Origin of the sequence: Mesorhizobium hawassense (assembly GCF_003289945.1) — a bacterium.
Taxonomy (GTDB): Bacteria; Pseudomonadota; Alphaproteobacteria; order Rhizobiales; family Rhizobiaceae; genus Mesorhizobium; species Mesorhizobium hawassense.
Genome location: NZ_QMBP01000031.1, coordinates 1 through 40,375, shown reverse-complemented (window position 1 = coordinate 40,375; position 40,375 = coordinate 1). Strand labels below are relative to the sequence as shown.

The 40,375-nt window shown below is 61.4% G+C and carries 38 protein-coding genes and 1 pseudogene; 22 read left to right on the top strand and 17 right to left on the bottom strand.

All coding sequences use genetic code 11. From position 1 onward, the window contains the following. From DPM33_RS34000 to scpB, 10 genes are all read left to right on the top strand, one after another. Positions 1–297 (top strand): transposase (locus DPM33_RS34000; protein ID WP_245442633.1); only part of this gene is annotated, 297 nt, incomplete at its 5' end. 804 nt (positions 298–1,101) lie between these two features. Next, on the top strand, positions 1,102–2,064 hold the full coding sequence (locus DPM33_RS33995; RefSeq protein ID WP_112101729.1) for an ArdC family protein: 963 nt from the start codon (positions 1,102–1,104) through the stop codon (positions 2,062–2,064). Positions 2,065–2,264: 200 nt separating this feature from the next. Then, entirely contained in the window at positions 2,265–3,995 is a 1,731-nt protein-coding gene (locus tag DPM33_RS33985; RefSeq protein WP_112101728.1) for a ParB/RepB/Spo0J family partition protein, read from the top strand. A 537-nt stretch (positions 3,996–4,532) separates the two neighbouring features. After that, positions 4,533–4,856, top strand: a complete 324-nt coding sequence (locus DPM33_RS33980) for a DUF736 domain-containing protein (RefSeq protein ID WP_112101727.1) — start codon at positions 4,533–4,535, stop codon at positions 4,854–4,856. A 158-nt stretch (positions 4,857–5,014) separates the two neighbouring features. Beyond that, on the top strand, positions 5,015–5,260 hold the full coding sequence (locus tag DPM33_RS33975; RefSeq protein WP_112101726.1) for a helix-turn-helix transcriptional regulator: 246 nt from the start codon (positions 5,015–5,017) through the stop codon (positions 5,258–5,260). Then, entirely contained in the window at positions 5,260–5,805 is a 546-nt protein-coding gene (locus DPM33_RS33970) for a S26 family signal peptidase (RefSeq protein WP_245442645.1), read from the top strand. The genes DPM33_RS33975 and DPM33_RS33970 overlap by 1 nt, the downstream gene beginning before the upstream one ends. Next, positions 5,793–6,479 (top strand): lytic transglycosylase domain-containing protein, encoded by a 687-nt coding sequence (locus tag DPM33_RS33965; RefSeq protein ID WP_112101724.1) that lies wholly within the window; start codon positions 5,793–5,795, stop codon positions 6,477–6,479. Before DPM33_RS33970 ends, DPM33_RS33965 begins: the two co-directional genes overlap by 13 nt. A gap of 186 nt (positions 6,480–6,665) precedes the next feature. Beyond that, entirely contained in the window at positions 6,666–8,633 is a 1,968-nt protein-coding gene (gene rlxS / locus DPM33_RS33960; RefSeq protein ID WP_112101723.1) for a relaxase/mobilization nuclease RlxS, read from the top strand. 205 nt (positions 8,634–8,838) lie between these two features. Next, on the top strand, positions 8,839–9,795 hold the full coding sequence (locus DPM33_RS33955; RefSeq protein WP_112101722.1) for a DUF1403 family protein: 957 nt from the start codon (positions 8,839–8,841) through the stop codon (positions 9,793–9,795). Between the two features lie 2 nt (positions 9,796–9,797). Next, positions 9,798–10,481 (top strand): SMC-Scp complex subunit ScpB, encoded by a 684-nt coding sequence (scpB, locus tag DPM33_RS33950; protein ID WP_112101721.1) that lies wholly within the window; start codon positions 9,798–9,800, stop codon positions 10,479–10,481. 265 nt (positions 10,482–10,746) lie between these two features. Here scpB and DPM33_RS33945 read toward each other — a convergent pair whose 3' ends face one another. From DPM33_RS33945 to DPM33_RS33905, 9 genes are all read right to left on the bottom strand, one after another. Beyond that, positions 10,747–14,058, bottom strand: a complete 3,312-nt coding sequence (locus DPM33_RS33945; protein ID WP_112101720.1) for a DEAD/DEAH box helicase — start codon at positions 14,056–14,058, stop codon at positions 10,747–10,749. Continuing rightward, a complete protein-coding gene (locus DPM33_RS33940) occupies positions 14,051–14,848 on the bottom strand; it encodes a hypothetical protein (RefSeq protein ID WP_112101719.1) in 798 nt (265 codons plus the stop codon). Before DPM33_RS33940 ends, DPM33_RS33945 begins: the two co-directional genes overlap by 8 nt. 109 nt (positions 14,849–14,957) lie before the next feature. Then, positions 14,958–16,136, bottom strand: coding sequence for a PAN domain-containing protein (locus tag DPM33_RS33935; RefSeq protein ID WP_112101718.1), 1,179 nt, complete (start codon positions 16,134–16,136; stop codon positions 14,958–14,960). Next, a complete protein-coding gene (locus DPM33_RS33930) occupies positions 16,120–17,697 on the bottom strand; it encodes a coiled-coil domain-containing protein (protein WP_112101717.1) in 1,578 nt (525 codons plus the stop codon). Before DPM33_RS33930 ends, DPM33_RS33935 begins: the two co-directional genes overlap by 17 nt. A gap of 312 nt (positions 17,698–18,009) precedes the next feature. Continuing rightward, a complete protein-coding gene (locus DPM33_RS33925; protein WP_167449306.1) occupies positions 18,010–18,816 on the bottom strand; it encodes a thermonuclease family protein in 807 nt (268 codons plus the stop codon). Then, entirely contained in the window at positions 18,813–19,022 is a 210-nt protein-coding gene (locus DPM33_RS33920; RefSeq protein WP_112101716.1) for a hypothetical protein, read from the bottom strand. The genes DPM33_RS33925 and DPM33_RS33920 overlap by 4 nt, the downstream gene beginning before the upstream one ends. Positions 19,023–19,031: 9 nt before the next feature. Further along, a complete protein-coding gene (locus DPM33_RS33915; protein WP_112101715.1) occupies positions 19,032–19,415 on the bottom strand; it encodes an excalibur calcium-binding domain-containing protein in 384 nt (127 codons plus the stop codon). Positions 19,416–19,428: 13 nt separating this feature from the next. Beyond that, on the bottom strand, positions 19,429–19,929 hold the full coding sequence (locus DPM33_RS36020; RefSeq protein ID WP_146770376.1) for a hypothetical protein: 501 nt from the start codon (positions 19,927–19,929) through the stop codon (positions 19,429–19,431). Between the two features lie 220 nt (positions 19,930–20,149). After that, entirely contained in the window at positions 20,150–21,076 is a 927-nt protein-coding gene (locus DPM33_RS33905; protein ID WP_112101713.1) for a LysR family transcriptional regulator, read from the bottom strand. Positions 21,077–21,459: 383 nt separating this feature from the next. On the opposite strand from DPM33_RS33905, the gene DPM33_RS33900 reads away from it, so the two are divergent. The 6 genes from DPM33_RS33900 to DPM33_RS33875 all read left to right on the top strand — a co-directional run bounded on the left by DPM33_RS33900 (position 21,460) and on the right by DPM33_RS33875 (position 27,005). After that, positions 21,460–22,260 carry an amino acid ABC transporter ATP-binding protein gene (locus DPM33_RS33900; RefSeq protein WP_281004852.1) on the top strand — a complete coding sequence of 267 codons (801 nt, stop codon included), beginning with the start codon at positions 21,460–21,462 and terminating at the stop codon, positions 22,258–22,260. A gap of 13 nt (positions 22,261–22,273) precedes the next feature. Then, entirely contained in the window at positions 22,274–22,933 is a 660-nt protein-coding gene (locus tag DPM33_RS33895) for an ABC transporter permease (protein ID WP_112101712.1), read from the top strand. 11 nt (positions 22,934–22,944) lie between these two features. Next, positions 22,945–23,673 carry an ABC transporter permease gene (locus tag DPM33_RS33890; RefSeq protein WP_112101711.1) on the top strand — a complete coding sequence of 243 codons (729 nt, stop codon included), beginning with the start codon at positions 22,945–22,947 and terminating at the stop codon, positions 23,671–23,673. Then, positions 23,666–24,829, top strand: a complete 1,164-nt coding sequence (alr, locus tag DPM33_RS33885; protein WP_167449305.1) for an alanine racemase — start codon at positions 23,666–23,668, stop codon at positions 24,827–24,829. The genes DPM33_RS33890 and alr overlap by 8 nt, the downstream gene beginning before the upstream one ends. A gap of 1 nt (position 24,830) precedes the next feature. After that, entirely contained in the window at positions 24,831–25,676 is an 846-nt protein-coding gene (locus DPM33_RS33880) for a transporter substrate-binding domain-containing protein (RefSeq protein WP_112101709.1), read from the top strand. Positions 25,677–25,745: 69 nt separating this feature from the next. Continuing rightward, positions 25,746–27,005 carry a CapA family protein gene (locus DPM33_RS33875; protein ID WP_112101708.1) on the top strand — a complete coding sequence of 420 codons (1,260 nt, stop codon included), beginning with the start codon at positions 25,746–25,748 and terminating at the stop codon, positions 27,003–27,005. A 153-nt stretch (positions 27,006–27,158) separates the two neighbouring features. Here the strand turns inward: DPM33_RS33875 and DPM33_RS33870 are convergent, their stop codons facing one another. Continuing rightward, complete coding sequence (locus DPM33_RS33870; protein ID WP_112101707.1) at positions 27,159–28,070, bottom strand: ImmA/IrrE family metallo-endopeptidase; 912 nt, start codon at positions 28,068–28,070, stop codon at positions 27,159–27,161. Further along, entirely contained in the window at positions 28,070–28,396 is a 327-nt protein-coding gene (locus tag DPM33_RS33865; protein WP_112101706.1) for a helix-turn-helix domain-containing protein, read from the bottom strand. Before DPM33_RS33865 ends, DPM33_RS33870 begins: the two co-directional genes overlap by 1 nt. Positions 28,397–28,533: 137 nt before the next feature. Here DPM33_RS33865 and DPM33_RS33860 point away from each other — a divergent pair, with 137 nt between their 5' ends. From DPM33_RS33860 to DPM33_RS33845, 4 genes are read left to right on the top strand one after another with little or no spacing between them, the layout of a single operon-like run. Next, entirely contained in the window at positions 28,534–28,776 is a 243-nt protein-coding gene (locus DPM33_RS33860; protein ID WP_112101705.1) for a DUF2188 domain-containing protein, read from the top strand. A 4-nt stretch (positions 28,777–28,780) separates the two neighbouring features. Further along, complete coding sequence (locus DPM33_RS33855) at positions 28,781–30,331, top strand: nucleotidyltransferase (RefSeq protein WP_208648484.1); 1,551 nt, start codon at positions 28,781–28,783, stop codon at positions 30,329–30,331. A gap of 10 nt (positions 30,332–30,341) precedes the next feature. Beyond that, positions 30,342–31,433 (top strand): SAVED domain-containing protein, encoded by a 1,092-nt coding sequence (locus tag DPM33_RS33850; protein ID WP_112101704.1) that lies wholly within the window; start codon positions 30,342–30,344, stop codon positions 31,431–31,433. Positions 31,434–31,475: 42 nt separating this feature from the next. Further along, a complete protein-coding gene (locus DPM33_RS33845; protein ID WP_112101703.1) occupies positions 31,476–32,462 on the top strand; it encodes a hypothetical protein in 987 nt (328 codons plus the stop codon). Positions 32,463–32,517: 55 nt separating this feature from the next. On the opposite strand, the gene DPM33_RS33840 is transcribed toward DPM33_RS33845, so the two are convergent. The 6 genes from DPM33_RS33840 to DPM33_RS33815 form a co-directional block, all read right to left on the bottom strand. Then, entirely contained in the window at positions 32,518–33,501 is a 984-nt protein-coding gene (locus DPM33_RS33840) for a hypothetical protein (RefSeq protein WP_112101702.1), read from the bottom strand. Positions 33,502–34,566: 1,065 nt separating this feature from the next. Continuing rightward, entirely contained in the window at positions 34,567–35,448 is an 882-nt protein-coding gene (locus tag DPM33_RS33835) for an NAD(P)/FAD-dependent oxidoreductase (RefSeq protein ID WP_112101701.1), read from the bottom strand. A gap of 203 nt (positions 35,449–35,651) precedes the next feature. Then, positions 35,652–35,924, bottom strand: a complete 273-nt coding sequence (locus DPM33_RS33830; RefSeq protein ID WP_112101700.1) for a nitrate reductase — start codon at positions 35,922–35,924, stop codon at positions 35,652–35,654. A 67-nt stretch (positions 35,925–35,991) separates the two neighbouring features. Continuing rightward, on the bottom strand, positions 35,992–36,996 hold the full coding sequence (locus DPM33_RS33825) for a CobW family GTP-binding protein (protein WP_112101699.1): 1,005 nt from the start codon (positions 36,994–36,996) through the stop codon (positions 35,992–35,994). A 25-nt stretch (positions 36,997–37,021) separates the two neighbouring features. Beyond that, complete coding sequence (locus DPM33_RS33820) at positions 37,022–38,176, bottom strand: CobW family GTP-binding protein (RefSeq protein WP_245442643.1); 1,155 nt, start codon at positions 38,174–38,176, stop codon at positions 37,022–37,024. Between the two features lie 13 nt (positions 38,177–38,189). Further along, entirely contained in the window at positions 38,190–38,618 is a 429-nt protein-coding gene (locus tag DPM33_RS33815) for a Fur family transcriptional regulator (RefSeq protein ID WP_112101697.1), read from the bottom strand. Between the two features lie 94 nt (positions 38,619–38,712). On the opposite strand from DPM33_RS33815, the gene aztA reads away from it, so the two are divergent. Both aztA and DPM33_RS33805 read left to right on the top strand, forming a co-directional pair. Next, a complete protein-coding gene (gene aztA / locus DPM33_RS33810; RefSeq protein ID WP_112101696.1) occupies positions 38,713–39,549 on the top strand; it encodes a zinc ABC transporter ATP-binding protein AztA in 837 nt (278 codons plus the stop codon). Next, positions 39,533–39,787 (top strand): annotated as a pseudogene (locus DPM33_RS33805) (metal ABC transporter permease); the annotation flags it as partial. The gene aztA and the pseudogene DPM33_RS33805, both read left to right, overlap by 17 nt. Positions 39,788–40,375 lie beyond the last annotated feature (588 nt).

Here is a 40,375-nt window from a genome sequence, read left to right as displayed (position 1 = left end):
GCCCCTGTGCGGCCCGGTCGAAAAATATACTCCGAGCAGGAGCGTGCCCAAAAGCTCGCTCAAATTGAAAAGTCGGTCAACGGCGGGGCCACCCTCAAGAGCGCCGTAAAGCAGGCCGGCACCTCCGAACAGACCTATTATCAATGGAAGAAGAAGGCACGGCTGCCTGCCACAGCAGGTGACGATCTCAAGGACCTGGTTGCGCTCGAAGAAGAAAACAAGCGCCTGAAGAACATGCTTGCGGAACGTCTACGCAAGGAGAACGCGGAATTGAAGAAAAGACTCGGACTGCAATAGCGCAGTCCCCGCTGAACCGAGATGTAGTGCCAGCCGCTGCCGATCATCGCTAGGACATAAAGCCCTAGCACCGCCCCAGAAAACCGCTGCCGGCCCGACAAACATGCGATTTGCCGGGAGTGTCAGACGGGCAACGATCAAGCTAATGTTGCCGAACACGGCGCCTAACACCACGCCGGCCATCGTTCGGATCGTTTCGGAGAGCTTGGTCGCCTCGTCGGATACTGTCTTGCTAAGGTCGCCAAGAGCCTTGCATCCCTGCCTTGCTGGGTCACCCCGAAGTTATAGCCAATCCGAGCTCCCTCTAGCTCGGGGCCAAGGACCCCTGCGAGGGCCGAGTCACCGAAGAAGCGTTTCGTTTTCACAAATGACACCGGCGCAGGCTTTCGCCGCCGAACCGTAGCAGTCTCCATTCATCGAGAAAGACCGCCCTGCGGAAGGTGAGGGGATGAAGCTCTGAACTACCCCTCGGGAAATCGACAAGGTGGTGTCTGCGCTGCTAGGGCTCAAGCAAACCGAGGCGTGGCGTAAGAAAGGTCGATGCGCTCGGCTCAAATGGTCGCCGCCCTTTGGGCGGCGCTGTCTTTTTAGGTTGGCCTTCCCGGCGGCGCGGTGTGGGCGGCTCTCCCTTCTAGGCCCGCCGCGGCGGCCCGCAACCCTTCGCGTTCTGCTCAGGGTCCTCCACTTGCGTTGCGGTCCTACGGATGCCGGCCGCCTCTGACGGCGGGCCTTTCCGGTCGTTCTCGCCGCCCACCCCGCTTCCGGGGAAGGGCGCAGCGAGATTGGCGAGCGGAGATTTTTGTCATGCGCAAGACCGGCAAACGCGGTGCCCGTGGAGACGTTGGTGGGAAGAGGGGCGAGCCGCTTAAGCGCAGCCTCTATTCCGAAATCACCGATCGGATCATTGCCGATCTGGAGCGGGGTTCGGTGCCTTGGGTCAAGCCATGGGGCGGGGCGAAGGCCAGCCTTGGCCTGCCAAAGAACGCCGCCACTGGGCGCAGCTATTCCGGCATCAATATCCTGATCCTGTGGGGCGCGGTGATCGAGCGGGGCTACCCGGGCCAGAACTGGCTCACCTTCCGGCAGGCGCTTTCGCTTGGCGGCAATGTCAGGAAAGGCGAGCACGGCACGACAATTGTGCATGCCGACCGTTTTGTCCCGAAGGACGAGAAGGAACGCGCCAGACAACAAGACGCCGAGCCGCAGGCGGTGCCCTTCCTGAAGCGCTTTACCGTCTTCAATGTCGCGCAGTGCGAAGGCCTGCCCGAGCATCTTTACAGCAGCGCGGAGCCGCTGCCCGAACGTCAGATCATCCCGCAGGCCCAGGCGCTGATGCGCGCCTGTGGCGCCGATATCCGCATCGGCGGCGACCGTGCTTTCTACATGCCGGGTGCGGATTTCGTGCAACTGCCGCCGCAGCCCGCCTTCTTCGAGCCGGTCAATTATTACCGCACGGTTCTGCACGAACTAGGCCACTGGACGGGGCACCCGACCCGGCTTGCTCGCGACTTCTCCGGCTCGTTTGGCAGCCAGGCCTATGCGCGGGAAGAACTGGTGGCTGAGCTCACCGCAGCGTTTACCTGCTCGCGCCTCGGCATCGAGCCGACCGTGCGCCATGCCGACTATATCGCCTCGTGGCTCGAGGTGTTGCGCGAGGACAACCGCGCCATTTTCCGTGCCGCCAGCCTTGCCTCGAAAGCCGCCGATTTCCTGCTCGCCTTCAACCCCAATGCCGAAAGCGAGGCACAAACCGAGATCGCGGCATGAGCGCGCTCGATCCTTTTCGCGCCCCACATCAACGAGGCCGAGCGGCTTCTGCGGCATGCCGCCGCCGCTCTTTCGATTTCCTTTCCCGAGCTTCCGCCCGACTGGGCGGAACCATGCGTCACTAGGCGCAAACCCACCCGCCGCTCGGCCTCCGGCCTCGCGGATTGGGAAACTCCAACCAGAGCTACAGGAGAAAGACCATGCAGCTTGCCCATGTTTCAATAGACCAGTTGAGCGTTTCCGCCATCAACATGCGCCATTCCAAACGCGCGCCCGACATTGCTGACATCCTGCCTTCCGTACGGGCCCGCGGTGTGCTCGTGCCGCTTCTGGTGCGGCCGAACGGATCTCCGGACAGTTTCGAGATCGTCGCCGGACGGCGCCGCTATTTCGCGGCCAAAATCGTAGCCGACGAGCGCGGCGAGGCCGAACCGCTGCCCTGCGCCATCATGGAGGATGGTGACGATGCCGATGCGTTGGAGGCCTCGCTGATCGAGAACATCGCCCGTCTTGACCCCGACGAGGTCTCGCAATGGGAGACTTTTACCCGCCTCATCAAGGAGGGCCGCACCGTCTCAGATATCGCCGCCACCTTCGGCCTCACCGAGCATCGGGTGAAACGCATTCTGGCGCTCGGCGAACTTTTGCCGAAGATACGCGAGGCCTATCGCCGCGAGGAGATCGACAACGAGACGGTGCGCCATTTGACCATGGCGTCCAAGGCGCAACAGAAGGACTGGCTGGCGCTTTATGCCGACCCCGAGCAACATACCCCGCGCGGCTGGCAATTGAAGCAATGGCTGTTCGGTGGCCAGTCAATATCGACCAAGGTGGCGCTGTTTGCCATCGAGGATTATCCCGGCCTCATCGTCTCCGATCTGTTCGGTGAGGACAGCTATTTCGCCGATGCGGACCTTTTCTGGCAAAAGCAGAACGAGGCCATCGCGGCGAAGCGGGACACCTATCTGGAGGCCGGTTGGTTCTCCGTCGAAGTGTTGGAACCCGGCCTGTATTTTCATTCATGGGACTACGAAAAGACGCCGAGGAAGAATGGCGGCAAGATCGTCATCACCGTCTCCCAGCGCGGCGAGGTCGAGTGTCATGAAGGCTATTTGTCGCGCAAGGAGGCCCGCCGCGCCTGCTCGAACGGCGAGGCGTCGGAAGAGGCCGAACAGCCCGCAAAACCGTCACGCCCCGAGCTTAGCGGAACGATGCAGAACTATGTCGACCTGCACCGTCACGCCGCCGTGCGCGTCAGTCTGCTGGATCATCCGGGTGTCGCGCTGCGCCTGATGGTGGCCCATACCATTGCCGGTTCGAGCCTGTGGCAGGTGCGTCCCGATCCGCAACGCGCCGCCAACGAGACGGTCGCCGCAAGCGTTGCGGCTAGCAAGGCCGAAGCGGCCTTTGCCGAAAAGCGGCGCGCGGTTTTGACGCTGCTTGGGCAACCCGACGAGAACGCTCCGGTCGCCGGCGGCAAGGGCGATGGTTTCGCGCTGGCGAACGTCCTTGCCCGCCTGCTGGCGCTTTCGGACGACGATGTCTCGCGCGTTCTGGCGCTCGTGATGGCCGAGACGTTGGCGGCCGGCAGCGCCATTGTCGAAGCGCTTGGCAATCACCTTGAGCTCGATATGCGCAGCCATTGGCAGCCGGACGAAGCTTTTTTTGAGCTGCTGCGCGACAGGCAAATCACCAACCAAATGCTCGCCGAAGTTGGCGGTAACGACGTGGCCGAGGGCAAATCCCCGGAGAAGGTGAAGACGCAAAAAAAGATCATCCGCGACTTCCTGTCGGGCGAGAACGGCAGGCGCAAGATGGACAGCTGGTTGCCGCGCTGGATGGTGTTCCCGGTGTCGAGCTACACCGAACGCGGCGGTTTCCGCACCGCCGACCAGTGGGCGAAAATCCAGACGCTGTTTATGTCTGAGTGATCCTTGGCAATGCAGGCGGCGACGCTTCTGGCGTCGCCGCCTGTTCGTACTGAGGGCACATCGAGCGTGCGGCAAAGTGCCTTGCCGGACCGCGCAGCGCCGCTCCGGTTTTACTTTACGGCCGGCGACTGACCTCCGACAAACACCCGATCAGGCAGCGGCAATCTTGCGCTTGCTGCCTGCGCATGATCGCGTTGGAGCGGTGCCGAAGCGTTCGCATTCCCGCATTGCCGTGGCCTTTGACTGGCTGCCGCGACCGCGTCTTCTGACGTGTCTCCAATGCTCGCCGGGGACCATTCCCCTGCGGCTGGCTTGTCGACCTATGGGCGGATCCGCCCCGTCCGAAACCCTCGGCTGACAGTTTTTTTCCCCGCCGCCTGCAGCGGCTCCTCGCGCCGCTTCGCTTCAAAAAAGCCGTCCGCTCGGGTCCTCCGCTGACGCTTCGGCCTTTTCAGGTTCGGGCGGGCCGGACGCGCCCATCACGGTCCGCCATCGCAGGGGAATGGTCCCCGGCGAAGCACAAAAGGAAACTTCGAAATGACCGCGATCGGATACGTCACCAAGCAGGAAAACGGCAGCTACAAGGGCCAGCTCAAGACGCTCAGCGTCCGCGCCGACATCGCCATCGTCCCCAACCAGTCAAAGAGCGCCGACGCCCATCCGGACTTTAGGGTGCTGACCCAAGGCGTCGAGGTCGGCGCCGGCTGGATCAGGACCGGTGAGGCCTCCGGCAAGGACTATGTGAGCCTGTCGATCGCCGCCCCCGAGTTCGGTCCACGAAAACTCTACGCCAATCTCGGCCGCGCCGCCGGCCAGGATGACGACGAGACCTATGCCATCATCTGGAACCCGGCCGACTGAGCGGACGGGCCCCCGCGCCACAGGCGCGGGGGCCCCTTTCAAGCCGTCCAGCCTTCCAAGGGGCGGCGAAAACTCCAGGCCGACTCTTCGCCCGTCCCGCAAGCGCTCTCGTTCGCTGATCCTCGCCGCAGTCTCCAATCAGCGAAACGAGGACCACCATGGACGACGAAAACGAGCGCGCCGCCCGCGCCAAGAAGGGCAGCCCGTTTCTCAACACCGCGCAGGCCGCCTTCTATGTTGGGCTCTCCCAGCGCACTCTGGAAAAGATGCGGCTCACGGGCAACGGCCCGCAATTTCGCAAGCATGGCCGCTTCGTCCGCTACCACATCGACGAGCTCGACGCCTGGTCGAAAGGCCGGCCGCCAACCTCCGACTCCGGTGAAAATCGCGGAGGCCGGGCATGATGGCGCGGCCTTCCCTCTACCTGACCGGCAGCGGCTTGCGGCGCGTTCGCGCGCGCAAGACGCTTGCCGCCGCAAGCATCGGCTTGGTCCTGATCTTCATCACTGCAGTCGCCAAACCGGCCCCGATACTGATCTGGAATGCCTCGGCTAGCGCGCCGGTTGGACTCTATGGCCTTGGCCTGGGCGCGGCTCGCACGGGCGATTTCGTGCTTGTCCGCATGCCGAATATGGTCGGTCAGCTCGCCGATCAGCGCGGCTATCTGCCCCGCAGCGTGCCCCTGGTGAAGCGCGTCGCGGCACTCCCCGGCGAGCATGTCTGCGCCTTCAATGACGCAATCATCATCGGCGGCAAGATCGCCGCGCGCCGCCTGAAAACCGACAGTAAGGGCCGCCCGTTGTCGTGGTGGAACGAATGTCGGCCGCTCGCCAGCGACGAGGTTTTCCTGATCGGCGGCGACGCTCCCGGCTCTTTCGACAGCCGGTATTTCGGGCCGGTGCCGGCCGCAAACATCGTCGGGAGGCTCGTGCCGCTATGGGCCGGGTGATCCTGCTGATGCTGGGCATGGCGTCCTTCGCGCCATGCGCCTGTTCCGCCGCCACCGGCGCGCCGCCGGCCGTCATCTCCCAAGGTCCGCAACTGGCACGATGGCAGCGGTTCGTATCCGAGGCAAGCGGCCGCTTCGGCATTCCGCAGTCATGGATTTATGCCGTCATGGACGCAGAAAGCCGTGGGCAAACCATGCTCGACGGGCGGCCGATCACATCGCGCGCCGGCGCAATCGGTTTGATGCAGGTCATGCCCGGCACCTATGAGGAGCTGCGCGTCGAGCATGGTCTCGGGGCCGATCCGGCCGATCCGCGCGACAACATTCTGGCCGGGACCGCCTATCTTAGCGCCATGTTCGATCGCTTCGGTTTTCCCGGTCTGTTCGCGGCCTACAATGCCGGACCGGAGCGCTATGAGGCGCATTTGCAGCGTGGAAAATCGCTGCCGAGGGAGACGGTTTTGTATCTCGAACAGCTCGAGGCCGCAGGCGTTTCGGCAGACGATATGCAGGCGTTCAAGGACAAATCCCGGCCCCCGAAGGTGCCGAAAATCTCCTCCGGGCGCGAGCTGTTTTTCTTGAAGAAGGGCGTTTCCGCGACCAATCCGAGCGGCGAGCTTCTGGTGCCGCTCGGGCCTCGGCCGGCGGAATCATCGCGGCCCGACGGTCGGTGAGGGCAGGCGTTCGTGTGGAGCCGGCCTAGGGCAGAAGGCTGGGTGGCGAAGGCAAGATAAAGGCACCGCCTCCGAGAGGCGGCTAAGTCTTTGTCTGCACATCGTTTCTCCCGGAGGCTCCCTCCAGCGCCTGGAGGGTAACGTACGCAAGTCTCTGATTTTGCTGCAGATTGGTAGGAGGCTGCGATGCAGGATGATGAATTCAGGCCGAGGCTCGGCAAAATCGGATCGCGGGGCTCGAAGGCCGGCAAACGCTATGCTGGTCAGCTCCGCGCCGCGATCAACCGCGCCGGCGGCAAGGCCCCGCGTGGTGGCCGCTTCACCGGAAGCCGCATGGGGCGCGGCGGCGCGGCTGCCGCGGTCCTCAGATCGCGCGATCGCCATGCGGCTTTTCGGCAGCGGCGTGTCGTCGTTAAGGCGCGCCTCGTAAAGCTGGCCGGCAAGGGTGTCGACGGAGCGCGTGCGCATCTGCGATACCTCCAGCGCGATGGCGTCACCCGGCAAGGCGAGCCCGGCACGCTCTACGGTGACGACAGCGACCGCGTCGATGGCAAGGCGTTCATCGATCGTGCGGACGGTGACAGGCACCAGTTCCGCTTCATCGTCGCGGCCGAAGACGGCATCGAGTACGAGGATCTCAAACCGCTGACCCGGCGCTTGATGGCGCAGATGGAAGAGGACCTCGGCACCAGGCTCGACTGGGTTGCCGTCGATCATTTCAACACCGGCCATCCGCATACGCACATCATCGTTCGCGGCAAGGACGACCGCGGCGAGAATCTCGTGATCGCGCGCGACTACATCTCCTCTGGTTTGCGAGAGCGCGCGGCCGAACTGGTGAGCCTGGACCTCGGTCCGCGCACCGATCGCGAGATCGAGCAGCGCCTGCGCCAGGACATGGAGCAGGAACGCTTCACCAGCATCGACCGGCAGCTGCTGCGCATGCGCGACGACGATTGGTTTGTCTCGGCAGATACCCGCGACGCGTTTCGGCAGACGCTGCAACAGGGCCGCCTGCGCAAGCTCGAGCGGATGGGGTTGGCAGAGGAAGCCGGCCCGGGCCGCTGGCGGCTCGACGATGAACTCGAAGCAACGCTGGGTCGGATAGGCGAGCGCGGAGACATCATCAAGATGATGCATCGTGAACTGACTAGCAAGGGACTTGCGCGCAGTGCCGCCGACGTGCTCGTCCACGACGCAGGACAGAATGCCGAGCCTGTCGTCGGCCGCGTGGTCGCGCGCGGGTTGACAGACGAAATCCAAGACCGGCACTATCTCATCGTCGACGCCTTGGACGGCAAAAGCCACTACATAGACATCGGCAAACGCGAGGCGACGGAGCCCACCCCGGAGGGCTGCATCGTTCGTGTCACGCCGCGGAGCACGGAGCCCAGGCAGATCGACCGCACTGTCGCTGACATCGCGGCGGCGAATGACGGGCGCTACAATGTCGATATTCATCTGAGGCAGGACCCTTCCGCGACCGAACGCTTTGCGGAGATGCATCTCCGGCGGCTGGAGGCGATCCGCCGCGCAACGGGCGGCGTCGAGCGGGAGCCCGACGGCACCTGGATCATCGCGCCAGACCATCTCGATCGCGTTGCGCACTACCAGCGTCGGCGGGCGAGGGCCGAGCCCGTTGTCCTCGACAAGCTGTCGCCAATGCCGCTGGAGAAGCAGGTCGATTTCGATGGCGCCACCTGGCTGGACCGAGAGTTGGTTTCCAATGAACCGGCGGCCTTGCGCGACTCCGGCTTTGGCCGCGAGGTGCGGGAAGCGCAAACCCGACGGCAGCAGTGGCTCATTGCTCAAGGACTCGCGCACAAAGAGCAGGACCGGATCGTCTATCGCGCAGATATGATTTCGATCCTGCGCCAGCGGGAGTTGAACCGGATTGCCGGCCAGCTCTCGGAGGAGCTCGGGCTCTCCTATTTTGAAGCAAAGCGTGGGGATCGGCTGGAAGGAAAGATTGTCCGGTCGGTCGAACTCGCCAGCGGGAAATATGCAGTCATTGAGAAATCGCGTGAGTTCACTCTCGTGCCGTGGCGGCCGGTGCTGGATCGCCACATTGGAAAGGAGGTCTCCGGAGTCGTGGGTGGGGAGGGGACTTCTTGGACCATCGGGCTGAAAAGGAGCGGCCCGAGTGTTTCGTGACCTATTGCACGAGCCGCCCGCTGCGTTTGACCAACAGGGTGCAGTCAGCGGATGAGTTAGCCGACTAATCTGGTTAGACCGGACCTTTGCCGAGGTAAACGACTGATAAGGCAACATTATCATTCGTTTTAGCTCTCCGACAAGCTGTGCGTTTTGGAGTGAAAATCGTAGCACAAAGCGCACGGCCGCTTTACCCTCCAAACACATGATTCGTCTCGATCCCGCGACCGCCGCTCCGTCCGTGCCGCCGGCGATCCCGGCTTGGGCGCTCGGCGTCGGCATCGCGTCCAGCGATGCCGACGCCGCCTTCCAGGCCGGCGCCGCCCTGGGCGCGCTTGACACGCTTGCCCGCACGCAAGCCAGCTGGGCCGGCGCCTGGCGCCAGCGGCTGGCGCTCAAATCTGCCGCCGCCAGCATGCGGCTCGCCGGCCGCGCCGAGGACGAAGCCGCCCTGCGCGACGCCTGGCAGCTTTGCCCGGCCGGCGCCGACCCCGGTCCCGCCGGCGCGGTGTTTGGCGCCTCGCGCCAGCTGGCGCTGCAGCCGCCGGCGGTCAGCGCCGATCGGCTGACAAAAGGGGCCGAGCTGCTAGGGCTCGCCTGGGACGACGCGGCGCTCGCCGACCTGTGCACGCATATCGAGGACGTGGCGGGCTCGCAGCGGCCGGCGCCATTTGCCGCCGCGGCAATCGCCGCCCATGTCGTCGCCGCTCGACCCGACGCCGAGCTGTTGGCCTGGTGGCTCGCCGACCTGGTGCTAGCGCAAAACCTGCGCTGGCCGCTGCCGCTGCCCCTGCTGATGGCTCAGGCTTTTGGCCCGGCTTTCCGCATCGAGGGCGGCGGCGGCAAGCGGATCCGACCGGGCGAAAGAGGTTTCGAGCGGGAGGTCTGCCTGGCGCTGGTGCAAGCGGGGGCCGATGGCTGCCGGCTGGCCACTGAGCTGTCGCGCCGTGCTGAAAAACTCCTGGCGGTGGCGCCAAAACTGCGCGCCAAAGGCGCCGGCGACGTGATTTTTTTGCTGCTGAATGAAGATGCCGTCGCCGGATCGCTGACGACGAAAAACCTGTCGCGCTTCGCGGCGCGGCGCCTGTTCGAGCGGCTGCAGCAACTTGAGGCCGTGCGCGAGCTTTCGGGCCGCCCGACCTTCCGGTTGTTTGGGCTGTAGCGATGAGCCAAGCCTCCGTTCGCCGCAAGCCAGACGAGCAGCCAGCGCTGCTGGACACCGAGCTCGAGCACCTGCCGCCGGAACTGCGCTGGCGCGAGTGGATGGGCCGCGTCGAAGCGGTGATCTTCGCGGCCAGCGAGCCTGTGGCGCGCGAGATGCTGGCGCGGGTGGTGGGGAAAAACTGCAATCTCGACCTGGTCATCGACGACATCCGCGCCGAGCTCGCCGGCCGCCCCTACGAGCTGGTCGCGGTCGCCGGCGGCTGGCAGCACCGGACCAAAAAGGTCTTTGGCGACGTCATCCACGCTGCCTTCGGTACGCCGGCGGGGCAGGGTGCAAAAGAACTGTCGCAGTCGGAGACGCTTGTCTTGATGTGCATCGCCTATTTCCAGCCGATCACGCGTGGCGAGCTGTCTTCCTTCTTCGGCAAGGAGGTATCGCGCGATCTGATCGGCGTACTGCGCGCGCAGGACCTCATCGCCTCGGGGCCGCGCAGCCCCCAGCCGGGCGCGCCCTACACCTATGTGACGACGAAGAATTTCCTGTCGCAGTTCGGGCTCGACACTCTGCGCCAGCTGCCGGATTTCGAGGCGCTCGAGGACGCCGGGCTGCTGTCGAAGGAAAAGTTGCTTGCCGGCGACATCATGCCCGAGTTTTCAGATCGGGATGAGGATCGGGCTGGGTAAGGATAGCGCGCGAAGCGCCTTTGCGGTGGGTATCTCGACGGTCCACCGGAGATCACCTCGAGCGTCCAGCGCGACGGAGGGCTAAAAGTTCGCTGTCCACGACCGCTGCCGTGCACGTTGTCGCGGGGAGCAGCATTGCTTCCTATGCTTTCCCGCGCGCATCCTGCTAAATTCGACTCGTTGGGGAGCAATGCGATCCGAGCGATCGCACTCCTGGAGCAGCGTCACCTCTCGGTGAGCTGACGAGGGCGGGCCGAGCGACTGTTCAACCCGCCCCGTCGAGATGATCGAGATCGTCGAAGCCGGCGACGATATCGGCATTGCGGATGCGCTCCTGCGTGTCCTCAAAGCTCTCGTTGGGACTGCCCGGCTGAATGTGCTGGCGAATAGCATCGTAACGTTTGCGGGCAGCAACGCGCGACACCGAACGTGTCAAATGGAGGCGTACCGCCAAACTGTCGGGACTATCACAGCCTTCGCGTACGACCCCGCTTAATGTAGCCAAGACGGTGGAGACGGATGTCTCGTCTCCGGCGGCGCGTAACCGCGCCGCGAGCAGGCGTCCAGGAAGGCCCGCTAAAAACGCAAGATCGGGTACGAGCCGTGACGCAAACTGGCGGGCATTCTTGCACTGTTTGAGATTTGTGCTGCGTCCGAGAAATGCCTTTTCGAGCTCGCATAGTGGCGCCCCTGACATCCAAATCGGCCAAAGTTTACGCAGCAAGAACAAAGCATATTTTCCGCGCGCCTCGTCATCGGCTAGTTTTTTATAAGGCGTGCCGAACATCTCCTCTAGGCTCTCAGGTCGCACGAGACTGAGCAACTGGCTCGGATGCGCGTCGAGCCAATCGAGCAGCGCCACCACTGCCTCGAGAGCCGTTCCGGAAAAGGCGCCGGCACCGAGCCGTTCGACGATCTGCTGAAGCAACTCGATAGAGAGTCCGGTTGCGCCAGATACCTGTTCGATCCAGCGGTCGGATTCAGGCAGCTCGAGAGCGGCTCGTGCGGCTAGAGCCGAGGCAACCCTTGTGCTCAGCCATTCGGCATCAGCGGCGACTAGGGCGCGGTAGGCGCCGAAGCTGCTGTTGAGCAACACCACAGCGGGATCGCCTTCGGCCCCGGCGATTGCTAGCGGCAGCTTGCTCAAGAGATAGGCTGAGGCGCCGGTCTGAGTGACGCCGTCGTGAATGCGGTCGAGCACCACCTTCAGCGGATCGTCAATGACGAGACATTGGTCGGCCTGCTCGAAGATTGCCTGCAGCTCCATCCAATGCCCATTAATCTGGTTATTCTGATCGTCGAAGTCGATGACCTTGCTGGGCACAAGCAAGACGAAACCCTGCGCGCCTTCGCCGGCGCGTCCTGCACGTCCTGCGGCGTTCAATAGCTCATGTGCCTCAAGCTTCTGCATCTTGTCGGCCTGCGGATCGAACCGGCTGTCCCCCGAGATAATGACAACTTCGCTCGGCAGGTTCATGCCCTGAGCAAGCGTCGAGGTCGCGAAAAGCACCTTGATCCCGTCCGGACGGCGAAAGAGGCTTTCGTGCAGTTCGCGTTCCTCGCGCAGTAGCAGCGCATGATGGCTGGCGGTCCCAGTCCTAAGCGTGCCATCAGCGGCAAGCTTCATGTAGCAGTAACCAGCTCCGCCCATCTCCTCTTCGGCAAGGGTGCGCCATTTTTGCTCTTCCTCTGTAAGCGTGATCTGGCTAGCGGCGACGCGGGCCGGGTAATCCTTGACACAGCTCTCACAAAAGACAGTGGTCTGGACAAACACCAATGTCTTCATGCCCGCAATCGCTGCAGCGGCGGCAATTGCGCCGCTTGTCTGGTTGCCGTTGGGGGTGAGGTACCAGTTACCGCGCTTAGACCGGCCGGCCGACAGTAAGCGGCCGTCGCCGAGGAGCTGCAGCAGAGCATAGTCGCTGCGGTCGGTGGTCGACCAGGTCTGCAGGAGGCTGAACAAACCGAAGGGCTGCGCCAGCAACGCATCATTTACAGAGACAGGCGGCTTGTCGTGATCGGGATAGTCGATGCGGGCCTGAGCCAGGATAGCTTTGAGCGCTTTAATCTGCTCGGCGGGATAGACGACGCAGCCCCGCACCTGCCGCGTTGGCTTCCAGCTCAGGTCCAGCGTCAGGCACTGGCGGCCGGTAATATACGCAATCCAGCCGGCAATCTCCTGCGTGTTCTTCATCATGGCAGAAAGCAGCAGCAAGTCGGCATCAGGAGCGAGGCGCGTAAGGTTGAGAATGGCGAGCATCGCATCAAGCCCGCGCCTGCTTCGATCATCTTCGCGCGGATGAAGCAAATGGCATTCGTCGAAGACGATCAAACCGAGATCCGCGAAGGCATCGGAATCGACCGACAACAGCATCAGGCAGCGCTCGGGGGTCATGACTGTGACTTCGCCGAGCACGACGACGTCACCAATGCCGACATCCTCGTCGACGTCGGCAAGAATGCTGTAGTCCTGGAACGTGCCCTTCAGCGATCGCTGGGTCTGCCCGACGAGCGCATGCGTGGGCGCTAGGACGATGACGCGCTCACCGCGAAGCAGCGCGGTGGCGATCTTAAGCTCGGCGAGCGTCGACTTGCCGCCACCGGTCGGAAAGCTGATTGCCGATGAAACGCCCTGTTCTAGATAGCCTTTGGCAATCGCTTCGCGGTGGTTGCGCCAGAGATAGGGTCGCTGCCGGGCTATGCGGCGGAGCGTCTGCCACCAGCCGTTGTCATCGACCCCGCCCGGCGTCGGTATACGACTAAGAGCAGTTCCAAGCAGGTCGCCCTCTAGCCCGAGAAGTAGATTGGCGAGGTGCAAAGGCCCGGGATAGAGGCTGAGCAGCGTCTCGCCGGCCACGCCGGCGCCATCGATCGGTTCGCTTGCTAGGGCGCGTACCTGCGCAAACAGCGCGCTCGCTGGCACGACGCCGCCTGCCTCGGGCGCGACGTCGATGCGCAGGCGCAGCTGCCGCGCGAGATTGGTGATGCCGCGCAGAAGCAGCAGGCGGAGCGCATCGAGAGCGCGGAAGCCGAGATCGTCGCCATTAACATCAATCTCAGGCTCGTCGGTGCCGACGATCTCACCGAGCCGACCTTGCGCAAGATAGCGGATTGCGAGCAGCAGGGCGCGCTCGATCGGCCCGGCGTCCGGCGCAGGCACAATCCGCTTGGCGGCTTCGGCCGCATCGGCATGCGCTTCTGCCAGGAGGAAGAGCAATGTGGCGCAAACCTCGGGGCTGACCACCGCCATGTCGACTTTGCTGGGAGCGTGGTCTCCGCGTAGCGCTAGGGAGACGGCTTGGTGTGCCGAAGCCGCGACGAAGGCCGCTGAGGCTCGATTTTCACGGTCGGGCAGCAAGGCGGCATAGGTCTCGTGGGCGGCAGCGATGCGGCGAAGTTCGGCAACGGTTGCCAGCAACGCTTCATCGTCCGCTTCGGCGGTAGCACCGCGCAAGCGAATGCGCGCCGAGACTATGTCGGCAAAGGCCTCTGTCAGCCGCTTCGGCAGATTTTCGAGATCGAGCCCCTCGAGTGGAGGCGCCGCCCGGATCAGTGCCGCGGTCGTCGGATCAAACATTGGCGATGGCCTTAATCTTGACGATCACGCGCGCGGCGAAGCTCGCCATCCAGCTGCGCATCGCGGGCAGGTATATGGTGTCGGCTCGGCGGCGGGCGGCAGCGCCCGGCGCGGAGTCGTCGAAGCCCTTGAACAGCTTCGCGCGGGCGTCGGCATTGTTATGGGTGTCACCAATGGTGATGCTGACGCGATAGCGCCTGGCATCGTGCCACAGTGTGTTGGCGATCGCTGTATCGAGGTCGAACTCGGGATCGGCGGCGGCACGCGCGTCGAGCATCGCGCTCACTTCCTGGCTGAGTTCATTCAACCGCTCGCCCTTTTCGAGCGCGACAATGCCTGGCCAGACATCATCGCGGATGGTGTCTCTGGCCTTGTCTGTTGCCTTGTCCTCGAAGACGACGACCGCCGTGACCGCAGTGCCGGCTTCGTTCAGTTCTAGCTGCATGCCGTCGAAGCCTTTGTCGGCCTTGCGAATATGCGGCATCCGGGTGAGCGAGGCAGAAGGCTGCTGGTGCGCGGCGATCCACGATATCGCCTGGAACAGCCAGCCGTCCCGGTGCCAGGGATCCTCGCCTTCGGCCAAGGTCAGCTGCTTGATCGCTGCATTCGCCTGCTCGGAATTGGCAGCGGGGCCCGGCACGCCCGCACCACTCAGGATCTTGGCGACGTGGCGATACTGGCCGAGCACGATGCGTGCGACACGCTCGGCGAGCACGTCTTCATCGTCGATAGTCCATGCCCAGCCGTGGCAGAGTTCTCCATGATCTATTGGGACGAGCGTCAGGGTCATGGCGTGCTACAAAGCTAGTCGAACGGTAAGGGGCACAACGGAACCGGCGTCGGAATCGACGCAGCGGGCTCAGCCAGTGGCGCCGCACACGGCTTAGTCTCGCGTCGGATCATTCGTTGCCGGCAGCCTTTGTTCCCGAAGCCACGCCCTTGAAGACAGAGAGCGAAGACACTTGGTCCAGCATCGAGCACATGTTGTTTGGACTATCGAAATTGAAGCCCATGCATTTCTGGTCCACGGCGCAAGCGGTCACGCAACTGGCATAATTACTGGGCTCGTTCGAATAGGAATCGCCCACAACAACCGTATTCTTGTAGAAGACGAGGCTGGAATACTGGACCTTGCTCGCGACCGCGGGCTTTGCCGCCATGGCAGCGTCCGGCGCTCTGACCAGTATCGAGGCATCGCCTTTCAGGAAGCACGCGGAATGCTTCTTGTCATAGGTGATGGCCTGACATTGATCGTCACCTTCGCATCTGGTCTGGCATTGATCTAATGAGAGGTTCATGAGGGGCATTCCTGGAAGGTCGAAGCCCATCGCGTCCCAACCATCCTGCGCGATGAGCTTCTTGGCCGCTTCGGCTCGTCCGGATGGGGACTCGAAGTCTCCGGCGTTGAAAGTCCTGCCATCGAGCCATGCACATTTCGAAGCAAGCTCCCTGGCGGAATCGTCGTTCAATCCAACTGATGCGAGTGTCGCTGGTGGCGCGATGGGAGCTTGGGGCGTGGCCGTTGGCGTCACGCGGTTTACAAGGTCTGTGTTGACATCAACGCCGTTCACAAGCCGACGGGTGTAGCACCATGCCCGATCCCAAGTGGGATCGTTCTCTTCGGTGAAGTAGTGCCCCGATGTGAGCGTCCAGTGAGCACCCGCGAAGTCGACCTCCTTCGTGAGGAACTTGTTGAAATCCTCGGTCACCTTGTCGGCCTTGCTGGGCAGCGGTGCTGGTAGAGGATCGGCCGGCTTTGCTTGCTTGGGTGGGTCGGTTCGGTCCAACTTGGGTTGTGTGGTCGTGTCGGGCGGATCGATCCTGTCGGTGCGCTTCTCGATCGGCTTCTCCGGCGCGACAGGCGGACTGATCTCTCGCCCGAAGAACAATGCTGCCCCAAATCCAATGCCGACAGCTGCGACCGCCACGGCTGCGCCCGTCATCATCCTGCGAAAGGCACTAGCGCGGGCCATCCTGTCGTAGGCTGCAGCTTCTGCCTCCAGAGTGGGAATGGCCGCTTGCTTGACAACCAGGTCGACCGCTTTTTCGAGGAGAGCAGTGTTATGCCGGACCAGCACGTTTGCGACCGCCCTTTGCTGCTACCTTCACGAGATCCACGACGTCGGCCGGCAAATCCTCGTTCAATGCTTTGCGCAGCGCGTCTGGATCATCGGTGAGGACCGGAACATAGAGAATCTCCTTCACCACTTTTTCGACGGGGACCTCGACGCGCTTTTCCACCTCCCTGTCCACCGGCACTTCGACCGGCACTTTAACAGTTCGCACTCGGTGCCAGCGCCATCTTAGAAGCAGACGCCTGATCAGACGCGACAACCGGTTCTCGGAACGAGATTCAGCCTCTGCAGCGATGCGCTGCAGACCGAGAGCCACCATCGCGGTGATCGGTCCGGCAAGGCCGGCGATAACCGCAAGGGAGCCAAACCAGATGGCTGCAATCTTTCCTGCCTCGCCTTCGCTTACCTGTTCAGGTTTCTCGCTGTACCACCGCGCTGCGATTCGCCGAATCTGGTCGGTCCGGGCCAACGGAATTCGCCTTTTCTCAAGCTCGTTGAGCTGCTTTGCTATTTCGTCGCGTCTCGCCTGGTTTGCTGCTAGCGCCTTTCCTTCGGTCGCTTCGGCGGTCTGTGCCGCGGAGAGGTCTTGTCGCGCTTGAGAAAGCCGTCTTTCCCAATCGGCCGAAATCTCGTCCAATGACTTCTCCAGATCCGCACGCCTATTTTGCAGCACCTGCTTCTGTTCATCGGTCATCTTGGGGCTTTGCAGCCTGAGCCTGTCGAACTCAGCGCGCGTGGCCGCGATCTGCTGATCGAGCTCCTGGATCTGTGGATCGTACTTTGCCTCCGTCTTCGTGCGGGGGTTGGCGAGCTTTCCGATCTCGTCTTCCCAGCGCTTTGCTGATGCCGCGTCGCCGCTTTCCCTGGCGTCTTTGATCCGTTCGACGTAACTATCTCTTTGTCGCTCAAATTCCTCGACCGCCTGCTTGACCCTGGCGTCTCTTTCGGTGACCAGATCCGTGCGCCTTTGGTCCTGATCCTTAAGTTGTTCTCTTGCCTTTGCCGCCTCGGGCGTCAGGGCGGTCGTAGCCTGCAGTTCGGCGTCGACATCGCCGATGCGCCCCTGAATTTCCTTTCGCGCATTGTCGGCAAGCGTGCCAACCTCCTCGAGATCGGCCTTTGCTTTGGCAACCTGATCCGTCTGTTTTGCCGCTTCGTCAGAGGCTGACAGCTTTGCGTTTTCCCGGGTGAGAGTGTCGATCTCGTCAGCGATCTCCTCGTATTGCAGTTCACGAAGAGTGCCGGCGCGCTCCAGGCCAAGCAGCACAGTTTCGAAAGTGATGCCAGCAAGCAGGAGCATGAAGATCAAAAGCACAGGCTTCCAGAACCAGGACGCGCTGTACAGAAGCGTTGCGATCGGGATTTTGGTGAGTTCGGCAATCGAGACAATGAAGAACGGAGCGCTCGCCAGAACCAAGTCCATTGCCGTGGCTGATTGGCTGGCTTCGAAGGCTTGAACACCCAAAGCCAAGCCGGTGGCCAATCCGATGATGGATGCTGTAATCTCAAGCGCCCAAGCGCCACGGTATGTCCACTGGCCGTAGCTGGCCAGCTTTTGGCTCATGCTTGAATTCACCCGGCGCCCCCGCCCTTTTACTTTCCCATTTTACCCTGCCATTTAATTGCTGGGCTTGCATCAGGAAATTTTCTGAAATGGGACAAGGCGGTCGACAAGTTGGAAATATCGTTACTATCGCCCGTGGGTTTTTGTTCCCGTCGAATAAAGTCGGAAGGCAGAGCCGTCGGATATGGGTTCAGCTGGTTGCTTTTTTGGCTGATCGAGATTTCAAGGACCCGGGTGCGGAATCTGCGGCGAGATTGACGCGCAGCAGCCGAGCTGGATGTCCCCCGAAAGCGTGCCGTCCTGAAGGAAGCGTTAGCGCTTTGACCTTCGCCAACCGGCTGCGACAGCTTCGGCTTCCGAGCGGAACCACCTTTCCCCCTTGCCCGGGCTAATCAGGGTGACGCTGTAATATTTTTGTCCGGGCATATGATAAATGCGTTCGCCCTGGGCCGATATGTTGCCCTTGATGTTGCAGGCGGAATTTCCGCTGCCGAAAACCGATAGCGGTGCACTCGTTGGTCCGTCGTCATTGTGTTGCGCTCGCCAGTCCCAGGGCGCTTGAAAGGACCCCACCCATAAACCGACCCTCGCAGCACTGGCCTTCGATTGTTGCGGTGCATATTCGCCGTGGCTGTACTTCGGCCAATCGAGAGCTTGGCCATGCTCGACCATCCACGCCGCCAGGTTGGCGCCGTCGGATCGCGCGCAATCTCCGACGAAGCGCCCGTAGCGATCCCACGTAACGAATGAGCAATGAACCGGCCTGGAGGCAGCCAGGAACTCATCCAAGGCTTGGACGGAACGCCGGCCGCAGGGATATTCGAACCCCTTCGCGTCGTCGCAGTACTGGCGGCTCTCCGGCGCGTCGATCCCGTTGAGACGTATTCGTTGACCATGCACCTCGATCGTATCGCCATCGATGACCGAGGCGACCCCGGCAATCGCGACTGGCTTCGGCTTGCTCAGGTTTTGCAGATTGATCTCTGGCAGCGAGCCGGTGTTATGCATCACAAACTGCGTCACCAAGGCGGAAGCCGCCGCTACAGTTACCAGCACGAGGCGGAGCGGCACGCTTGGCCAACCGCTGGCGCGAGAGCGCTTGGCGCCGACCTGCTTCATCTGCCGCCAAACAGCCTTTTGAGCAGGCTCCAGAAGCTGACGGTGGTGCGATCATAGACCCGATTGTAAGCGGCTCGCTTAGGGTCGGTGACCCATCCCATACCGCGTGGGGCTTTCAGGCCGAAACTCTGCTTCACCATGCGCTTAACGGATGTTCTGGCCGCAAGGCTGCGTTTGAGACTTGGTCTGCGGATCCCGAATTTCATTTTGCTCCCCTACCTCTCGCAACCCACCCCATCATGATCACGGTCCAGGTGGTTGGGATCGGACGGGCCGACCGAGACAGGTCCCTGGACTACGGGGTTGTTGCCCCTACCACCGGCGCAGTCCAGATCGGCGCCGTTGTTTGGCAAGGCAGATGCCGGCTGCGGCGTTCCCCGGTATCTTTGAACGACAGCCGTCATCCGCTGCCCGTCGCCCTCGATCTTCGTGTTGTTGCTGTTGGGATTGAACGGGTCGATCGTCTGGAGAACTTGGTTCTGGCGCATGGAGTCGCCTGCCGCCAAGGTCACGGTGTCGTAGTTGTTGAGATAGTCGGCCGCGCAGCCGCTAACACTCAAGGCCACGATTGCGACGCACACCGAGGTTTGCCTTCGCATTGCGTTGCCCCTCCTATACCGGAAAGGGATTGATGCCGGCTGATTTCAGCTTCGCTCCAAGTTTCGCTCGCGTGGCGCAAGCCGCCTTGTCACCGGCAACGCATTTGTTGTTCGCATCCTTCCAGTCCAACAGCGCGGTGTTGATCCAGCTGCCAGGCGCGCGTGCAATCCCATAGGGCGCAGGTGATGCACCGGCCGCGACCGTCGCTGCTGCGGCGCCGGCTTGTCCATGCGGCGCACGCTTCCAACCACTGATGATGAGGCAATTCTTCATGAAATCATCCTCGGAAATCGCATTGCCGATAGCGTTGCCAATCCCGGCACCGGCAACAAACCCCGGCGACCCGATCGCAATATAGCCTTGATCTACTGATCTTTTCTGGAGTTCGCATTGTGCATGGGCGACATCGAAACTCGGCCCATACCCTATCTGAACGTAGTCTGCTTGATTGCTAGTTTGACACCCGCACAGCGCGGCAGCGGCACAGAGTGCCGACAATAGCTTTATTTCCATACCCCCAGCCCTCCCACGGCTGAGGCCAGCATCTCTCAAAGCAAATATTAGCGCAAGGAGCAAATCTATGCTGGTTAATGCTCGTGCGTTTGGAAGTTGCTGCGTCTGGCATTGTCCAGTCGTTTGCAGACACAGCCATGCTGGGAAGCCTTCTTTGCGTCGCCGCAATCGCGCTGTCCCGGCCGCCTGCACTTCTGGAATGGCAGGATTGTTGCGCCTTTTACAAATCAGGACGTTCCGGCCCGTCCTGCGCACACTCGACGAGCACATCCACCGCCTCCTGAAGCAGTGTGCCGAGCCGCCGGCCTTTTTGCCAGAACACGACGTAGTGATAGAGCGCGCTTGGCTCGAAGGGGCGGACTTCCACCGGAAAAGACGCATATTGCCGGGCGGCAAAAGTGTTGCTGCTTGAGATGCCCAGCCCCGCGGCGACGAAACTGACCTCTTGGCCGATGACATCGACCTGTATCGCGAGATGCGGTTCCGCCCCCATATATCGGAGCGCGTTCTCATTCATGAGATGCGATTGCATCTGGGGTTCGACATCCGCGAGCGGTTCTCCCACCAGGTCTTCCGGTCTGATGATGTCCTTTTGCGCGAACCGGTGACCCCGGGGGAAGATGTAGACATTGGTCGCGGTCGTCGCTGGGCACCAGTCGAAGACGTTGCCATCCAGCGGCAGCCGCGCGATTCCGATGTCGGCGCGTCCCTCCAGCACGTGGTCCGCCACTTCCGGGTAGGTGCCCGACTTGAGAACGATCGCGGCGACCTGCTGGCGTGAGCGCAGCTTGTGGAAAGCCTCCGGAAGAAGTCGCAGCGAGAAGACGTACGGCGCCGCGATGCTGATCGTATCGCTGTCTACACCCTTGAGCGACGCGACTGTCTTGGCGATCCTCTCCATCTGAACGAAGGTGGCGTCGGTATCGCGAAAAAGCATCATCGTCTGGGTCGTCGGAAGAAGCCGTCCCTTGTCGCGCACGAACAATTGGACCCCGAGCAGACCCTCCAATATCCGAATTTGCTGGCTGACGGCGGGCTGGGTGATTTCGAGCGCTTTGGCTGCGGCCCGCTCCGAGCCCGACCTGACCACCTCGCGCAGGATCTGAAGCTGGCGAAGCGTGATGCCGGTTTTTGAGATTTCCACCATGACGAGGCTTCCGTGCGGCTCCCGATTGTCGCGTTTTTCGCGCAAAGATCAGCTTATACCGCCGTGCCGATTGCGCCACACCGATTGCCGCAACCGCCCCCATGGCGGCTATTCGAATTGAGATGATGTTCAACCCTATTAGCTGAACTTATCGACAAATAATTTCGCTTATAAATTGACCCGGGAAAGTCCGCAGGCAATTCTGAGGTCAAGACGTCGTTCCGAAGGCGCTTGGCGCCGCCGGAGCAAAGCGGCGCTCCCACACATCGACAGCCGAAAATAGAAGGATGATGCCGCTTCATGCGCGCAGCAAAGGCTTTGCCATGTCCAGCATTCCGCGTGTTTCGCATTGGCGGCACGCGGTCCCCGGCGCGGAGCGCCTGATGCCTGGCGCTCCGAAGGTTCAGCAGATCCCGATGCACGGTATCCGCGCTGAGAGGATCGAAAAGCGGCTTGGCGGCAACGATGTCCTGCGGGGCATGGATATCGACGTCCGGCCAGGCGAAATTCTCTCGATTCTCGGCAGCAGCGGCTCGGGCAAGAGCACGCTTCTGCGCTGCCTCAATCTCCTGACTATTCCCGACCGCGGCGACATTTGGATCCACGGCGAGAAACTGGCGATCCGGGCCGCATCGCAGCATGGCGGACCGGCCGCCATCCTCGACCAGCGGCAGGTCCGGAAGGCGCGGGCTTCCGTGGGCATGGTGTTCCAGAGCTTCAATCTCTGGCCCCACAAGACGGCGCTTGAGAATGTCACGGAAGGCCCCGTCCTCATTAAGGGACTTCGGCGCAATGCAGCGGCCGATCTTGGGCATCACTACCTCGCCAAGGTCGGGCTCTCGGGCAAGGCGGACTCCTATCCCCACCATCTCTCCGGCGGCCAGCAGCAGCGCGTGGCGATTGCCCGCGCGCTGGCGATGGAGCCACGCGTGCTGCTCTTCGACGAGCCGACCTCGGCGTTGGACCCGGAACTGGTGGGCGAGGTGCTGCGCGTCATGGCCGCGCTTGCGGGGGAGGGACGCACCATGGTGATCGTCACCCACGAAATGGCTTTCGCGCGCGAGGTGTCGACGCGAGCGGCCTTCATGCATCGCGGGCTGATCGAAGAGGAAAGCCCGCCGCGGCAATTCTTCTTCTCTCCCGTCTCCAGCCGCCTTCGCGGCTTCCTTGCCTCACATCGATAGAAGGACCTCGCGCATGGACGGATTCGCCGTGCAGTTCGTCAGCGGATTGAAGACAACAGTGCTGCTGGCGCTGGTCAGCGGCGTGCTCGGCATGGCGCTCGGACTGCTTGCGGCTGCGGGGCGTTTGTCGCGGTGGAGGGCGGTGAGCCTCCTGGTCGGCTTCTACACGACGATCATTCGCGGCGTGCCCGAACTCATCATTATCCTGCTGATCTATTTCGGCGGAACGGTCGCCATCAGCGCCTTCTTCGGCCGCTATGTCGAGGTCAACGCCTTCCTCGCCGGGGTCGTCTCCCTCACCGTCGTCTTCGGAGCCTATGCGGCGGAAATTTTCCGCGGCGCGGTGCTCAGCATACCGGCGGGACAGATCGAGGCGGCTCGCTCGCTCGGACTGCATCCGTGGCAGACCTGGCTGCTGGTCATCCTGCCGCAGATGCTGCGCATCGCTTTACCGGCGCTTGCCAACCAGTCGATCTCGCTGGTCAAGGAAACCTCGCTGATCTCGATCGTCGGGCTGACCGATATCATGCGGGTCGCCGCCATCGGCGCTGGCTCGCTACGGGCGCCGCTGACATTCTATCTGGCCGCATCGGCCCTCTATCTCGCGCTGACCAGCCTTGCGCTGCTGATCTTCAATCGTCTCGAACGGCATTTTGCCGTTCCCGGACGGTGAGGCGCCAGGTCATGGACATCTCGCTTCTCCTCACCAGCACGCTCACGCTTGCCGGAGGCATTCCGCTGACGCTTCTCCTGACATTCGCATCGCTGCTGGCCGGCCTCGTCCTTGCCGTGCCGCTGGCCTTCATGCGCGCGTCGTCCTGCAAGTGGCTTTCGCTGCCTGTGCTCGCCTATACCTATGTGCTTCGCGGCACGCCCCTGCTTGTCCAACTCTTCATCATTTACTACGGCCTCGGCCAGATCAGCGCCATTCGCTCGAGCGTGCTTTGGGTCCTGCTGCGTGATCCTTTCTGGTGCTGCCTGCTGGCCTTCTCCCTGAACGGCGCTGCCTACACGACGGAGATTTTTCGCGGCGGCATCCAGGCCGTGTCCAACGGCATGATCGAGGCGGCGCAGGCGGTGGGCATGTCGCCGTTGCAGATCAAGCGCCGGATCATCTTCCCGATCGCTTTTCGAAGCGTGCTTCCCTCTTATGCCAACGAGGTCATCAGCTTGGTCAAGGCGACGTCGCTCGCCAGCACCGTCACCTTGCTGGAGATAACCGGCCTGTCGCGAAAACTGGTCTCGGAGACCTTTGCACCCTACGAAATATTCATTGCCGCCGGCGTGCTCTATCTCGGCCTGACTTTCCTCCTGACCGGCTTTTTCCACCTTCTGGAAACCCGGTTGAATGGCGCGCCAAGGGCAGAAGCACGCCCGCATCGGGTCGACCTGCAGCAGGTGGCCCATGAATAGTCTGCGTCAAAACCCGTTGCCCGTCGCCGAGACTGCCTGGCGAGAAATCGACCTGTCGGCCATCGCTTCCAACTGTCGCGCCATCCGGGCGGCGGTCGGCCAAGGCACGAAGATCTTCGCCTGCCTGAAGCAGGATGCCTATGGATGCGGGGCGGGCAAGGTTGCCACCCTCTTGTCCGAGGCGGGCGTCGACGCCTTCGGCGTGGTGTCGATCGCCGACGCCTTGGCGGTGCGGAAAGCGGCGCCGGGAAAACCCATCCTCATGTATCCGGGCATCGGCCCGAACGCTGTCGATCTCGTCCGGGATCTCGATCTGACGATTTCGATTTCCGGCGAGGACGATCTGGCAGGCTGGCTCGCGACTGGCGCGTCGCTGAAGGTTTTCGTGAAGGTCGATCTGGGCTTCTGGCGCGCCGGCGTGGCTCCCGCGAGCCTGCGCCGCCTGTTGGATCTATGCGCCTCGCAAGGCAATGTCGCCGTTGGCGGTCTTTATGCCCATCTCAGCGAGTTCGGCGACGCTGGTTCCCCGGCATCGGCGCAGGTTGCGCGCCTGACGCCGCTGCTCGAAGAGCTGAAGACAGAGAGACGCCTTCCCGAAACGATCATGGTCTCAAGCAGTGAAAGCCTGCTTCACCATCCGGAATTCGACATGGGCGCGGTCGATCCCGGCGCGCTCCTATTCGGCTTGACCCGTTCTTCTGCCGGGCGCCGCGTCCTGCCGACCCGTCCGGCCCTGTTGGCCATCAAGGCACGTATCGTCGCGCTCAAGACGGGCCACGACAGCATGGGGACGCCTCCGGACCTGCCGGGATTCCACCCGGATATGCGCTTGGCGGTGCTGGGTATCGGCTGGGGGCATGGGGTGCCGCGACACCTTCGTTCCTCGGCTTCGGTGCTCGTCAGGGGACGGCGCGCTTCAATCGTGCCGCCCATCCATCTCGAACATCTTCGCATCGATGTCACGGATATTCCCGAAGCGGTGCTCGGGGATGAAGCGGTGCTGCTTGGCTCTTCCGGCGCCGCCCGCATCACGCTGCCCGACCTCGCAAAGGCCTGGAATACCGACGAAACGGGCGTCGCCTGCGCCCTGCGCGAGAGCCTGCGCCGGGTAGGCGTCGCGCAACAATTCAAACCAAACCAAAAAGAAGGGGAATGACATGAAACGACATCTGACTTGCGCCCTCGCGGCTTTCCTACTGGCCGCCGGCCTCGCCCATGCCGAAGAGCGCACGGCGATCACGATTGCCTCTGAAGGAGCCTCGCCGCCCTGGGACTATATCGACACGAACGGTGCGCTTGTCGGCTTCGACATCGACGTCGGCAAGGAGCTCTGCACCCGGATGAAACTGCAATGCACCTTCGTCGCCCAGGATTGGGACGGCATCATCCCCGGTCTTCTGGTGAAGAAGTACGATGCGATCATGGCCGGCATGTCGATCACCGAAAAACGCAAGAAATCGATCGCCTTCTCCGTTCCCTACGCGGTGGCGCCGAACCAGATCGTCATGCGCCGGGGGCTCGGCCTGCCCGCAAGCGACATCGATGCGAAACTGAACCTGACCGACATCGACGCGGCGAAGAAAGAGACCATCGAAAAACTGCGGGAAAGCCTGAAGGGCAAGACCCTCGGTGTCCTTCGCTCGTCCAATTCGGAGGCGGTTGTTCGCGAGCTCTTCGGCGATATTGCCGAGGTCCGCAGCTACGATAGCCAGGAAAATATCAAGCTCGATCTTACTTCCGAGCGGATCGACGGCGGCCTGGGAGACCGTTTGGTGTGGAAGCAGTTTCTCGATACGCCGGAGGGGAAGGCGGCCGAATTTTTCGGCCCGCAGCTTTCGGGCGGCACGTGGGGGCCTGGCGTCGGTGTCGGTCTTCGCAAGGAGGATGCCGATCTCGCCGAGGCCTTCGACAAAGCCATCGAAACGAGCGTTAAGGATGGTGCGCTCGGCAGGATCAGCCAGAAGTGGTTCGGCGTGGATATTTCTCCGCAGCCCGCAAAGTGACCGCTCCCCCAGCGATTTCGGGCGGCCTTCGGGCCGCCACTTCCCAAATTCACTCCAAGGTGCGCCACTATGTCTTTACCGTTCACGCTCGTCCTGACCGGGCAATCTCTCATTCATCATGATGTTCGGCAGGTCTCGGACGAAGGATTTGCCGCGATCAAGGCGCTGATCCAGCAAGCCGATATCGCCTTCACCAATTTCGAGACGACGGTGTTCGGCCGGCATGGTGGATGGCCGATGAAGGCCTCCTACTTCGGCTGTTCGGCACCTGTGGTGCTGGATGCGCTGAAGGACATCGGATTCAACGCCCTGGCTCTCTCAAACAACCATGCTTTCGACCTCGGTCCGCCCGGCATTCTGTCGACGCTCGAAGAGGTGGCGGAGAGAGGTTTCCTTCACGCCGGCATCGGCGTCGATGCCGAGGATGCGCGTCGGCCCGGAATCCAAACCTTTGGCACGAGACAGGTAGCGCTTGTTGCCATGGACGCAGGGCCCGGCCCGGCCACCATGTACGCAGCCGATGCGACGGAGCGACGTCCCGCAAGGCCGGGCGTGAACGGGCTCGATGTCTCAAGGCGATTTGAGGTCGATCCCACAGTGTTTGCGAGCCTGACCGGCATTCAGGACACTTTCCAAAGCAGTCCGATGGAACGAGGCAACTATGCCCAGCCGCACGATCCGCCCGAACTTCAATCGACTGACGAGATCGATTTTTACGGAACCGTCTTTTGCCGATCCTCGCAGAACAGACGCCGGGTCCTGGTGGACGAGGCGAGCCTGCAAAGTCACCTGTCGGTGATCCGTCGGGCCGCCGCCGAGGGTGCGTTCGTCGTTGCCTATCTCCACCATCACCATTGGGAGCCGAACTGGCGGGAAGTTCCAGAATGGGTTCAGTCGCTCGCGCGCGCCTGCGTCGATGCCGGGGCAGGGGTGTTCGTCAGTCACGGTGCTCCCGTCCTGCAGCCCGTGGAAATCTACCGTGGCGCGCCGATCTTCTTCGGGTTGGGCAATTTCCTCTTCCATCTCAATGCGGGCGAAGTGGTGTGGAGCGCGCCGGACGTCTGGAAGAGCATGGTCGCGACGTGCCGCTTCGATGCCGATGCCCGATTGCAGTCGATCGACATCGTTCCTATCGTCATCGGCGGCGAGCGGATGCTGGGCGCCAGAAATTATCATGAACGCATCGTTCCGGCTCCGGCATCGCAGAAGCTCGGGGCCGAGATGATCGAGGACCTGGCGGCCCGCTCACGCTCGCACGGCGTGCCGATCGCCGTCGAAGGGCATGACGAGATGATAGCTGGCTGTATACGAGCGGAAGGCGCGCTTTGATCTCTCGAACGGTGCGAGCGAATTAGGCGTACGACCGAATGGGGACTACGAAATTTCATTTCAAAGGCAGGTTCTTGAGAAAGACGACAGTTTTGCCCCAATTTCGGACGTTAGCGGCCTGCGGCCCAATCTCCGATCAGCAGTATTCCAAGGCTAGCCAGCCAACACGTCATAAGTATCGGCCTCATACACCTCTTCAGGTTCTGGCGTAGCCGGCGCATCAAACAGCAGAAGAGAGATCGACAGGCCCAGCCGATGCGAAAATATCGTCAACTCGCGGACGGGATCGTTACCACGTTGGAACCCCCAGACATTTGCCTCCAAGGAAATCGGCGTCTCGGCATTTCCCCTCTGAGCATCTGGTCCACGGGCAGCGATCGATAACGTTGGAATTTCCATTCCGCTGGTAATGAATATCCCCGATCTAAGGGCTCGTTCGCTGGCTCGTCCCCAAAGAGCAAACCCGTCACGAGCGACAACCATCGCCGCCCGCTGTTCTGTGAAATCGATCCATTTGCGCACGGCGGCCAGCAGAGAAACGCCGTAACGATTGGTGACATGATTCAAAAGCGATCGGGTGATTTCCCTGCCGCTCACTTGCTGGCGGTAATCATCGATCGGCATCAGCAGAAACGACGCAAAGGTGTCTGCTTCTTCCTCGCGCTCTCTGTCTGACTCCTTCCACCTATTGCTCTGCAAAGGCGAGCATTCGAAGTCCAGACCAGTCGGGCCCGCTCCGTTCGCGTAGTCGGCCGCCGTCAATGGCCGACGGTGCATGACATAGTGCCCGAACTCGTGCGCCAGCGTGAAGCGCTCCCTGCCAGGATATCGCGTCGTCGTATTGAAAAGGATTCGCCACGCCGGTTTCTTCCGGTTGGCGCGCAGCATTCCCTCGAACCCGTCGATTTCGATCCCCTCGATCCGGCTGATCGGGTCTTCGAAGTTCTTCGAAACCTCCATGGCAAGGGATGTGACGTCCACAGGGAAGCGGTCTTCACCAAGAACCGTTCGCAGCAGGACGGAAAAGTCGTTCGCTGCCTTTTTGGGCCGCTTCGATAAATGCATCAATCGTCCTCATCGTCGTCGAGGATTTTCAGCATCTCGCGTAGGCGCTCCTTGCTTCGCGGATTCATGCGCTGATACTTCCGAAAGAACGCCGTATCGGCGGCGTCCTCCTGGGTTACCGTTTCCACCGCGAGCAAGTATTCGACTGTCGTATCCAAGGCTTTCGCTATTTGCTGAAGCTTTTCGGCAGACGGCCGGGCAACGTCCTTGTTCTCGATCTGCCACATATAACTCTTGCTGGACTCAACCTTTTCGGCAAGCGCTTCAAGTGTCAGCCCCTTCGCCAGTCGAGCTTCCCGCACCCGTTCGCCTAAGGGGGTTGACATCGATGGCCTCCTTTGCGGGGTAGAGTTCGCTATCACGTTACTTTCTATGCTTGACAGGCGTCACACGCAACCCCATCTTTCGTCAAGTTCGCAATCGCGAACTTCGATTCCCTGTTTTGCGAAACGAGGAGAGTGTGATGGCCAAGGGGAAAAATGCGAGCGGGACGCATCATGTCGTTCCAAATCCAGATGGCGGATGGGATATCTGCCGCGGCGGTGGCAGCCGGTCGAGCGGTCACTTCGATAACAAACAGGATGCAGTCGATCGCGGCCGCCAGATCAGCCGCAATGCCGATACCGAGCTGAAAATCCACAATCGGGATGGCCGGATCGGGCAGTCGGACTCGCACGGCAACGATCCCCGCAACATCAAAGGCTGACCAAATGAACGCGCCCGTTCTCATGTCGAAGCAAGCCGAGGAACTGCTCGAAGATCTGGCGGAGTCCTTGCAGGTTCCACCTTCTCGATATGAGGCGGCAGAGCGTAGCTACAAGTCGGTAGGGGACTGGTTCCATCGCGAGGCCTCCAGCCTGCGGCTCGCCGATCCTCAGGTCTACGTTCAAGGATCGTTTCGCCTCGGCACGGCAATCCGGCCCTTCGCCGAGGATGAGGATTACGACATCGATCTCGTGTGCGAGCTTTCGGTGTCAAAATCCCATCTCAGCCAAGCGCAGTTGAAAGCTGCGCTCGGCAAGGAAATTGCCGCTTATGCGGACGCTCATGGGATGCAGCGCCCGACGGAGGGGCGGCGATGCTGGACGTTGGCCTATGCCGACGGTGCCCAATTCCACCTCGATACTTTGCCGGCCATCCCGGACGGACCGCGTCAACGGCTTCTTCTTGAGAATCGTGGCTACTCGACCCAATGGTCCGAAACGGCGATCGCGATCACCGACCAAGACCATTATGCGTATCGCGAGATTGCGGATGACTGGCCGCACAGCAATCCCAAAGGTTTCTGCAACTGGTTTCGCTCGCGGATGGCCGTGATCTTCGAGGCGCGCCGCCGAGCTCTCGCTCTCGAGGCCCATGCCAGTGTCGAGGATATTCCGGAATATAGAGTGCGCACGCCGCTCCAGAGCGCGATCCAGATCCTCAAGCATCATCGCGACCGAATGTTTGTCGGCAGGGGCGATGAAAAGCCCATTTCCATCATTCTGACGACGTTGTCGGCGCGTGCCTATCAGCAAGAACCCACCATCTCGGCTGCTCTCTTCAGCATTCTCCGGGGCATGGCGAATTTCATCGAGTATCGGAACGGCGTCGCCTGGATCGAGAACCCGACCGACCCGGCCGAGAATTTCGCTGATCGGTGGCAGAACCATCCCGAACGCCGGGAGGCGTTCTATGAGTGGCTGAAGCAGGCTCAAGCTGACTTCACCAACGCGGCGATCGCTACCACGAGGGACGCAGCCACGGCCGCACTCGAGCCTCGCCTTGGCAGGCAATTGATGGAAGCGGCTAATGCCCGGCGCGCGGGAGGGAATGCGAACGGGCTTCTCGGCCGTATCGTGGGAGGTGCCCGTGCCGTCGGACGCGTCCTGAATCCGTCGCACAAGCAGGCGGCGCCATGGAATATCCTCGAACAGGGGTCCGTCGACATTGAGCGCGCGACGATGCAACGCAATGGCTTCCGGCCCGAGGAATTCGCCAGTGACGGAAGCCCTCTGCCAAAGCATTGCAGCTTGCGTTTCGAGGCGGAAACAAACGTGCCCAAGCCGTACAAAGTCTACTGGCAGGTGGTGAACACCGGGCGAGAGGCAGCGAATGCAAACGTGCTTCGCGGCGGTTTCGATGAGGGGATCGTGTCGGTTGGTAAGCTGACGCGGGACGAATCGACCAGCTATTCGGGAACCCACAGCGTCGAGTGCTTCATCGTCAAAAACGGTCTTCTCGCGGCAAAGAGTGGCCAGTTCATCGTAAATATCCAGTGAGGCCGCGGGGATGTCCGAACTTCTACTACACGCAATAAGAACTTTTATCGATTGGATCTTTCGACGCCGGTCGCCAGCGCTCCAAGTCATGCGCATCGGACTCTCATGCCTGACTATAGCGCTAAGTGTTAGCTGGGCGCTCGATATCTCGATTCCTCTCCAGGGCGGCAGGCTCACGTTCAACGTCAATACCGGTGAAGGAACGCCTGGCCTTGTGGTTGGTGGCGTGGCTCTCCTCGGCGCACTGCTTGTCCTGGTGGGGTTGATCTGGGAGATCATTCGCTACCGCGTGGAACAACGCCGGCTATCTCGGAAGAAAGTCATTGTCGTCGAAGCACGCGGTCTGCGTGACGGCGTTGGCAAGGCGCTTGCCGACGCCGTGCCGGCGAACTTCGAAGGCCATCGCGATCCCGTGATCCTTGATCTGCGCCAGGGCGTAGTCGATGGCCAAATCGTGAGCCCACAGTCAGCCGTCGACAAACTCGTTTCCCTTCCCGTCGATCTGGCAAGGCGCGAAGCAGGTCTGGATCGAAGCGACCTGCAGCGCATCTATGGCGGTTTGGCGCCGGTGCCATTGACGTTTCTGACGGGGGTGCTGATCGACGACGAGGCGTCGACAATCATCTTCGATTGGGACCGCCATCAGCAAAAATGGCGTCCTTTGGATGCGGCCGACGACCAAAAGCGTTTTGTCATTGATGGAATCGATAAGATCGCGGCTGGAGCTGAAGAAGTCGCTCTGCTTGTTTCCGTGTCATATCAGGTTGATGCGGACGGCGTCGGCAAGAAGCTCGCCGGCATTGCACAGATATCCTTGTCCTTGGACGGTGGTCTTCCGGATAGCCATTGGTCAGAAGACAAGCAGCGAGCGCTGGGTCAGCAGTTTCTGGAAACGGCGATCCGCCTGGGTAACCTGGGCATCCGTCGCATCCATCTTTTTCTGGCAGCCCAGAATAGCGTCGTTTTCCGTTTCGGATGCCTGTACGACAAGCGTAACCTCCCCGAATTGATCGTATACCAGTACCAAAGGGAAGCGAACCCACCTTACCCGTGGGGTGTTCTTATGCCCGTCAGCGGACGCCTCAAGCCTGAGATGATCTGATATGAGATCCCCATTGGCCTGAGAGATGATCGGCGAACATCCATGAATGAGCGCGAGGTATCTGAACTCTGGAAGCAAGCTATTCTGGCAAAGCTCTATGAGCGGCAACCACGCCCTGTTGACGTCGCGGTCGATGACGCGAATGCCACCGTAAAAGCGGCCGTTCCAGACGAGAACGAACTGTTCGATACCATCGTGGATGACCTACGACGCGACGGCTTGATCACGCACAGCACGCAACGCGCGCCGGAAGGAATGGTCTTCGTCGCGAAATTGACGGCTACGGGAATCAAGCACTACGAGAAAACCTATCTCTCGGCCGCGCCACGCAATGCGCCCATTCTCGCCGCGTTGGATCGGATCCGCGACATTTTGATCGGCGTCGCGACCGGCGGGGCGAGAATTCAGCAGATCGACGCGGAGTACCGCACGCTCTTCGGGGAACTGAGCGACCAACTCGCCGCTCAGGGCATAGAGAACCCAGTTCCGTTTTCCGATCTTTGGCAGTGGTATGGGCGTTGGAGCAGCGGCGACCTTCCAAGTTATCAGTCACGCCGTCAATTCATTGCCGAGTTGATCGATCCCCTTACTGCTCGGCTGCGCTCCGGACGGGCGCCAGCCATCGTTGCTCCTACGGGCTGGAGTCTTGTCGACCAGCAGATCGGCATTGCGCGCAAGAAGCTGGAAACCGCCAAGACGGAGGTTGAATATCAGAGCGTAGGACTCGTCTGCCGTGAGGCCCTTCTTTCCTTAGCCAAGGAAGTCTTCGTGGCGGCGCGACACCCGATCTTCGACGGCAAGGCCGTTGGCCCTTCAGACTTCAAGAGGATGATAGAGGCGTATATCGCTGTCGAGCTTGCAGGCGGTGCGGTCGAGGAGCTCCGAAAGCATGCGCGCTCCGCCCTCGATCTTGCCAATCACACCACGCACAAACGAACCGCTGGTTTCCGAGATGCGGCGATCAGCCTGGAAGCAACGGCCTCCGTCGTGAACATTATCGCGATCGTCTCCGGCCGACGCGATCCATAGCCAGCGTGCTTTATGGCTTCTCCCTGAGAGCGGCAGAGGGAAGGACCGGCTGTTGTCAGTTTGGCTTTTCTTCGAGCGGATCACCCTCAGTCCAGGACTCGACATTTTCGACATGCGCATCCCAAAATGCGGAAAGCGTTTCGATATCCTGAGGCAGTAGCCATGCGGCCTCAAGATTGTCGAAATGATTGAATTGGGGGATGGGGAGCAACCCGCTCGATCCCTCCCACAGGATGGGGCCGTATATCGCAGTCGCGGCGCGGCAAATGCCCTCATGGCAGCGCGCAAGCTTGTCGAGCGAGAAGCCGTTCTGACCGTCCAACAAGGTGCTGCGCGAATGCGCGTCGGCGGCATGAGCAATGAACTTGTTGCCGAACTCGGCAATGTCTTGCCACCCGCTTCTAGTCAGCATGGCCTCTATTTTGTCAAACACGTCATCAGCGATGACATCACTCCGCGATCGCTGATCGCGCGTGACTCCGGATAACTTGTCGAAGCGTTCGTGGACCATTTGCGAAACTGACCACGCCTGTGGTCCTGTTGTCGGCAACCACTGTGTATGGGCGTCACCGCCACGTTTGACGAAGCTCTCTATGTAGGCGCGTTCGCCGGGTTCTGGATCATATGGTAGGCCATCGTAGGCGACATAATTCTCTCGCGTGATGAGTTCGCGGTGTACTTTGATGTCATCGAGCACTCGGCGCAATGAGATGACCTGCCGTGCAGGCTTCGACGCCGCCTTGTCCATCAGCCTGCGGATCGACAGACTCTGTACGGCGACGAAGCCTTGATCCATGAACTGAGCAATGGACCAATTTCGCGCTGATGACTTGTAGCCACCCAACCGTGACAGTCGCCGAGATTCATTGGCTACTCGGAAAACTGCGTCGTTCCAAAGCATCGCCGTGATCTGTTTCCAGACGGCGTGGTCGGGGTCACCTGTGAGCATGTAGAGCCATTCGGCGCGCTTCTCACGATATTGCTTTAGCCGATCCTCGTCAGCCACATCGCAATCTTCAGTGCTGTATTGGAAATTCATGCAGGTTCGCGCTCACGAGCCCTTCATCCAAAGTTGAGGCTTATCGGACGATCCAGCGTTGCGTTTGTCAAAGAGTGCTCAAGGCTGGGCCATTTTGCCGTGCCAATGACCGCATCTGGCACGAATTTGGCATTGAGTCGATCGACATCAACACGCCTGCGCGCCTTCCCACGTTCACGATCTGTGCGTCAATAGTCGCATAAAAGGCACTCTGGTATGATGTCCGGAATTATTTGGCATTTCGTGCGGTTTACCAGTCCGGAATTATGGGCCGCGGGTGTTCCGCCTATACCATTGAAAACAAAGAGTTTTTCAGGTCGCGCATAGGGTTGCCGATCCAAAGACCGGGTTTACCAATGGCCCCAATCACAGCTAATTCTGGATTGGCGTTAAGTGATTGGACTAGCGTAGAATTTAAGCGCCTCTATTGGTCAACCCGCTTGCGATCGGCAACGGATTGGTCAACCCACAAACCCAGGATTGGTAAACCGAAGCAGCAGCCCTATGGACCAAGAGTCAGCTCTGTACTTCCCCCGCAATCCCTTGAGACAGACGGCGTCAGAATCTCAGCGTAGGTAACTTGCGCGCGACAGCGACGTCCTGACTTAATTCCGGACTGCGACAGATAATTCTGGACGCCACACTGGAATTACCCCACTTCGCGCGGCAAACTTTCGTTCTACGAAGAATTCCCCGAGGAGACCGCAGACTGTGGCTCACCCCTGTTTATGGTGCGACGTTGCGGCAGCGGTTCGGGAAAAGGCGAGCTGCACCAAGGGCAGCGTATCGCTGCACGGGGCAGCTTTTTTCCGCACGAGATACACGTGATGATCGTTGATCGCGTTGTCATTTAGAAGGCGCCTGTCCTTCGGGTTGACGATCTACACCCTGAAGCCGACGGCCAGATGACATTTGTTAGGCTCCGAGCGGCGGCTTCAAGGGGTGGCCCGGAGAGTTGATCGCGGTTTGGCGTGGTCATGGTCTGAGCTGGGGCGGACAGGCTGCCGCTGAGGAGCTGGCGGATGCGTTTTGACCGGCCGCTACCTCAGTCCAGCAAATGCGAGCCTAAATCACCAGTGAGCGGTGAACGTGCGTGCCCGCCCATGCGCCGTCTCCCACCGCCAGTGAGACCGAATGCGGGACACGCGCCACGTCGCCGCAGGCGAACGCTCCGGCTACGGTTGTCTCCTTCTGTAGGTCGGTCTTGATCTGTGATCCGAAGGGCGTCTCCTCAAGTTCGCAGCCCAACTGCTCTGCAACTGGCGTTGCAGGGCGGCAGCGCGATGTTGTAAACAGCCCGGCGAAAGTCCGAAGCCGGCCATCAGACAGTCGCACATCGGCTTCTCCTTCCACCCGCCTGATCGACCTCTCCTCAATCTCCACGCCACGCTTCGCCAGCGCGGAGCGCTCGTCGCTGCTGAGCTCCAGGATCCCGTTCGTCATCAGCGTGACCTTTCCCCACTCCGGTAGAAACTGGGCCTGGTGCAACGAATCTGGGCCCGTGGCGATGACACCAAGATTGCCTTGCATTAACTCGTACCCGTCGCAGTAGGGGCACTGAAAGACGCTTCGGCCCCATCGCTCTACGAGCCCCTCGACTTGCGGCAGCGTATCGGAAACGCCTGTCGCAAACAGCAGGCGGCTGCCTTCAGCCTCATGCCCGCCAGCGAGCGTCACCTTGAAGGACCCGCGCATTCCTTCCGCGCGTTCGGCTGTGCCGTCGATCCAGTTGAGTGTTTCATATCTTGACAGCTGCTCGCGCGCTCGCCTTGCGATTTCGCCAGGATCAACACCGTCCTGGGTCAGGAAGCCTTGGGAATGGCTGGAGAAGCGGTTACGCCGCTGTTCGGCCTCGACGATGAGAACCTGTCGGCGCGCCCGGAGCAACTGCAACGCCGCGGCCATTCCGGAATAGCTGCCGCCGATGATGATCACGTCGAACGCCATGTACAGGCTCCCGTCACTTTGGTTTCAGGCACGAGTCGGTCGCCACGTGGAAGCAGCCAACAGGATCGCCGCTTGATAAAGGTCTTGACCCATGACGCAGAAGCGCTCGATGGAACCGGGCCGATGCGCCGCACGCGACGCATAAAGTTCATCGATCGCGCTTACTGTAACGATACCGCCGCTTACGAGCGGGCCAGGCGCTCTCAGCTCGGCGGCTCGGTCCAGGCTGCGAAATCCAACCGTTCGACGTCTGCAATGGGCTTGTGGATCCGCCGCGTTTCGATCTTCTCGCCCGGACGCATGATGCCGATGACAGTCTCAATGTCTGGACAATCCTCGTCACGGCAAGCCAGCTCGGTGATCGCGACGACGACCGCATCATCGAGCTTGAATAGCTCGCGAGTCCATTCCTTGATCTGCCGGGTCTTTTCGGGCAGCGCCCGGCGCGGCGCGAGCGGGTTCGCTAGGCGGTTCATCGCTGTCGCATCTCCGGTAATTGAGGGTCTGGTGGAGTTTGGCGGGTCGCACGTTTGCGGTGTCGTCCTAAGCGCTCAAAGCCGCGATACGCTCCGGCTTGACGCGGCACTTCATGAACCCGTCCTCGATGATGTCTTTCGGCAGGTTGCGGCCAATAAAAACGAGACGGCTGACGCGAGGCTCATTCTTCTTCCAAGCCCGCTGATGGCCGCCTTCCAGCAGCATGTGCACGGCCTGCACCACGAAGCGGTCATCGTCATCGTCGAACGCAAGGATGCCCTTCATGCGCAGCATATCCATGCCGAAGCGCTGGGTGATCATTTCGACCCAGGGCAGGAATTTCCTGGGGTCGAGCGGCCGGTCTGTCACCAGCGAGAAACTCGTGACGTGGTCGTCGTGCTCATGATCGTGGTCGCCATCGAGGAAATCGGGCTCGATCTCCAGCACACGGTCGAGATCGAATCCACCACGACCGAGAACTTGGTCGAGCGGCACGTCGCAGCGTGTGGACTGCTTGATCATGGCGGTCGGATTGATCCTACGGATGCGAGCCTCGACGGCAACCAGTTCCTCGGCCGAGACCAGATCGGTCTTGTTCAGGACAACAAAGTCGGCGAAGGCGAGCTGCTCCTGCGCTTCGTGCGCCTGATCGATCTCACCGAGAAGATGCTTTGCGTCGACGACAGTGACGATGGCGTCAAGCTTGGTCTTGCTGCGCACCTCGTCGTCGACAAAGAAGGTCTGAGCGACGGGCGCGGGGTCGGCAAGGCCGGTCGTCTCGATGAGGATCGCCTCGAAGCGATCCTTGCGCCGCATCAGACCTTCGATGATGCGGATCAGATCGCCGCGCACCGTACAGCAGATACAGCCATTGTTCATCTCGAACACTTCCTCGTCGGCATCGACGATCAGGTCGTTGTCGATGCCGACCTCGCCGAACTCGTTGACAATGACGGCGTATTTCTTGCCGTGCTGCTCAGAGAGGATGCGGTTGAGCAGAGTGGTCTTGCCGGCGCCGAGATAGCCGGTGAGAACCGTGACGGGTGTTTGTGTGGCGGTCGGGGCAGACATATGATCGTCTCCTATGTCGTGGTGGTCAGCCGGTCAGCGCGCGTGCCAGTTGGCTCGCGCCGGACCGGAAGGTTTCGGCCATGGTAGAAAGGGCTCCCAGCGCGCGTCTCGCCTTCCTGGGTCGATTTGCGAGCGCCGCCTCGAACAGCTGCCGGACCGGCTCCGGATCGATTCCGTCGGTGATGAAGACGACGCGGGTCCTGCGATCCTCGCTCGGCCAAGAATCGAGGATCGTTGTCGGGAAAACGGCGTGCTGGACAGCATGAATGACGCGCGGCCGTTCCGGATCGTCCCGATCCTGGAGCAGCCCCTTGACCCGGAGCAGCCGAGGGCCGGCCGAGAGTGTCAGGAGGTTCAGAAACTTCCCGAAAGCCGCCGGTGACGCTGGCTCGGTCCGGGTGATTGAGAACGTGCGAATGCGTGCGCCATGCCGTTCGAACGGCGGGGTGCTAGCCGTCTCGACGGTCTTTACCACACTGTGGACGTGGTCGTCGCGGATCGCCTCTTCCAATGCGAGCCAGCCAATCACATCGCCGCCTAATGAGGCCGGAGCGTAATCGCGCGGCTGGAACAGCGAGGACAGAGAAAAATCCGGGTGCTTGGCATCGACGACAGATGCGCTCCGATTCAGCGTGCTGAGCCTCTTCTTTAGAGCGTCGATGTCGCGGAGCGACGCCGGGTCGTGCGCAAGATCCGTCTTGGTGAGCACGATACGGTCGGAGAAGGCAATCTGCTTGACGGCCTCGAAATGGTTCTCGATCGAGATCTCGCCAGTCACAGTGTCGACCAGGGTGATGATGCCGGCGAGCTCGAAGGCTTTGGCGACGACATGGTCGCGCAAGCCCGTAGCGGCGGCGCCGCACGGGATCAGCTGGTTCACCAGCGGCGCCGGGTCGGCCAGGCCGGTGGTCTCGACAATGACCCGGTCGAAGGCAATTTCGCCGATATGGGCAAGGACGTGAAGTTCGTGCAGGGAGGAGCGAAGATCGCTGCCGATGGTGCAGCAGAGGCATCCGGTGGTGGTGCGCGCGATCTCGGTCTTGCCGATGCGAACAAGATCCTGATCTAGAGCCACATCGCCGAATTCGTTGATGATTACCGCGGTGCCGGCAAACGCCGGATCGTCGAGCAAGCGGTTGAGAAGCGTGGACTTGCCGGCCCCCAGGAAGCCGGTCAGCACGAAGACCGGGACCTTACGCATGGGCGCAGTTCTCGCAGAAACCCGCTAGCTCGACCGTGGTCGCGGTGGTGCGAAAACCTTCCTTCCTGGCAATCTTCCGCAGCAAGCGATTGAGCTCGGGATGGTGCAGCTCCTGGGTCCGGCCGCACACCCTGCAGATCGCGAAAGCCGCATGGCTGTCATGACTGCAGTCGGCATGTGAGCAGAGCGCGAACGCGCTGAGGCTCTCGATCTTGTGGACCGCGCCATCATCTATCAGTTGCTCGAGGGCGCGATAGACCTGCAGCGGAGAACGCAGCCCGTCCTCGCGTAAGAACGCGAGCAGCTCATAGGCGCTCATGGGTTTTTGCGCCTGTTCCAACGCGTCGAGCACAAGTTGTCGATTGCGCCCATGGCGACGGTTCGGCACGACGGTTGGGGCTATGTGGGGAGCATCCATCATGTTAGGTTATAACGTTTTCATTTGGACGAACGTAATAACATAACGTCGTCGATCGTCAAGAGCCGAGGCAGCACGCTTCGGCGGGATCGATTGCATGTCTGCCTGCGTAACTTTTGAAAACCTGACACTCGGCTACAACAGCCACCCGGCCGTCCATCATCTCAGCGGTGTCGTCCGTGCAGGATCCCTGACGGCCGTCGTCGGCGCCAACGGCTCGGGCAAGTCGACCCTGATGAAGGGGATCGTCGGTGTGCTAAAGCCGATGTCCGGCGCCTGCAGGGTAGCGTCGAACGTGAGTCTTGCATACCTGCCGCAGCAATCGGAGCTCGACCGTTCCTTTCCGGCGCGGGTGGTCGACCTGGTCTCGCTCGGTCTCTGGTCCCGACGCGGACTCCTCGGCCGGCATCGTGGCGAGGATCGCGAGGCAGTTGCGACGGCGCTATCAGCCGTCGGACTTGAAGGTTTTGACAGGCGGCCGATCGACACGCTGTCGGGTGGCCAGCTGCAGCGGGCGATGTTTGCCCGTGTGCTTGTCCAGGATGCCGACCTGATCCTGCTCGACGAGCCGTTCAATGCCATCGATGCCCGGACGCTGGCGGATCTGATCGAACTGATCAAGCGCTGGCATAACGAGAAGCGCACGATCATGGTGGTCGTGCACGATCTCGATCTGGTGCGGCAGCATTTTCCCGAAGCCCTTTTGTTGGCGCGGCGCCCCATCGCCTGGGGCGATGCGCGCAAGACACTCGCTCCGGAAAACCTGCTGCGCGCCCGCCAGTTCAACGAGGCCTGGGATGACCGCGCGCCATGGTGCGGGCCGGAGGAGGGCGGTTTACACGCTCATGCGCCCGGTCAGGATCATGATCATAAGAACCACATGCAGCCGAACAGTCCGACCGCAGAGGTGCTGCGTGATGGAAGCGCTCTATGACTACGTGGTGGCCCCGTTCGTCGAGTTTGCCTTCATGCAGAGGGCATTGGCGGGCGCGTTGATGCTGTCGGTCAGCGCCTGCCCGGTCGGTGTGTTCCTTATGCTCCGCCGCATGAGCCTCACCGGCGACGCCATGGCGCACGCTATCTTGCCGGGCGCGGCGGTCGGCTTCTTGCTCTACGGCCTGCAGATCATACCAATGACGCTCGGCGGGCTTGCCGCCGGCGTACTGGCGTCACGACACGAAAGTGATGGATCTGTCCGACTTTTGAGAACGTATGAAGAACTCATTTCGGTTTGGCGGTGGATGCGGCTGATTTGTCGGCTTTCAGCGCTTGGTAGAGTGCGGTCTTGCCGATTTTCACGCGCGCGGCGGCTTCGCGAACATTGAGACCGGCCGCCAGATGCTGACGGGCTTTGGCGAGCTTTTCCGGCGTGACGACAGCTTGCCGGCCGCCGCGTCGACCTCGCTCCCCTGCAGCTTGGAGACCGGCGCGAGTTCTCTCCCGGATCAGATCACGCTCGAACTGTAGCGCGGCGATTAGGGAGACCGGTCGGCGGCGATTATGATGGCCGGTGGGAGGCAGCGCCGAGTGGTGTGATTTGGGTATCACCGGGTCGGTTGTCTGGCAACTGGCCAGCGACAATTATCGGAGTTGTAATTGTCGCTGGGTCAGCGTGACGGGCGGGAGGCGGCCGCGGATCTGCGGCGAGTAGTTGTCGGCACCGGCAATTACGATGACCGGTTGGGCGGGTCTTCTGGTTGATCGTTGACGTTTTGCATACCGGCGCCGCGGGCGACGGCGGCTCGCTTCCGATAGCTCTC

Bases quoted from the DNA above. Each gene is read 5' to 3' on its own strand.
- DPM33_RS33995 (WP_112101729.1), top strand. From the start codon at position 1,102: ATGCGCAAGACCGGCAAACGCGGTGCCCGTGGAGACGTTGGTGGGAAG.
- DPM33_RS33985 (WP_112101728.1), top strand. From the start codon at position 2,265: ATGCAGCTTGCCCATGTTTCAATAGACCAGTTGAGCGTTTCCGCCATC.
- DPM33_RS33980 (WP_112101727.1), top strand. From the start codon at position 4,533: ATGACCGCGATCGGATACGTCACCAAGCAGGAAAACGGCAGCTACAAG.
- DPM33_RS33975 (WP_112101726.1), top strand. From the start codon at position 5,015: ATGGACGACGAAAACGAGCGCGCCGCCCGCGCCAAGAAGGGCAGCCCG.
- DPM33_RS33970 (WP_245442645.1), top strand. From the start codon at position 5,260: ATGGCGCGGCCTTCCCTCTACCTGACCGGCAGCGGCTTGCGGCGCGTT.
- DPM33_RS33965 (WP_112101724.1), top strand. From the start codon at position 5,793: ATGGGCCGGGTGATCCTGCTGATGCTGGGCATGGCGTCCTTCGCGCCA.
- rlxS (WP_112101723.1), top strand. From the start codon at position 6,666: ATGCAGGATGATGAATTCAGGCCGAGGCTCGGCAAAATCGGATCGCGG.
- DPM33_RS33955 (WP_112101722.1), top strand. From the start codon at position 8,839: ATGATTCGTCTCGATCCCGCGACCGCCGCTCCGTCCGTGCCGCCGGCG.
- scpB (WP_112101721.1), top strand. From the start codon at position 9,798: ATGAGCCAAGCCTCCGTTCGCCGCAAGCCAGACGAGCAGCCAGCGCTG.
- DPM33_RS33945 (WP_112101720.1), bottom strand. From the start codon at position 14,058: ATGTTTGATCCGACGACCGCGGCACTGATCCGGGCGGCGCCTCCACTC.
- DPM33_RS33940 (WP_112101719.1), bottom strand. From the start codon at position 14,848: ATGACCCTGACGCTCGTCCCAATAGATCATGGAGAACTCTGCCACGGC.
- DPM33_RS33930 (WP_112101717.1), bottom strand. From the start codon at position 17,697: ATGAGCCAAAAGCTGGCCAGCTACGGCCAGTGGACATACCGTGGCGCT.
- DPM33_RS33925 (WP_167449306.1), bottom strand. From the start codon at position 18,816: ATGAAGCAGGTCGGCGCCAAGCGCTCTCGCGCCAGCGGTTGGCCAAGC.
- DPM33_RS33920 (WP_112101716.1), bottom strand. From the start codon at position 19,022: ATGAAATTCGGGATCCGCAGACCAAGTCTCAAACGCAGCCTTGCGGCC.
- DPM33_RS33915 (WP_112101715.1), bottom strand. From the start codon at position 19,415: ATGCGAAGGCAAACCTCGGTGTGCGTCGCAATCGTGGCCTTGAGTGTT.
- DPM33_RS36020 (WP_146770376.1), bottom strand. From the start codon at position 19,929: ATGGAAATAAAGCTATTGTCGGCACTCTGTGCCGCTGCCGCGCTGTGC.
- DPM33_RS33905 (WP_112101713.1), bottom strand. From the start codon at position 21,076: ATGGTGGAAATCTCAAAAACCGGCATCACGCTTCGCCAGCTTCAGATC.
- DPM33_RS33900 (WP_281004852.1), top strand. From the start codon at position 21,460: ATGCCTGGCGCTCCGAAGGTTCAGCAGATCCCGATGCACGGTATCCGC.
- DPM33_RS33895 (WP_112101712.1), top strand. From the start codon at position 22,274: ATGGACGGATTCGCCGTGCAGTTCGTCAGCGGATTGAAGACAACAGTG.
- DPM33_RS33890 (WP_112101711.1), top strand. From the start codon at position 22,945: ATGGACATCTCGCTTCTCCTCACCAGCACGCTCACGCTTGCCGGAGGC.
- alr (WP_167449305.1), top strand. From the start codon at position 23,666: ATGAATAGTCTGCGTCAAAACCCGTTGCCCGTCGCCGAGACTGCCTGG.
- DPM33_RS33880 (WP_112101709.1), top strand. From the start codon at position 24,831: ATGAAACGACATCTGACTTGCGCCCTCGCGGCTTTCCTACTGGCCGCC.
- DPM33_RS33875 (WP_112101708.1), top strand. From the start codon at position 25,746: ATGTCTTTACCGTTCACGCTCGTCCTGACCGGGCAATCTCTCATTCAT.
- DPM33_RS33870 (WP_112101707.1), bottom strand. From the start codon at position 28,070: ATGCATTTATCGAAGCGGCCCAAAAAGGCAGCGAACGACTTTTCCGTC.
- DPM33_RS33865 (WP_112101706.1), bottom strand. From the start codon at position 28,396: ATGTCAACCCCCTTAGGCGAACGGGTGCGGGAAGCTCGACTGGCGAAG.
- DPM33_RS33860 (WP_112101705.1), top strand. From the start codon at position 28,534: ATGGCCAAGGGGAAAAATGCGAGCGGGACGCATCATGTCGTTCCAAAT.
- DPM33_RS33855 (WP_208648484.1), top strand. From the start codon at position 28,781: ATGAACGCGCCCGTTCTCATGTCGAAGCAAGCCGAGGAACTGCTCGAA.
- DPM33_RS33850 (WP_112101704.1), top strand. From the start codon at position 30,342: ATGTCCGAACTTCTACTACACGCAATAAGAACTTTTATCGATTGGATC.
- DPM33_RS33845 (WP_112101703.1), top strand. From the start codon at position 31,476: ATGAATGAGCGCGAGGTATCTGAACTCTGGAAGCAAGCTATTCTGGCA.
- DPM33_RS33840 (WP_112101702.1), bottom strand. From the start codon at position 33,501: ATGAATTTCCAATACAGCACTGAAGATTGCGATGTGGCTGACGAGGAT.
- DPM33_RS33835 (WP_112101701.1), bottom strand. From the start codon at position 35,448: ATGGCGTTCGACGTGATCATCATCGGCGGCAGCTATTCCGGAATGGCC.
- DPM33_RS33830 (WP_112101700.1), bottom strand. From the start codon at position 35,924: ATGAACCGCCTAGCGAACCCGCTCGCGCCGCGCCGGGCGCTGCCCGAA.
- DPM33_RS33825 (WP_112101699.1), bottom strand. From the start codon at position 36,996: ATGTCTGCCCCGACCGCCACACAAACACCCGTCACGGTTCTCACCGGC.
- DPM33_RS33815 (WP_112101697.1), bottom strand. From the start codon at position 38,618: ATGATGGATGCTCCCCACATAGCCCCAACCGTCGTGCCGAACCGTCGC.
- aztA (WP_112101696.1), top strand. From the start codon at position 38,713: ATGTCTGCCTGCGTAACTTTTGAAAACCTGACACTCGGCTACAACAGC.